Origin of the sequence: Pseudomonas sp. DWP3-1-3b3 (assembly GCF_049896305.1) — a bacterium.
GTDB classification, from domain to species: domain Bacteria; phylum Pseudomonadota; class Gammaproteobacteria; order Pseudomonadales; family Pseudomonadaceae; genus Aquipseudomonas; species Aquipseudomonas azotoformans_A.
The window spans coordinates 1-50,040 of sequence record NZ_JAFCUA010000001.1 but is presented as its reverse complement, the minus strand read 5'-3'; the positions used below and the strand labels follow the sequence as shown (position 1 = coordinate 50,040).

At 60.6% G+C, this 50,040-nt stretch carries 44 protein-coding genes and 5 tRNA genes; 28 read left to right on the top strand and 21 right to left on the bottom strand.

Annotated elements, in window-relative coordinates:
* Window position 1: 1 nt before the first annotated feature.
* A tRNA-Gly gene (locus tag ACP7BX_RS00245) sits at window positions 2-77 on the top strand.
* Between the two features lie 73 nt (window positions 78-150).
* Here the strand turns inward: ACP7BX_RS00245 and ACP7BX_RS00240 are convergent.
* Window positions 151-942 carry a response regulator transcription factor gene (locus ACP7BX_RS00240; protein ID WP_314534836.1) on the bottom strand — a complete coding sequence of 264 codons (792 nt, stop codon included), beginning with the start codon at window positions 940-942 and terminating at the stop codon, window positions 151-153.
* Between the two features lie 138 nt (window positions 943-1,080).
* On the opposite strand from ACP7BX_RS00240, the gene ACP7BX_RS00235 reads away from it, so the two are divergent.
* Window positions 1,081-2,184: a polyamine ABC transporter substrate-binding protein gene (locus tag ACP7BX_RS00235; protein WP_426130358.1), complete on the top strand. Its 1,104-nt coding sequence runs from the start codon at window positions 1,081-1,083 to the stop codon at window positions 2,182-2,184.
* A gap of 59 nt (window positions 2,185-2,243) precedes the next feature.
* Window positions 2,244-2,495 (top strand): hypothetical protein, encoded by a 252-nt coding sequence (locus tag ACP7BX_RS00230; RefSeq protein ID WP_016979527.1) that lies wholly within the window; start codon window positions 2,244-2,246, stop codon window positions 2,493-2,495.
* 11 nt (window positions 2,496-2,506) lie between these two features.
* Here the strand turns inward: ACP7BX_RS00230 and ACP7BX_RS00225 are convergent, their stop codons facing one another.
* Window positions 2,507-4,012 carry a PLP-dependent aminotransferase family protein gene (locus tag ACP7BX_RS00225; protein WP_426130356.1) on the bottom strand — a complete coding sequence of 502 codons (1,506 nt, stop codon included), beginning with the start codon at window positions 4,010-4,012 and terminating at the stop codon, window positions 2,507-2,509.
* 77 nt (window positions 4,013-4,089) lie between these two features.
* On the opposite strand from ACP7BX_RS00225, the gene ACP7BX_RS00220 reads away from it, so the two are divergent.
* The gene (locus ACP7BX_RS00220) at window positions 4,090-5,751 is read left to right on the top strand and encodes a M24 family metallopeptidase (protein ID WP_426130354.1); all 1,662 of its coding nucleotides are present in this window, start codon (window positions 4,090-4,092) and stop codon (window positions 5,749-5,751) included.
* A 31-nt stretch (window positions 5,752-5,782) separates the two neighbouring features.
* On the opposite strand, the gene ACP7BX_RS00215 is transcribed toward ACP7BX_RS00220, so the two are convergent.
* From ACP7BX_RS00215 to ACP7BX_RS00185, 7 genes are all read right to left on the bottom strand, one after another.
* Window positions 5,783-7,522 (bottom strand): dipeptidase, encoded by a 1,740-nt coding sequence (locus ACP7BX_RS00215; protein ID WP_426130352.1) that lies wholly within the window; start codon window positions 7,520-7,522, stop codon window positions 5,783-5,785.
* Between the two features lie 169 nt (window positions 7,523-7,691).
* The gene (locus tag ACP7BX_RS00210) at window positions 7,692-8,159 is read right to left on the bottom strand and encodes a hypothetical protein (protein ID WP_426130350.1); all 468 of its coding nucleotides are present in this window, start codon (window positions 8,157-8,159) and stop codon (window positions 7,692-7,694) included.
* 115 nt (window positions 8,160-8,274) lie between these two features.
* Entirely contained in the window at window positions 8,275-9,492 is a 1,218-nt protein-coding gene (locus ACP7BX_RS00205; protein WP_426130348.1) for a phospholipase D-like domain-containing protein, read from the bottom strand.
* 52 nt (window positions 9,493-9,544) lie between these two features.
* Window positions 9,545-10,192, bottom strand: a complete 648-nt coding sequence (locus ACP7BX_RS00200; protein ID WP_426130346.1) for a MotA/TolQ/ExbB proton channel family protein — start codon at window positions 10,190-10,192, stop codon at window positions 9,545-9,547.
* Between the two features lie 17 nt (window positions 10,193-10,209).
* Window positions 10,210-12,492 (bottom strand): TonB-dependent receptor, encoded by a 2,283-nt coding sequence (locus tag ACP7BX_RS00195; protein WP_426130344.1) that lies wholly within the window; start codon window positions 12,490-12,492, stop codon window positions 10,210-10,212.
* A 24-nt stretch (window positions 12,493-12,516) separates the two neighbouring features.
* Window positions 12,517-13,245: an energy transducer TonB family protein gene (locus ACP7BX_RS00190; RefSeq protein WP_038845191.1), complete on the bottom strand. Its 729-nt coding sequence runs from the start codon at window positions 13,243-13,245 to the stop codon at window positions 12,517-12,519.
* A gap of 2 nt (window positions 13,246-13,247) precedes the next feature.
* The gene (locus tag ACP7BX_RS00185) at window positions 13,248-13,655 is read right to left on the bottom strand and encodes an ExbD/TolR family protein (protein ID WP_061435935.1); all 408 of its coding nucleotides are present in this window, start codon (window positions 13,653-13,655) and stop codon (window positions 13,248-13,250) included.
* A gap of 190 nt (window positions 13,656-13,845) precedes the next feature.
* On the opposite strand from ACP7BX_RS00185, the gene ACP7BX_RS00180 reads away from it, so the two are divergent.
* The 3 genes from ACP7BX_RS00180 to ACP7BX_RS00170 all read left to right on the top strand — a co-directional run bounded on the left by ACP7BX_RS00180 (window position 13,846) and on the right by ACP7BX_RS00170 (window position 17,448).
* Complete coding sequence (locus ACP7BX_RS00180; protein WP_314534807.1) at window positions 13,846-14,400, top strand: GNAT family protein; 555 nt, start codon at window positions 13,846-13,848, stop codon at window positions 14,398-14,400.
* Window positions 14,397-15,971 carry an alkaline phosphatase D family protein gene (locus ACP7BX_RS00175; protein WP_426130341.1) on the top strand — a complete coding sequence of 525 codons (1,575 nt, stop codon included), beginning with the start codon at window positions 14,397-14,399 and terminating at the stop codon, window positions 15,969-15,971. The genes ACP7BX_RS00180 and ACP7BX_RS00175 overlap by 4 nt, the downstream gene beginning before the upstream one ends.
* Window positions 15,972-16,035: 64 nt before the next feature.
* Window positions 16,036-17,448: an MATE family efflux transporter gene (locus ACP7BX_RS00170; RefSeq protein WP_426130339.1), complete on the top strand. Its 1,413-nt coding sequence runs from the start codon at window positions 16,036-16,038 to the stop codon at window positions 17,446-17,448.
* On the opposite strand, the gene ACP7BX_RS00165 is transcribed toward ACP7BX_RS00170, so the two are convergent.
* Window positions 17,433-18,059 (bottom strand): alanyl-tRNA editing protein, encoded by a 627-nt coding sequence (locus ACP7BX_RS00165; protein WP_426130337.1) that lies wholly within the window; start codon window positions 18,057-18,059, stop codon window positions 17,433-17,435. The genes ACP7BX_RS00170 and ACP7BX_RS00165 overlap by 16 nt on opposite strands.
* Before the next feature lie 89 nt (window positions 18,060-18,148).
* On the opposite strand from ACP7BX_RS00165, the gene ACP7BX_RS00160 reads away from it, so the two are divergent.
* Window positions 18,149-19,093 (top strand): LysR substrate-binding domain-containing protein, encoded by a 945-nt coding sequence (locus tag ACP7BX_RS00160; RefSeq protein ID WP_426130335.1) that lies wholly within the window; start codon window positions 18,149-18,151, stop codon window positions 19,091-19,093.
* Here ACP7BX_RS00160 and ACP7BX_RS00155 read toward each other — a convergent pair whose 3' ends face one another.
* Both ACP7BX_RS00155 and ACP7BX_RS00150 read right to left on the bottom strand, forming a co-directional pair.
* Window positions 19,094-19,501, bottom strand: coding sequence for a PA2817 family protein (locus ACP7BX_RS00155; protein ID WP_016979513.1), 408 nt, complete (start codon window positions 19,499-19,501; stop codon window positions 19,094-19,096).
* Between the two features lie 75 nt (window positions 19,502-19,576).
* Complete coding sequence (locus tag ACP7BX_RS00150) at window positions 19,577-22,024, bottom strand: acyl-CoA dehydrogenase (protein WP_426130333.1); 2,448 nt, start codon at window positions 22,022-22,024, stop codon at window positions 19,577-19,579.
* A 158-nt stretch (window positions 22,025-22,182) separates the two neighbouring features.
* Here ACP7BX_RS00150 and ACP7BX_RS00145 point away from each other — a divergent pair, with 158 nt between their 5' ends.
* The 4 genes from ACP7BX_RS00145 to ACP7BX_RS00130 all read left to right on the top strand — a co-directional run bounded on the left by ACP7BX_RS00145 (window position 22,183) and on the right by ACP7BX_RS00130 (window position 25,360).
* On the top strand, window positions 22,183-22,842 hold the full coding sequence (locus ACP7BX_RS00145) for a transglutaminase-like domain-containing protein (protein ID WP_426130331.1): 660 nt from the start codon (window positions 22,183-22,185) through the stop codon (window positions 22,840-22,842).
* Between the two features lie 57 nt (window positions 22,843-22,899).
* Complete coding sequence (locus ACP7BX_RS00140; protein ID WP_426130329.1) at window positions 22,900-23,517, top strand: glutathione S-transferase family protein; 618 nt, start codon at window positions 22,900-22,902, stop codon at window positions 23,515-23,517.
* A 134-nt stretch (window positions 23,518-23,651) separates the two neighbouring features.
* On the top strand, window positions 23,652-24,584 hold the full coding sequence (locus ACP7BX_RS00135) for an ABC transporter ATP-binding protein (protein WP_426130327.1): 933 nt from the start codon (window positions 23,652-23,654) through the stop codon (window positions 24,582-24,584).
* Complete coding sequence (locus tag ACP7BX_RS00130) at window positions 24,581-25,360, top strand: ABC transporter permease (protein WP_012723134.1); 780 nt, start codon at window positions 24,581-24,583, stop codon at window positions 25,358-25,360. The genes ACP7BX_RS00135 and ACP7BX_RS00130 overlap by 4 nt, the downstream gene beginning before the upstream one ends.
* A gap of 45 nt (window positions 25,361-25,405) precedes the next feature.
* Here ACP7BX_RS00130 and ACP7BX_RS00125 read toward each other — a convergent pair whose 3' ends face one another.
* Complete coding sequence (locus ACP7BX_RS00125; RefSeq protein ID WP_426130325.1) at window positions 25,406-25,954, bottom strand: TetR/AcrR family transcriptional regulator; 549 nt, start codon at window positions 25,952-25,954, stop codon at window positions 25,406-25,408.
* Between the two features lie 91 nt (window positions 25,955-26,045).
* Here ACP7BX_RS00125 and ACP7BX_RS00120 point away from each other — a divergent pair, with 91 nt between their 5' ends.
* From ACP7BX_RS00120 to ACP7BX_RS00105, 4 genes are all read left to right on the top strand, one after another.
* Window positions 26,046-27,239 carry an MFS transporter gene (locus tag ACP7BX_RS00120; RefSeq protein ID WP_426130323.1) on the top strand — a complete coding sequence of 398 codons (1,194 nt, stop codon included), beginning with the start codon at window positions 26,046-26,048 and terminating at the stop codon, window positions 27,237-27,239.
* 45 nt (window positions 27,240-27,284) lie between these two features.
* Complete coding sequence (locus tag ACP7BX_RS00115; protein WP_033897679.1) at window positions 27,285-27,596, top strand: cupin domain-containing protein; 312 nt, start codon at window positions 27,285-27,287, stop codon at window positions 27,594-27,596.
* A gap of 107 nt (window positions 27,597-27,703) precedes the next feature.
* The gene (locus tag ACP7BX_RS00110; RefSeq protein WP_426130321.1) at window positions 27,704-28,852 is read left to right on the top strand and encodes a TDT family transporter; all 1,149 of its coding nucleotides are present in this window, start codon (window positions 27,704-27,706) and stop codon (window positions 28,850-28,852) included.
* Between the two features lie 67 nt (window positions 28,853-28,919).
* Window positions 28,920-30,794: an MFS transporter gene (locus tag ACP7BX_RS00105; protein WP_426130319.1), complete on the top strand. Its 1,875-nt coding sequence runs from the start codon at window positions 28,920-28,922 to the stop codon at window positions 30,792-30,794.
* Between the two features lie 48 nt (window positions 30,795-30,842).
* Here ACP7BX_RS00105 and sugE read toward each other — a convergent pair whose 3' ends face one another.
* The 3 genes from sugE to rdgC form a co-directional block, all read right to left on the bottom strand.
* The gene (gene sugE, locus ACP7BX_RS00100; protein WP_010211634.1) at window positions 30,843-31,157 is read right to left on the bottom strand and encodes a quaternary ammonium compound efflux SMR transporter SugE; all 315 of its coding nucleotides are present in this window, start codon (window positions 31,155-31,157) and stop codon (window positions 30,843-30,845) included.
* A 105-nt stretch (window positions 31,158-31,262) separates the two neighbouring features.
* Window positions 31,263-32,228, bottom strand: a complete 966-nt coding sequence (locus ACP7BX_RS00095; RefSeq protein ID WP_426130317.1) for a bile acid:sodium symporter family protein — start codon at window positions 32,226-32,228, stop codon at window positions 31,263-31,265.
* A 159-nt stretch (window positions 32,229-32,387) separates the two neighbouring features.
* A complete protein-coding gene (gene rdgC, locus ACP7BX_RS00090) occupies window positions 32,388-33,308 on the bottom strand; it encodes a recombination-associated protein RdgC (protein ID WP_010211632.1) in 921 nt (306 codons plus the stop codon).
* Window positions 33,309-33,467: 159 nt separating this feature from the next.
* Between rdgC and ACP7BX_RS00085 the strand changes: the two genes are divergently transcribed.
* From ACP7BX_RS00085 to ACP7BX_RS00055, 7 genes are all read left to right on the top strand, one after another.
* Window positions 33,468-33,543 (top strand) — tRNA-Val (locus ACP7BX_RS00085).
* Window positions 33,544-33,562: 19 nt separating this feature from the next.
* Window positions 33,563-33,639: transfer RNA gene (locus ACP7BX_RS00080), tRNA-Asp, on the top strand.
* Between the two features lie 176 nt (window positions 33,640-33,815).
* Window positions 33,816-33,891, top strand: a tRNA-Val gene (locus tag ACP7BX_RS00075).
* 19 nt (window positions 33,892-33,910) lie between these two features.
* Window positions 33,911-33,987, top strand: a tRNA-Asp gene (locus tag ACP7BX_RS00070).
* A gap of 305 nt (window positions 33,988-34,292) precedes the next feature.
* Window positions 34,293-35,876: a BCCT family transporter gene (locus tag ACP7BX_RS00065; protein ID WP_426132125.1), complete on the top strand. Its 1,584-nt coding sequence runs from the start codon at window positions 34,293-34,295 to the stop codon at window positions 35,874-35,876.
* 27 nt (window positions 35,877-35,903) lie between these two features.
* A complete protein-coding gene (locus ACP7BX_RS00060; protein ID WP_426132126.1) occupies window positions 35,904-37,910 on the top strand; it encodes a CocE/NonD family hydrolase in 2,007 nt (668 codons plus the stop codon).
* An 83-nt stretch (window positions 37,911-37,993) separates the two neighbouring features.
* Window positions 37,994-38,929, top strand: a complete 936-nt coding sequence (locus ACP7BX_RS00055) for a LysR substrate-binding domain-containing protein (RefSeq protein ID WP_314534847.1) — start codon at window positions 37,994-37,996, stop codon at window positions 38,927-38,929.
* A 3-nt stretch (window positions 38,930-38,932) separates the two neighbouring features.
* Here the strand turns inward: ACP7BX_RS00055 and ACP7BX_RS00050 are convergent, their stop codons facing one another.
* The 3 genes from ACP7BX_RS00050 to ACP7BX_RS00040 all read right to left on the bottom strand — a co-directional run bounded on the left by ACP7BX_RS00050 (window position 38,933) and on the right by ACP7BX_RS00040 (window position 42,137).
* Window positions 38,933-39,055: a hypothetical protein gene (locus ACP7BX_RS00050; RefSeq protein ID WP_256348291.1), complete on the bottom strand. Its 123-nt coding sequence runs from the start codon at window positions 39,053-39,055 to the stop codon at window positions 38,933-38,935.
* Window positions 39,056-39,165: 110 nt separating this feature from the next.
* Window positions 39,166-40,332 (bottom strand): catalase family protein, encoded by a 1,167-nt coding sequence (locus ACP7BX_RS00045; RefSeq protein ID WP_426132127.1) that lies wholly within the window; start codon window positions 40,330-40,332, stop codon window positions 39,166-39,168.
* Window positions 40,329-42,137, bottom strand: a complete 1,809-nt coding sequence (locus ACP7BX_RS00040; protein ID WP_426132128.1) for a di-heme-cytochrome C peroxidase — start codon at window positions 42,135-42,137, stop codon at window positions 40,329-40,331. Before ACP7BX_RS00040 ends, ACP7BX_RS00045 begins: the two co-directional genes overlap by 4 nt.
* A 258-nt stretch (window positions 42,138-42,395) precedes the next feature.
* On the opposite strand from ACP7BX_RS00040, the gene ACP7BX_RS00035 reads away from it, so the two are divergent.
* The 4 genes from ACP7BX_RS00035 to ACP7BX_RS00020 all read left to right on the top strand — a co-directional run bounded on the left by ACP7BX_RS00035 (window position 42,396) and on the right by ACP7BX_RS00020 (window position 44,702).
* Window positions 42,396-43,127 carry an FKBP-type peptidyl-prolyl cis-trans isomerase gene (locus ACP7BX_RS00035; protein ID WP_033897692.1) on the top strand — a complete coding sequence of 244 codons (732 nt, stop codon included), beginning with the start codon at window positions 42,396-42,398 and terminating at the stop codon, window positions 43,125-43,127.
* Window positions 43,128-43,440: 313 nt separating this feature from the next.
* On the top strand, window positions 43,441-43,899 hold the full coding sequence (locus ACP7BX_RS00030; protein ID WP_038844836.1) for a YkvA family protein: 459 nt from the start codon (window positions 43,441-43,443) through the stop codon (window positions 43,897-43,899).
* Between the two features lie 93 nt (window positions 43,900-43,992).
* The gene (locus ACP7BX_RS00025; protein ID WP_426132129.1) at window positions 43,993-44,334 is read left to right on the top strand and encodes a helix-turn-helix domain-containing protein; all 342 of its coding nucleotides are present in this window, start codon (window positions 43,993-43,995) and stop codon (window positions 44,332-44,334) included.
* Window positions 44,331-44,702: a hypothetical protein gene (locus tag ACP7BX_RS00020; protein ID WP_005786715.1), complete on the top strand. Its 372-nt coding sequence runs from the start codon at window positions 44,331-44,333 to the stop codon at window positions 44,700-44,702. Before ACP7BX_RS00025 ends, ACP7BX_RS00020 begins: the two co-directional genes overlap by 4 nt.
* Here ACP7BX_RS00020 and ACP7BX_RS00015 read toward each other — a convergent pair.
* Both ACP7BX_RS00015 and ACP7BX_RS00010 read right to left on the bottom strand, forming a co-directional pair.
* Entirely contained in the window at window positions 44,699-46,468 is a 1,770-nt protein-coding gene (locus ACP7BX_RS00015; RefSeq protein ID WP_028615784.1) for a bifunctional diguanylate cyclase/phosphodiesterase, read from the bottom strand. The genes ACP7BX_RS00020 and ACP7BX_RS00015 overlap by 4 nt on opposite strands.
* Window positions 46,469-46,586: 118 nt before the next feature.
* A complete protein-coding gene (locus tag ACP7BX_RS00010; protein WP_191982998.1) occupies window positions 46,587-48,668 on the bottom strand; it encodes a carboxy terminal-processing peptidase in 2,082 nt (693 codons plus the stop codon).
* A gap of 138 nt (window positions 48,669-48,806) precedes the next feature.
* On the opposite strand from ACP7BX_RS00010, the gene ACP7BX_RS00005 reads away from it, so the two are divergent.
* Window positions 48,807-49,769, top strand: coding sequence for a zinc-binding dehydrogenase (locus ACP7BX_RS00005; RefSeq protein ID WP_314534875.1), 963 nt, complete (start codon window positions 48,807-48,809; stop codon window positions 49,767-49,769).
* The last annotated feature ends 271 nt before the right edge of the window (window positions 49,770-50,040 follow it).

The window sequence follows — 50,040 nt, the reverse complement described above, 5'->3', positions numbered from 1 at the left end:
TGCGGGAATAGCTCAGTTGGTAGAGCACGACCTTGCCAAGGTCGGGGTCGCGAGTTCGAGTCTCGTTTCCCGCTCCATATTCAACAAAAACGCCGATCAGCAATGATCGGCGTTTTTGTTTGTGCGTGATTTGTGAGAGGACGCTGGCGTTCAATGCGCAGGCGACGTTTCCTGCCCAGGCATGAAAAACCGTGCAAACAACTCGGACTGAGACTTGATGCTCAGCTTGTTGTAAAGGTTGCGACGATGAACTTTGATGGTCTCTGTGGACAGGTTCAGCTTGCCGGCGATCTCTTTGTTGGAAAAACCGCTCAACAGCAACCGCAGCACATCTTTTTCGCGCGCAGTGATTTGTGCGCCAAGTTGCATGATTGCCTCAGACCATGGCGGCGGCTCGGCCTGGCTTTTTTCCGCATCATTCTCAAAGCACATGCGCTGATGCATCAATGCCATCACCCACGGTTTGATCATGTCCAGCGTGGTGATCTGCTGCGGGCTGTAACGCACGTTGCTGCCAAATGAAATGCACAGCGTTCGGTCGGCGTCGAGCTGCACGTTGTACTGCACCTCGTCCACGCTGACGTACTGGGCGAAGTACTGGTGGTAATACTCGGTGGTCAGGAAATGCTCCGGCGCGATGTCGGACAGATGGAAAAAACCACTCTGCGGGTTTTCCCGGTTGGCGATGTAAAAGGGGTCCAGCAGGTACAGCCCTTTTACATAGCGCTGGGTCAGGGCGTCCACTTCGTCCGCATCGGCGACTTCGGTCAGGCTGATGACCCGCACCTGTTGGTCGCTGAAGATCAGTACAACCCAATTGTCGATCTGGACATATTCCTTTAGCACGCGAACCAGCGAGCTCCAGAACGCCGGGCGGTTCAGCTGCATGATCAGCGTTCCGGCGGACCGATGCCAGGCCAGGTTGTGAAGGTCGAGCGACATTTACTACCCCTTTAGGGTTAGGCATTCATGGGGCTGGGCTAAGTACTTCTGGGTATTTACTAATCGGACGTGCCGCGTATATTCACCCACCAGTGGATGCAGGCCATGATGGCCTGTCGTTTTGACAAGGATAGCGAGATGAGTCAACCCTATTTGCGTGCCATTTTTATGGCTGCGCTGGTCTCTATGTGTGCCAGTGCCCCGGTCTCGGCGGCCGAGCCACGGGTCAACCTGTATAACTGGTTCGGGCTGATCGCGCCGGAAACCCCCAAGGAATTTGAGCAGAAAACCGGTACCCGGATGCACCTGGATGCCTTCGACAGTGCCGAGATCATGCAGAGCAAGGTCATGGCCGGGCGCACCGGGTATGACGTTGTCGTCGCCACCTCGAATGTCTTGCCCAGCCTGATCCAGGCCGGTGTGCTGGCACCGCTGGACCGCTCCCAACTGAGTAATTTCTCGCACATCGATCCGGAAATGCTGGCGCTGCTGTCCGCCAACGATCCGGGTAACCGCTATGCCGTGCCGTATTTGTGGGGCACCACCGGCATTGGTTACGACGTGGATAAGGTCAAGGCCGCCCTGGGTGACGATGCCCCAGTGGACAGTTGGGACCTGATCTTCAAGGAAGAGAACATCAGCAAGCTCAAGTCGTGTGGCGTGGCGATGCTCGACTCGCCGAGCGAAATCATCTCGATTGCCTTGCATTACCTCGGCCTGCCAAGCAACAGCCAGAACCCTGAGGATTACCAGAAAGCCCAGGCGTTGCTGCTGAAGATCCGCCCTTACGTCCTCTACTTCGACTCTTCCAGGACCGACGCCGACTTTGCCGACGGCAATATTTGTGTGGTGGTCGGCTGGGCGAGCGGGGCGCTGACGGCGCAGGCCATCAATGAGAAAAACAACACCGGCCGCAAGATTGCCTACAGCCTGCCGCGTGAGGGTGGGTTGGTGTGGTCGGAAAACTTTGTGCTGCTCAAGGATGCGCCGCATGCCAAGCAGGGGCTGGCGTTCATCAACTACATGCTCGACCCGCAAGTGATCGCCAAGAGTTCCAACCACACGCTGTACCCCAACGCCAACAAGGACGCCACCGTGTTGGTCGAGCAAAAGTTGCGCGACAACCCCTGGATTTACCCGTCCAAAGAGACGATCGCCACCTTGGTTCCCCTGGAGCCGTTGCCCTTGAAATTGGAGCGAATCCGCACGCGGGTGTGGACCAAGGTGAAGAGCGGCACCTGATCGGGTGAATGAATAGGCGGGTCGGGCTGCTGCAGACGTGCCAGTGAAGGAGAACAATCATGGGCCAAGCCGAATATCAGCGCGACGTGAAGTCGGACGATGACAAGGCGTACAAGGACATCGAGGAACAGATCGGCCACTGTACGCCCGAACAAGCCTGGGCCATGTATTACGTCTCGACGGGCATGGTGCGTGAGTACATTACGCGGGCGGTGATGGAGCATATCGGCCGGGGCAACCGGGCGCTGCTGCTGGAGTTCCCGGAGCTTGCCCGGACCGAGGAGCGATCACGCTTCCTGCTGCCGCTCTAACCGAATGCCGATCAGCGATGATCGGCATTTTTTTGTGCGCGCGGGCTCACCGCTTTGGCCAGACGTAATGTGGCCTCGCGGATCTCTTCCTGATTCAGCGAGGCGAAGCCCAGGCGCAGCGCATTTTCTGCCTGGTCCATTGGCGAAAACTGCCCGCCACTGCGTACGACCAGCCCGTGATCAAGGGCTGCGTTCACCGTCTGGTCGACGTCGATTGCATCGTCGAAACGCACCCACAGCGCCAGGCCGCCTTCGGGCTCGCGCACCTGGATCCGCTCACCGAACGCCGCATGCAGGCAGCCTTGCAAGGTTTCACGGCGGGCGCGGTATTCCTTCGACACGCGGCGCAGGTGCTTCTTGAGTTCGCCGTCGTTGATCAGGTTGGCAAGCATCTTCTGCGCGACCGCGTCGGCATCGCCCAGCATCAGTGCGGCGTTGCTATGCAGGGCTTCGACCACCTGCGCAGGAGCCACCACATAACTGCAGCGAAACGTCGAGCCGAGAGCCTTGGATAACGAGCCAACATAAATCACATGCCGCTGTGCGCGATCACTGGCCAGGGGCAGGTAGGGGCGTCCGCTGAAGTGAAATTCGTGGTCGTAGTCTTCTTCGATGATGCAGAAGTCATGCAGCGCCGCCAATGCCAGCAACTGCTGCCGCCGCGCCGCGTGCAGGCTCACGGTGGTGGGGAACTGATGGTGCGGCGTGAGGTAGATCATCCGCACCTTGTGTTCGCGGCACAGGCGATCGATCTGGTCCGTGCGACAGCCTTCTTCGTCGATGTCCACCGTGACCAGTTGCGCACCCAACCTGCGGAAAATTTCCCACGCTGGCGGGTAACTCAGGCGCTCCACCAGCACCACGTCGCCGGGTTTGAGCAACAGGCTGGCGGTCAGGTACAGCGACATCTGCGTGCCTTGGGTCAGGCAGATGTTTTCGGCGCCGACCGTCAACCCACGGTTGTTACGCAGCATCTCGGCCAGCGCGCAGCGCAGATGATAGCCGGTGCCCTCGCTGCCGTAGCGCAGGGTGTTGGACGCAAAGCTGCTGCGCAGGGCATTGCGGTAGTAGCGGTGCAGCACGGCTTGGGGCAGCAGGCGGTGGTCGCTGGTGCCGTTGTCGAAAAACAGCGCGTCATGCCGATGGTTCAGCGCCGTCACCTGGGCGTTCTGGGCGAAATAGGGCGCGGCTGTCTGCGCCAGGATGGGCGGCGCGAAGGGCACCTGCGCGCGGCTCGGCAGTTGCTTGGCCGTCAACTGCGCATTGACGAAGGTCCCCCGGCGCGGCTCGCTGACCAGCCAGCCCTTGGTCATGGCCTCTTCGTAGGCCAGGATCACGGTCTTGCGGTTGACGTCGAGCAACTGCGCCATTTCCCGAGTGCCTGGCAACAGTGTGCCTGGCAGCAATCGCCCTTCAACGATCGCGGTCACCAGGCCTTCGGCAATCTTGCGATAGGACGCCTGGCTTGCACTGTCGTTGAGCTTGAGCAGCGGTCGCCATTTTCGCATCTGGACCATCTGAAGTATCCAAAACTGGAGGTTTTAATGGGCCTAGTCTAGCGCAACAATCACGGCTCACTCACCCCGAGGTTGTTATGAATACACGTCATGTCATCGAACTGTACCCCTCGGGGAAAACCTTTGAGGCCGGTGATGAACTGTTGCTGGATGCAATGCTCGCCAACGGCCTGTCGGTGCCGTTTTCTTGCCGGCGCGGTGCCTGTGGCTCCTGCAAGGTGGTGGTCGCGGAAGGGGCGTACCGGGCCAAACAGCTGGCGCCGGACGCACCCGCGCCGTGCTATCCGTTGGCCGCCAATGAAATGCTGTTGTGCCAGAGCCACGCCTGCGGCGACATGCGCCTGGAAATCCCCGGCTGGTCGTTGGACACACCCGCGCTGGTGGTCGAGGCGCAGGTCGTGAGCAAACGCGCACTGAGCCCCGACATCATTGAGCTGGTGCTGATGCCGGACAGGCCGCTGGCAGTGCGGGCGGGCCAGTACCTCAAGGTCCGCCTGGTCGACGGTGACTCGCGGTGCTTCTCGATCGCCAACCTGCCGGCCGACGACGATGGGCGGCTGGTTTTTCAGATTCGCCAAGTGAGTGGCGGGCTGTTTTCCGAAACGTTGCTGGCCGACCTGGAGGCTGGCGATCTGTTGCAACTGGAAGGACCGTTTGGCGCCTGTACCTGGCAGGACAATGACAATGCGCCCGTCGTCCTGCTCGCCACGGGCACCGGCTACGCGGGTATCAAGCCCATCCTGCTGACCGCCCTGACGCGTGATGTTGACGTGACCTTGTACTGGGGCGGCGGGCAACCGGCAGATTTCTATGACCGCACGTTCCTGGACCAGTCGGTCATCGATCACCCACGCTTTCACTGGCACCCTGTGTTGGTTTCCCAAGGGCGGGTGCAGGAAGTTGCCTTGAGCCATGGGCATGACTGGGCAGCCGCCCAGGTGTATGCGTGCGGTAATGGCGCAATGATCAGCCAGGTGCGCACGGAGTGTCTGGACGCCGGCTTGCCCGGCCATCGATTCGTCGCGGAAGCCTTTGTGCCCAGTGGCCGGTCGAGTGCCGGCACGGCGCCCAAGGCGTTGCACCCGGTCTGGGAGAAAGTCGGCCCACGTTATTCTCTGGACGGCATGTTGGCCGCGCGCGATCAGTCCATCCGCGCCCTGGCGGCGATTGCCAGCCGACTACAAGTGGGCATGACCACCGGCGATGCCCTCGACATGGCCGCCGACCAACTGCAAGCCATGGGCGCTTCCCACACCTGGCACCCGACCTATATCCGCTTTGGCGACGACACGGTGCGCCCACCCCGTGAAGGCATTGACCGCCAGCGCAGGCTGCGCGCCTGCGACATTGTCGTGGTCGATCTGGGCCCGGTGTGGGACGGTTACGAGGGCGACTACGGCGATACCTTTGTGTTCGGTGACGCGCCGCTGCATCTGGCGTGCAGGACCGCACTGCATGAGGTGTTCGACGAAACCCGCGACGCCTGGCTACAGGGCCTCACCGGCCGCGAACTGTATGACTATGCCGAGCAGAGCGCCCAGGCAAAAGGCTGGAGGCTGGCACGCAACCTGGCAGGGCACCGCCTTGCGGATTTCCCCCACGCGTTGTTTGAGAATAAGGTGCTGGCGGACCTGGAAATCCCACCGAGTGAAATGGCCTGGGTCCTGGAAATCCAGCTGTGCCATCCCACGGAACCGGTCGGTGGTTTTTTCGAAGATATGTTGATGCTGCAAGCCTGAACAGCCCGCCGTTGCGGCGGGCTGCTGTTTATCAGAGCTTGGGCAGTTGGCCGATGCGGCCCATCATTTCGGTGACGATCTGCAGGTCCAGCAGGAACTGGTCGACGGTCTTGAACTCGTTGTCGGTGTGCCCGGTGTACTTCACTTCCGGACGCGCCAGGCCGAATTGCACGCCGTTGGGCAGTTCATGCACGGAGGTCGCGCCGGCCGACGTGCCGAACTTATGTTCCATGCCCAGGTTTTCGCTGGCCACCGCCAGCAGGGCCTTGACCCACTCACCTTCAGGGTTGCGGTACATCGGCTCGGCCACCGAGTAGGTGAAGCCCACCTTGACCTTGGTTTTCTTGTCCCAGGCGCTCAGCTTGTCGGCGATCTCGGCTTTGAGTTTTTCCGGCGACTTGCCCTTTGGCACGCGCAGGTTCACGGCCAGCTTGAAGGCCTTGTCATCCAGGCCGACAAAGGTCAGAGAAGTGGTCAGCGGGCCCATGAACTCATCAGAGAAGCCCACGCCCAACTTGCCGCCCAGGTAATCCAGGCCCCAGTTGTCAGACGCATAACGTGCAGCATCGGTGATGTGGTTGTGCTTGAGGGCGATCTTGCCATCGACGCTGTGGATCAACTCCAACATGCGCGCCACCGGGTTGACCCCGGATTCCGGCTCGGACGAGTGCGCGGACACGCCGGTGACGGTCAGCTTGACGTCTTTGCCGTCGACCTTGGCGGCCACTTCAAAATCGCCACCGTTGTTCTTGGAGTATTCAGTACCGGCCTTTTGCAGGCTGGCAGCCAACTCGGCAGGTTTGTCGCTGACAAAAGTCGCCACTGACGCCGAGGGAATCTGGTTAGTCGCCATGCCGCCGGTCATCGAGATGATTTCCGCGCCTTTGCCTTCACCCTTGCGACGCGGGAAGGTGGCCATCACTGTGCCGTAGCCTTTCTCGGCAATCACCACCGGGTAACCGCCATCCAGCGCCAGGTTGTACTGCGGTGTCGGGTTCTTTTCGAAGTAGTAGGGAATTGCGTCGCCGGAGGTTTCTTCGGTGGTGTCCACCAGCAGTTTGAAATTGCGTGCCAGCGGCAGCTTCTCTTCCTTGATCACCTTCATGGCATACATCGCCACGACGATGCCGTTTTTGTCATCCTCGGTGCCACGGCCGTACATGCGGTCGCCGATCAGCGTGACTTTGAACGGGTCGAGCTTGGTGCCGTCCTTCAGTACCCAGTTTTCCGGCGTCACGGGCACCACGTCGGCGTGGGCGTGGATGCCGACCACTTCATCACCGCTGCCTTCCAGGGAAATTTCGTACACACGGTTGTCGATATTGCGGAAGGTCAGGTTAAACGCCTTGGCCAGTGCCTCGATCTTGCCGGCAATCTTGATGAATTCCGGGTTCTTGTACTGCGGCAAACCGTCCACATTGAACGTCGGGATTTCCACCAGCTCACGCAGGGTTTCGGTGGCGGCCTTGCCGTACTTCACTCGCGTGTAGATACCGAGCAGGCGATTGATCTCGTTCTGCTGGTCTGCGCTCAAGGTTTTGTTATCAAGAAACGCACTGATCGCCGGGCCCACGTCACGGGTCTTGCCCAGGTCGCCCTTGGCCAGGGCGCCGAGGAAACCACGGAAGTCGGTGACGGACGTTTCGTTGAAATGCTTCAGAATTGCCGTGCTTTGGTCCGGGGTGATGTTGGCGAAAGCGGGGCTGGTGATGGCCGAAAGGCTCGCCGCGAATAGGGTGGCAGCCGCCAATTGCTTGAGTGGAAAGTGCATGGAGAAAGGCATTCCTTTGCAGGTAATAAGTGGGAAGTTTCTGATCGAACTGTCAGAAACATTTCCACACACTACCACTGTGATGGAGCGGGAGGGGAGATGCAGGTGAGTGAAATGTCCTACTTCAATAAGAAAACGCCGCCCCTGGATGAGCGGCGTTTTTGCAGGTTCAGCGAGGCGCCAGGTACAAGGTTTGCTTGAATGTACCGTCCGGCATAGGGTCGGAAGTCATTTGCCCGGTGAAGCCTGTATAGGTACCGGTACCGCCCAGGACAGCGACGGTGGATTGGCCGGCTTCGTACTCCTGTCCGCCGACGACAAGGGTGCCTGTGGTCTGTCCAGCGGCATTCACGAAAACCAACGTCCATTGGCATTGGCTGTGAACGCCTGGCAGCGTGGTGACACAAAAGCCGTTGTTGCTGCCGATATCCTGGCGGCCTTGGTCCATCAAGGGTTGAGCGAAGACAAACAGATCCCCCTGGGACGCCCCCGGTGTGCCCGTATCCACGGGTGTCTTGAGGCCCCGAGTACCATCGGCAAAGGTGACCAGAGTGACGGTTGACGGGTGGTTGATGCAGCCGCTGAGGGGAATAAGCAGAAGCAGTGTGCACAAGGTGCGAAGGGTAGCGGTTTTCATGGCTGTACTCTCCTGTGAGTGGGCTCCGGTCGCAGCACCGCTAAAGCTGCGTCCGGAGACTGAAAAGGCTAGCTGCCAATCCTTGGAATTCAAATGCCCGTAGGCCGACTTTTTATTACAAAGATCCCGGGTGCGGCGCCGCGTACTCCGCCGTCACATCCAGCGTCTTGGCATACGGCCCATCCCACAACTGCTCATGCAACTCCCCGATCCGCTTGGCCATCGCTTCACTGCGCATCACCACTTCCAGGTTGCGCGAGTTATCCAGGTACCCGCCCAGCCAGTTGCTGGTGCCGATCCAAGCAACCTGGCCGTCGATTTCCATGGTCTTGCTGTGGATCACCCGCGCATACGGGATAAAGCCTTGCTTGGCCTCGGGCAGGGTGACGATCTTGATGTGCACGTTGGGTAGCACAGCGAGGCTTTTGAGGTAGGGCAACTCCAGCGTGTCGGTGTTCCAGTTGGACACCATCAGCTTGATCGACACCCCACGCGCCGCCGCCGCACGCACGGCATTGTCGATCACTGCGTAGTACGGACGGGTCTTGTCAGGTCCGTAGGACAGTGGCGCATAGTCCAGCAGTTGCACGCGCACTTCGTGTTTCGCTTCGCTGAGTAAACGCGGCAGTTCCAGCTGTGAATCGCCCACGCCTGGCGGGTTGTAGCGTTGCGGGCTGGCGACCAGGTAGTTGCCAGTGCGGGGCGGCTCTTTGCTGGAGGCAGGCAGCGGAACGGGTTGGTTGTTGGCCACGGCCTGCTGGGCTTTCCAGTCTTGCTCGAAGATCGCCTGCACCTGGCTCACCACGGTCGGGTCGGTGATACGCAGCCCGGTTTCGTGGATATGCTCCAAGGAACGCCAATCAAAATTCTGGCTGCCGACAAACGCCTGCTTGCCATCCACCACCAGGTATTTGGCGTGGATGATTCCGCCGCTTACCCGCGCGTAGGGCAGCACGCGAAAGGTCAGGTTGGGGATTTTCCGCAGGCGTTCCAGGGTGGACGCTTCCGACAACCGGATGCCTTTTTCTTCCAGCAGAAAACGAATCTTCACACCGCGTTTACCGGCGGCTTCCAGGCGTTCGATCACGCGGTCCATCACCGAGCCTGGGTGATCGGCGGCGTAGAACTGGCCAATGTCGATGCTGTTTTTTGCGCCATCAAACAGCTCGCTCCACACCGGGCCGGGCTGGCGCAAGTCGTCGGTGCCGAGGGCGGTGTCCACCGGCACGGTGTGCACCAATTCAAACCCCGGAATCGAAAAGTCCGCCTGGGCCAGCGGACTCATGAGCAAGCCTGCCAGGCCTGCGATGCGCAATTTCAAGGAAATGGACATAGGAATTCCCATCACAAAAGAAAGCGGGCGCATTGCGCGCCCGCTGTTGCGTTTACGCCGTGCGGCTGTGCAGCGGCGTTGGCACCAGGTGCGGTACTTCATTCTGCACGCGGGCGCCGGTGGCCGCGCGGATCAGCAGGATTTTCAGCTGGTCGTTGATGCGCTCCAGGCTGTCCTGGAAGAAGTTGTGGAACACCACGCAGAACAGCGCGATGGCGATCCCCAGGCCGGTGGCGAACAAGGCCGTGCCGATGCCACCGGAAATCTGCCCTGGGTCGGACACACCCGCCGTGGCCAGCGCCTTGAAGGTGTCGATGATGCCGAGGATGGTGCCCAGCAAACCCAACAGCGGCGCGGCGGTGGTGATGGTTTCGATGATCCACAGGCTGCGGGCCAGGGGGGCACGGGTGGTCAGGTACTGGGTTTCGATCACGTCATCCAGGTCCTTGCGCGAACCTTGTGAGGCTTTCTGTGCCAGCACTGGCAACACCATGTTCAGCGGCAGGCTGTCACGGCGGGTCAGGCTTTCCGGCAGGTCGCGTTCGCTGTGTACATTGGCGCCCAGCACCTCGGTCAGTGCGCGGGCTTGACGGCGTACATACGCGAAGTAAATCCCGCGCTCGATGGTGATAAAGATCGCGATGGCCATCGCGGCATACATCACATAAAAGGTGATGTCGTGGAGCAGGTTCATGTCCATGTTCATTTACCTCGCAATTAGAAGTTGGCTTCCAGGGAAACCGTCACGGTACGTTCCAGACCCACGATGTAGGCCGGGTCGCCGTCGCGGAAACCGCTGTAGCTGGCCGCGTTGGTCTTGGTGGTGTACACGCCGTCCAGGTATTTCTTGTCGAACAGGTTGTCGACGTTCAGGCGCAGGGTCGCGTCCTTGACCACCTTCTTGTCCACCGGCAGGTAGATACCCGCGCCGGCGTTGAACACGGTGCGGCCGGAGATGGCTTCGTCATTGGTCAGGTCGCCGTAGAGCTTGCTGGTGTACTTGCCGCCGAAGGTGCCGTAGAAGCGGCCGTCGTCGTAGCCGATGTTGGCGGCCAGCATGTTTTTCGGCACGTTGGCGAACTGCTTGCCGCTGGTCGGCAACAGGATGGCTTTGCCGGCGTTGTACACGGTCAGGTCGTCTTGCTGCTCGGCCTTGGTGTAGGTGTAGGAGGTGTAGTAGTTGAAGTGATTGGGCAGCAGGCCGCTCCACTCCAGCTCCAGGCCGCTGTTGTTGACGGAGCCGGCGTTGATGTCGGCGAAGTCGCCGTTGATATCCCGCGACGACACTTGGCGATCCTTGAACTGCATGTAGAACAAGGTGGCGGCCACGGTCATGTCTTCATCGGTGTAGCGCCAGCCCAACTCGTGGTTCCAGCTGGTTTCCGGCTTGGAGTCGATGGAACCCACGCCCTTGTCGTACAGCACGTAGTTCTGCGGGATGCGCATGTTGCGCGACAAGCTGTAGAACAACTGATCGCGTTCATCCAACTGGTATTTCAGGCCGGCGTTGGGCAGCAGCTTGTTGTAGGTCTGGTTACGTTTTTCCGGCTGCTCGGTGAGGCTGCCGTGGTTGGTGCCGTCACGCTTGACGTTCATGTAGGCCAGGCCGGCGATCAGGGTCCAGTCCGAGTTGATGTACCAGGTGTCCTGGGCCCAGACCTTCTGCGCCGGGGTGATGGTGAAGCGGTCGCGACCCTGGACGGTGTTGCCGTTGGCATCGACCACCGCGTCGTTGGAGTCCGGCCAAGTGTCGACGGGCTTGCCACTGGCCTTGAGCGGAATAAACGGCTGGGTCTGGCTTTGACGGGCGCGCTCGTACCAGTAGCCGACTTGCAGGCTGTGATCGCCCAGGTCCCAGTTCAGTTTGGTGGTGATGCCCGGACGCCAGGTCTGGGTGCGCGAAGGGCGGTAGTACACGCCGTTGTTCGGGGTGCCGTCGGCGTTGTATTGGGCGCCGGTCGGCAGGTTGCCCAGGTCGAACACGCCGCCTTGGTTGGAGCCGCGGTTCAGCGCATAACTGGCCGAACCGACACCGCTGCCGTTACCCCAGTAGTAATACGGGATCACCGACAGCGCGAGGTTGTCTGCCAGTTTGAACTGGGTGTTGAGCACGGCGGTGAATGTCTGGAACGGGTTCTGCGCCAGGGCGTAGTAGCTGTTGTACTTGCCGTTGCTGCCCACGGTCGGCGTGGCCGGGTAGGGGTCGTACTTGCGACCGTTCTGCTGGTACTGGGCCTTGGTCAGCTGGCTGTAGCTGTTGTTGTCCTGCTCGTGGTACTTGAGGATCAGGTTGGCGGTGTTGCCATCGCCGGCGTCGAAGAAGCTGTTCCATTCGACCTTGTCCGCGCGCACGGCGCCCGAACCGCGCCACATCTGGCCTTCGGTGTGGGAGGCCGACAACCAGTTGCTCAGGCCATTGATCTCGCCGGTGTTGAGGCGGGCAAAGGTCTTGCGCGTGGCGTTGCTGCCCATCACCTGTTTGACGAACGCCCCGGTTTCCTTGGTCGGGCGAATGGTCACGATACCGATGTTGCCGCCGCTGGAGCCGATGTGCGGGCCGTCGGCCTCCGAAGAGCCCTGGGTGACGAAGATCTGCTCGATGTTTTCCGGGTCGCCCAGCAGGTTGGAGTACAGCGCGTAGTTGCCGGAGTCGTTGATCGGCATGCCGTCCACCGACATCCCCACCTGGTCGGAGTTGAGCCCGCGCATGGTGAAGCGAAAGCCGGACAGGCCGGTGGCGTCTTCGCTGGAAATGTTCAAGCCCGGCGTGTACTTGAGCTTGTCCACGGCGTTGCCAGTGGCGGTCTGTTTATCCAGCGCTTCCTTGGTCACGGTGGAGCGGCCCTTGATGCTTTCTTCCTGCACCATGTAGCCGCCACCTGCCGTGGCCTTGCCCTGAACCCCAATAGTCCCGACGTCGCTGTTGCTAGTGTCGGCCATGACCATTCCATGGCCCATGCTTGCGGCAACGAGTGCCAGATGAATCCGTGTGAACCTCATCTCTGTCGTCCTGGTGTCGGGTGCTTATTGCACGCTGTAGTTGAAGGTGGCGGTGAAGCGCTGCTCATTGCGGCCCCCGAAGGCTTGCTCGGGGAACGGCTTGACTTGCTTGATACGACGCAAGCTGTTGGTGGCGGCCCGGTTGAGCAACATGCTCGAGGCCTGGGTCTGCAAACCGGAGTCGAGAACCCGACCCTGGCGATCGACCAGCAACCAGACCACCACTTCGCCGGTGGGGCGTTCGAGGGAGGCCTGGCGTCCGGTGGGGTACTGCTTGTAAGTGTCCAACTCGTTGCGCAAACCCTTGAGGTAACCGCCTTCCAGCGCTTGGCCGTCGACCTTTGGCGGTGCTGGCGGCGCGGGTGTCGGCGCGGCCTGGGCCACGGGCGCCGGTGCCGGTTTGGCGGCGACCGGTGGGGGGGTCGGGGTGGGCGTTGGCTTGGCGACCACGGGCTTGGGCACAGGTTTTGGCTTGGGCTCAGGCTTGGGTTTTGGCAGCGGTTTTGGCGGCGGCGGTGGCGGGGCGGGTTCGGCCTCTTCATCCTCGATAACCGGCGGTGGCGGCTCTTGTTCCACCACCGGCTCGGGGATCACTTCTGGCTCCGGCTCGACCAAGGCCAACTCGACCGCCGACTCGTCGTACACTGGCTCGACCTTCAAGGTCTGGGACTGGATACCCAGTGCAATCAGCACCAGGGCGATCAGGGCCGGGACACTGCCCAGCAGCTGACGCGCACGAAACAATACGTACATGATCAGGACTTACGCGTGGCAATGGACACGGAGGTAAAGCCACCCAGACGCAGGGTGTCCATCACCTCCACCAGGCGCGAAACTTCTACGCCTTTGTCGCTGTTGACGATGATGGTCGACTTGGTGTCAGGCTTTTGCGCCGCTTTCAGCGCCGGCACCAGCGCGTCGACCGTGAGGTCCTTGCCATCCAGTTGCAGCTGGCCTTCCAGGCCCAGTGTCAGGATGAATTTGTTCTGTGGTTTGAGCTGCTGCGAACTGCTGGCGCTGGGCAGTTGCGTCTTCATGCCGAGGGCCGGAATCACGTTCAGGCTCACGAGTACGAAAAACACCAGGAGGAACATCATCACGTCGATCATCGGGATCAGTTCGATGTGCGCCTTGCGTTTTTTCGGTTCGTCCCAGGTTCTCATTCCGCTACCCCGTTATTGAATTAGGGGCGACACGCTAACAACCAAAAATGACCGATTGGTTAACTTTAATTGACGTTTTGACGGCTCTAGGACAAGCCTTTCAGGCGATTATCAAGACATTTTTGTGACGTAACAGAATTGACATGCACCAGGGGCATTCTCAAAAACTTTACATCGAGGGCCCCTGGAAATGAGCCGTGAACTGCCACAGATATCCACGCCGCGACTGTTAATGCGCGCACTGGAAAACCACCAGGCCGAGACGTTGTGCACCCTCGCCAACGGCCCGAAAATCGCCGACAACACAGCGAGCATTCCTTCGCCTTACACCCTCGAAATCGCGCAGGATTTCATCGCTGGCATGCCGGAGAAATTTCGCTCGGCCCACCTGTTGAGCCTGGGCATGCACCGGCGTGACAGCGGCGAGTTGATCGGCATCGTCAGCCTGCGCATCAAACCGGATCACCTCTACGGACACCTGGGCGGTTGGGTGGCGGCGGACGCACGCAACCAGGGCTACGCGGCAGAAGCGGCGCGTGCACTGATGGACTACGGCTTTGCCGAACTCGGCCTGCATCGCGTGGGCAGCCAGTGTTTCAGTCGCAACAAAGAGTCGGCACGGGTCATGGAGAAAATCGGCCTGCAGTACGAAGGCTGCCTGCGCGGGGCGTTCCTCAAGAACGGCGTGCATGAAGACATGCTGGTATTCGCCACGCTGCGAGAGGATTGGGAGTTTCGGCTGTGAGTAGCGAGGTTGATCATGGCCGACGCCGGGTGCTTGCCGGGCTGGCGGTTGCCACCACGTTTTCGATCCTCAGTCCGTTTGCGCGCAGTGCCGGCGTGGATTATCCGTTCACCCTCGGCGTGGCTTCCGGGGACCCGTTGCCCGATGGGTTTGTGATCTGGACGCGCCTGGCGCCGTTGTTCAATGCCGTGGATGGCCGGGGCGGCTTGAGCCGTTCCGTGCCCGTGCGCTGGCGGGTCGCCAGCGATGCCGCGATGACCCGCGTGGTGCGCCAGGGCGAAGTCATGGCTAGCGAGCGCTGGGGACATTCGGTGCATGTGGAAGTCGCGGGGTTGGAGGCGGGCCGGCCGTATTGGTATCAGTTCGAAGGGCTGGGCGCGCAAAGCCCGGTGGGGCAGTCGCGCACGGCGCCTGCGGTGCATGCCATGGTGTCGGCGCGCCTGGGGTTTGTCTCGTGTTCCCACTGGGAACGCGGCTATTTCAGTGCCTATCGCCACTTGGCGGAGGAACAGCCCGACCTGGTGTTCTTTCTCGGCGACTACATCTACGACAGTTCCTACGCGGCGGATTCGGGCAAGATCATCCGCCCCCACGGCAGCGGCAATGCGGTGAGCCTGAGCGACTATCGCAACCGCTATGCCCTGTACAAAACCGACCCGGATCTACAGGCCCTGCACGCCGCTGCACCGAGCGTGGCGACCTGGGACGATCACGAAGTGCAGAACGACTACGCCAACCGTTGGTCCCAGGACCCGAAGATTCCGGTCGGGCAATTCCTGCAGCAGCGGGCAGCGGCCTACCAGGCTTACTACGAGCATATGCCGTTGCGTGCGAGCAGCTTGCCGAAGGGGCCGGACATGCGTATTTACCGGCGCCTGGACTACGGCCGACTGGCCCGTTTCCACGTGCTAGACGGTCGGCAATACCGTTCCGAACAACCTTGCATTCCGGCGAATGGCAGCCACCAGGGGCATATCGCCGATAACCTCTGCCACGACTTGCGCGACCCTGGCCGCACCATGCTTGGTTGGCAGCAAGAAGCCTGGCTGGACCAGGGGTTTGCCCAGTCGAAAGCGCAGTGGAACGTCATCGCCCAGGACCTGCTGGTAGCGCCGCTGACCCAGCGTGACCTGACCGATCACAAGCCGGGACGCTGGACCGACGGGTGGGATGGCTACATGGCCAACCGCTCACGGATGCTGGCGTCCATAGAGCGCAATCGCGTCAACAACCCGGTGTTCTGGGGCGGCGATATCCATTCGTTCTGGGTGACGGACTTGCATGCCGATGGCAATAACCCGGATTCGCGGGTGGTAGCCACGGAATTCGTCGGTACGTCGGTGACGTCTGACGGGCCGCCTTTTGCTGCGTTCAGCAAGTTGCTGCCGCTCAACCCTCATGTAAAATTTTTCGACAGTCGCCAACGAGGGTATGTGTCGGTGGAGGTGGAGGAGGGCAGGATGCTCACTAACCTGCGGGTGATTACCGACCCTCGCGACCCGATGGCCACGGTGTCGACCCTCAAGTCGTTTGTGGTGGAACCAGGGCGGGCGGGGGCGATTGAGGTTTAAGGGATGTTTCCTCGCTAAGAGTCGGAAACCTCTGACTTGTCGGGTGCATGAGGCGCATTGATAAATGCTCGCCTCTTCAGACCCTGCAAGGAATTCCGGTTTTATGTCAGCCAAGCGTAGTTCGTTCAATCGTGCGTATTTTCAGGAAGTGAGTACCACGACCCGGTTAGTGCTGCCGTTGTTGGTGGGGCATGTGTCGGTGGGGCTGATTGTCCTGGTCGACAATGTGATCGCGGGCCATCACGGCACGCTCACTCTCGCGGCGGTGACCCTCGGGACTGCGCTGCTGTGGTTGCCGATGCTGGTCCCCATCGGCACGCTGATCGCCCTGACAGCCCAGGTGGCCAAGCTGTCTGGTGCAGGGCGCGAGGCCGAAATAGGCGCCGTCTTCCGCCAGGCGCTGTGGTTGGCGCTGGGGATGGGCGGGCTGATGTTCCTGTTTCTCAGTATGGCGCCGCACTGGCTGGAAACCGCTGGTATCGCGGCGGAGGTGATACCGCAGACGCAAGCGTTTTTGAACGCCGTGCGTTGGGGCAGCCCGGCCTTGAGCGTGTTTTTTTGCATGCGTTATTTGAGTGAAGGCATGCGCTGGATGCGGCCGACCATGGTGTTCGGCTTTGGTGGGTTGTGTGTGCTGGCGCCACTGGGATACGGGTTGACCCATGGCAAGTGGGGGTTCCCTGAAATGGGCGCACAAGGATTGGGCATTGCCTCGGCCAGTATGATGTGGCTGCAGGCGATCCTCTTCGCGCTCTACTTGTGGTACACGCCACGTTTTGCGCATCTGCGCCTGTTTCAGCGTTTTGATTGGCCAAACCTGGCTCAACTGCGCCGATTACTGGGCGTAGGGTTGCCGATAGGCATTGCGATACTCATGCAAGGCGGCCTGTTTATCGCCACTTCATTGCTGATCGGTCAATTGGGCGCTGTATCGCTTGCCGCACATCAGATCGCCGTGAACGTGGCGCAGGTCTGCTTCATGGTTCCGGTGGCGGTGGCCGAGGCGACGACGGTACGGGTAGGGCATGCGCTTGGGCTTGGGGATCGGGCAGGTATCCGTCGGGCAGCCACGGCAGGCTACGGGATCGTCTGTGTCACCCAACTGCTGTCGGCCGGTGTGCTGCTGTTCGCGCCCGTCGCGATCGCACAGTTGTATACCCGTGATGCCGCGGTTATCGCGCTGGCATCGACCCTGCTACTGTATGCCGCGCTGCTGCAACTGCCTGACGGCTTGCAAATGCTTGCGTCCGGAGCACTGCGAGGACTGCAGGACACTCGAGTGCCGATGATGATCGCGGTCATTTCCTATTGGGTAATCGGCATGCCCCTGGGCGCTTGGCTGGGCTTGGGGCTAGGATGGGGGCCGCAAGGCATGTGGATCGGCCTGATCAGCGCCCTCAGCCTTGCAATGGTGCTGATGGGGTGGCGCTTTCATAGCAGTAGCCGCCCCGACTCTTCCTCTCAATCGATGCTATAGCGCACCGACAACGCGCCCTTTTTTTCCGACAGGGCCAGTATGGTCACCTGGCCCAGCTCGCTCAGTGCCTGCACATGGGTACCGCCGCAGGCATACGCGGGCAATTCGCCAAAGCCGACTTCGCGGGTGCCGTCTTCCAGGTTCATGTGGCGCGGGTAGTCTGCGGCGATCCATTGATTGACCTGTTGTTGGATCGCCTCGGCGTCCATGGCTTGCGCCGCTTCGCCACGGATAAAGGTGATCTTGCCTTCGCCGGGCCAGTGATGGGCCTTGATCGGCATCCAACCCAAAGTCTCGCCTGCGTTGCCGATCAAGTGTCCGGCGGAATGCAGTCGGGTGTTTAACATACGGCGCTGTTCATCGACCCTTGCGGTGGTCGGACCGGGTTCCAATGGCCGGTCGACGTAGTGCACCACGCGGTCGACCTCCTGGGTGACGCGCAGCACAGTGCTTTCACCGAGCCAGCCGGTATCGAAAGGTTGCCCACCGCCCTGGGGGTGAAAAATCGTCGACTGCAGGATGACTGCAAACTGCTCCTCGTGGGGGGTGCAACTCAACACCTCCAGCTCGGCAGTCAGGTGGTCGTGGGTGAAAAACAGGCGCTCGGTCATCGTCTACATCCGCATCAGGGTTCTACGCGCAGTATAAATAGTGCGTGGATAGGTGATAATCCGCTCAATTATCAATGGACCTGTGCACCATGAGCATCAATCTTCCTTTGCCGCTGCTGGGCGAAATGGCGATTTTCGTCAAAGTGGTGGAAACCGGCAGTTTCTCCGAAGCCGCCCGGCAGATGGGCGCTTCGCCTTCCTCGGTGAGCCGCAGTATCTCGCGCCTGGAGAAGGCCCTGGCGACGCGCTTGCTGCAACGCACCACGCGCAAATTGCGCTTGAGCGAAGGCGGGGAAGAGGTGTTCAAGCGCTGCCAGGAGATGGTTGGCGCGGCGCGCTCGGTGATGGAGATCAGCGGCCAGTTCACCCATGAAGCCGAAGGGCTGGTGCGGGTCAGCGTGCCCAAGGCGGTGGGGCGATTTGTGGTGCACCCGCATATGCCGGAATTCCTGCGGCGGTATCCCAAGGTGGATGTGCAGTTGATCCTGGAGGATCGGCAGGTGGACATGATTGATGACAATGTCGACCTGAGTATCCGTATCACCGACAGCCCTCCGCCGGGGTTGGTGGGGCGGCAGTTATTGCCCATCGAGCATCTGTTGTGCGCGACGCCGCAGTACGTGGCTGAACACGGGACGCCGGCGCATCCCCATGACCTGCTGGCACACAGTTGCATTTACTTGGGGGAAACGCCGGGCGATTCGCGCTGGAAATTCCGCCAGGCCGGCAAGGCGGTGACGGTGGCCGTGCGTGGGCGTTATGCGGCGAACCACACCGGGGTTCGGCTGGATGCGGTGTTGCAGCACGTGGGCATTGGCAGCTTGCCGTATTTCACGGCGCGCCATGCAGTGGAGGAGGGGCGGTTGGTGCAGGTGTTGCCGGCGTGGGACTTTATTGCGTCCTACCATGGCGAAGCGTGGTTGCTGCATTCGCCCACGCGGTATTTGCCGCCGAAGTTGCGGGTGTTTATTGATTATCTGGTGGCGTGCATGGCGAAGGAGCCGACATTGCGTCGGCCCATTCCTGGTCGCTGATCAGTGCTTGCTCTGGTCAACCGGCATGGCCAGCAGTTGCTTTTCCTGGTTCCAGTCGAACGGTTCGTCGTTTTGTTCGGCTTCGAAGCGACGTTCTTCCAGGGCCTGGTACAGGTCCAGTTCTTCGTCGGGCATGAAGTGCAGGCAGTCACCACCAAAGAACCACAGCAGGTCGCGCGGCACCAGGTGGGCGATTTGCGGATAGCGCAGGATGACCTGGCTCATCAGGTCCTGGCCCAGGTACTGGCTTTCGATCGGGTCGATAGGCAGTAGGGCGCGCAATTCGTCGAAGCGCTCCAGGAACAGGGAATGGCTTTCCTCGGGCACCTGTTCGGCTTCGCCGACGGCAACCAGGATGCTGCGCAGGTGGTCGAGCAAGACGAGATGATCGGCAACGACGTTGGACACGAGATAAGTCCTCTAAAGCAAAAACGGGCGCGAGAGTATATAGCTCTCGCGCCCGTATTTATATGACCGCTCGACTCAGCGGACTTTACCCTCAGCCTGGGTCAGCTCTTCCTTGCTGAAATCATCCACGTCGATCACCTTGCGCCTTGCTGCTTCGGCATCACGCAGGGTTTGCGCCTCGGCCGGTTGCAAGACGCCTGCGTGCAGCGCCGCGTCGATGGCATGCTCCCCGGCGGTCGGTTTGACCTGGCCGCTTTTGAGCGCGGTGTGCAGTTTTTTCTGCAGCGGATGGCTGGCGCCGAGTAGGTCGTAGGCATGTTGCAGGGCGCCTACCGGATCTTCCGCCGATTGCGGGCGATAGCAGCCGGCCAGCAACTCTTCCAGGGTCGGGTCACCCTTGGCACGGCCGATCACTGCCGCTACTTCGGCATCCAGCGCGTCCGACGGCCCGGTATGGCGACGGCCGAACGGGAACACGATCACCCGCAGCAGGCAGCCCAGTACCTTGTTCGGGAAGTTACTCAGCAGTTCATCCAGCGCACGCTCCGATTCGCCAAGGCTTTCTTCCATGGCCCAGGCGAACAGCGGTTTCAGGTGGTCCGGCGAATCCAGGTCGTGATAACGCTTGAGGGCAGCCGACGCCAGGTACATATGGCTCAACACGTCACCCAGGCGTGCGGACAGGCGTTCGCGACGCTTCAACTCGCCACCCAGCAACATCATGCTCAGGTCAGCCAACAGCGCGAACGCGGCCGCCTGGCGGTTGAGTGCGCGGAAATAACCCTGGCTCAAGCGGTTGCCTGGGGCCTTCTCGAAATGACCGACGCCGAGGTTCAGCACCAGGGTACTGGCGGCGTTGCTCACGGCGAAACCGATGTGTTGCATCAGCAGCCCGTCGAATTCCTTCAACGCCTGGTCATGGTCTTCACGACCGGCCAGGGCCATTTCCTTGAGTACGAACGGATGGCAGCGGATCGCGCCCTGGCCGAAGATCATCAGGTTGCGCGACAGGATGTTCGCGCCTTCCACCGTGATAAAGATCGGCGCACCTTGCCAGTTGCGACCCAGGTAGTTGTTCGGGCCCATGATGATGCCTTTGCCACCGTGCACGTCCATGGCGTGGCTGATGCACTCGCGGCCACGTTCGGTAAGGTGGTACTTGAGGATCGCCGACAGCACCGAGGGTTTCTCTCCCAGGTCCACGGCGTTGGCGGTGAGCATGCGTGCGCTGTCCATCAGCCAGGCGTTGCCGCCGATCCGCGCCAAGGCTTCCTGGATGCCCTCGAAGGCCGACAGCGGCACATTGAATTGTTCGCGCACCTGGGCGTATTGGCCGGTCACCAGGCTGGTGAACTTGGCCGCGCCAGTGCCGACCGCAGGCAGGGAGATCGAACGGCCCACGGAGAGGCAGTTCATCAACATCATCCAGCCTTTACCGAGCATTTCCTGGCCGCCGATCAGGAACTCAAGCGGGATGAAGACATCCTTGCCGGAGTTGGGGCCGTTCATGAAAGCGGCGCCCAGAGGCAGGTGGCGACGGCCGATTTCTACGCCGGGGGTATCTGTGGGGATCAGCGCCAGGCTGATACCCAGGTCTTCTTCTTCACCCAGCAGGTGATCCGGGTCATGGGCCTTGAAGGCCAAGCCGAGCAGGGTCGCGACCGGGCCGAGGGTGATGTAGCGTTTTTCCCAGTTCAGGCGCAGGCCGAGGGTTTCCTTGCCTTCCCATTCACCTTTGCAAATCACGCCGGTGTCGGGCATGGCGCCTGCATCGGAGCCGGCCAATGGGCCCGTCAATGCGAAACAGGGGATGTCATCGCCACGGGCCAGGCGCGGCAGGTAGTGGTTGCGTTGTTCTTCGGTGCCGTAGTGCAGCAGCAGTTCGGCGGGGCCGAGGGAATTGGGCACCATCACGGTGGAGGCCAGGTCACCGCTGCGGGTGGCGAGTTTCATCGCAACCTGGGAATGCGCGTAGGCAGAGAAGCCCTTGCCGCCATATTCCTTGGGGATGATCAGGGCGAAGAAGCCATGGGTCTTGATGTGCTCCCAGGCCGCGGGCGGCAGGTCCATGGCCTGGCCGATTTCCCAGTCGCTGACCATGGCGCAGAGTTCTTCAGTCGGACCGTCGATAAACGCCTGTTCTTCTTCGGTCAGTTGCACCTTGGGGTAGGCCAGCAACTTATCCCAGTCCGGGCGACCGCTGAAGAGTTCGCCGTCCCACCATACGGTGCCGGCGTCGATGGCATCGCGCTCGGTCTCGGACATCGGCGGCAGGACTTTCTGGAACCAGCTGAACAGTGGCTTGGTGAAGTATTGGCGGCGCAGGTCGGGCAGCAGCAGGGGCGCGGCCACCACGGCGATCAACACCCAGAAGATCAGCAGCAGCCAACCCGGTGCGTGGCTCCAGACGCCCATCGCCAGCAGGTAGACGGCAACCACGCCCAGGGCGGGCAGGGGCGCGACGCGGCGGTGTGCGAGGTAGGCAATGCCGACCACCAGAACCAGTATCCACAACAACAGCATATTCAATCCTCCGTGAAACCAGGGGCGAAACCACCAGGGAGCTTAGTCGGCATCCGAACAAGCGGGGTGATCAGGGTGTAACGAGATTTGGCCGATTCGTCGTTATCTCCCCGGCAGGCCTGTGGTTAGACTCCAGGCTTCCTTCGGAGATAAAGCTCATGGATACCTACCTGAGTCCCAGCCGCTTCATCGATAGTGACCACCCTGCGGTGGTGGAGTTCGCCGAAAAATACCGTGGAACCCGTAGGGATTTTAGTGACCAGGCAGTCAGCCTCTACTACGCCGTGCGTGAGGCGATTCGCTATAACCCCTACACCTTCAGCCGCGATCCAGACACATTGAGTGCCAGCTTCGCCCTGGCCGCCGGCGAAAGCTATTGCGTGCCCAAGGCCACGTTGCTTGCCGCCTGCGCCCGCCATTGCGGGATCCCGGCGCGTATCGGCTTGGCGGATGTGCGCAATCACCTGTCGACGCCGCGCCTGATCGCCTTGCTCAAGAGTGATGTGTTCGCCATGCACGGTTATACCGAGCTTTACCTGAATGATCGCTGGGTCAAGGCCACGCCCGCGTTCAACCAACAACTGTGCGATGTATTCGATGTGCCGCCGCTGGACTTCGACGGCCTCCATGACAGCGTCTTCCACGCGTTCAACCGTCAAGGCCAGCGTTCGATGGAATACGTGGTCGACCACGGGCAATTTCCTGACGTGCCCGAGGCCTTTTTCTTCGCCCATATCCAGCAGTGTTACCCGCATCTGTTTGGCGAAGACCAGCCGCCGTTACTCGGCGACATGCAGAGCGATTTGAGCCGCGCGTGAACCGGCGTATGCTGCTGCCTTCATCCAGCCATGTTCATCCACAAGAAAGGCGCGGTCATGCTGAAAATCTGGGGTCGTAAAAATTCATCAAACGTCAGGAAGGCACTGTGGTGCGCCGAGGAACTCGGCCTGGACTATGAAGCAATTGATGCGGGCGGGGCTTTTGGTGTGGTCGACACGCCGCAATATCGGGCATTGAACCCCAACGGCCGGGTGCCGATGATCGAAGACGGCGACTTCGTGTTGTGGGAGTCCAATACCATCGTGCGCTACCTCTGCGCCAAGCAGGCCTCCAGCTGGTATCCGACCGAGGTGAAAGCCCGCGCCAACGCGGAAAAGTGGATGGATTGGACCACGTCGACTTTCGCCGAACCGTTCAAGATTGTGTTCTGGGGCGTGCTGCGCACCCCGGCGGACAAACAGAACTGGGACAACATCCACGCCGGTCGCCAGGCCTGTATCGAAGTGCTCAAGACCGTTGATGAAGCGCTGGCTACACAGCCGTACCTGTCGGGCAACGAGATCGGCATGGGCGATATTCCCCTGGGCAGCTTTATCTACGCCTGGTTCGAAATGCCCATCGAACGGCCTGCGATGCCCCATCTAGAGGCCTGGTATGCGCGCCTGCAACAACGTCCGGCCTACCGCAAAGCGGTCATGACTGCGTTGACTTAATACCCACTATTAATACGGGTGACTGTACTTGTGCGGCGCGGGCAAGCACCATGCTTGTCATGCGCCGCCGTTGAACTACCTGGGCTGCGCCCTCATCTACTCTTTCTATTCCCTTCTTTGGTGCGTAATCCGATATGAGTTCCGCTCTGTCCATCCGGCAGCTAACCAAAACCTACGGCAACGGTTTCCAGGCCCTGAGTGGTATCGATCTGGACGTTGCCGAAGGTGACTTCTTCGCCTTGCTCGGCCCCAACGGCGCCGGCAAATCCACCACCATCGGTATCCTCTCCACGCTGGTCAACAAGACCAGCGGCACGGTGAATATCTTTGGCCATGACCTGGACAAATCCCCGGCGGCGCTCAAGCGTTCCATCGGCGTGGTGCCCCAGGAATTCAACTTCAACCAGTTCGAAAAGACCTTCGACATCGTCGTGACCCAGGCCGGCTATTACGGCATCCCGGCGAAAGTCGCCAAGGAACGCGCCGAGCAGTACCTGACCCAACTGGGCCTGTGGGACAAGCGCGATGTGCCTTCGCGTTCGCTGTCCGGTGGCATGAAGCGCCGCCTGATGATCGCGCGCGCACTGGTGCATGAGCCGCGCCTGCTGATCCTCGACGAGCCCACCGCCGGGGTGGACATCGAACTGCGTCGCTCGATGTGGACCTTTCTCACCGAGCTGAACGAGAAGGGCATCACAATCATCCTCACCACCCACTACCTGGAAGAGGCTGAGCAGCTGTGCCGCAACATCGGCATCATCGACCACGGCACCATTGTCGAGAACACCAGCATGCGTAATCTGCTGGGCCAGTTGCATGTGGAAACCTTCTTGCTCGACCTGAAAAACAACCTGTCGACGCCGCCGCAACTGCTCGGTTACCCAAGCCGCCTGGTAGACAGCCATACCCTGGAAGTGCAGGTAGACAAGGCCATGGGCATCACCGCGCTGTTCACGCAGTTGGCGACCCAGAACATCGAAGTGCTGAGCCTGCGTAACAAAACCAATCGCCTTGAGGAGTTGTTCGTGTCCCTGGTGGAGAAAAATCTGGCGAAGGTGGCGGTATGAGTTCCGAACTGCAACCCAACCTCGTCGCGCTGCAAACCATCGTCTATCGTGAAGTGAAGCGCTTTACCCGGATCTGGCCGCAGACCTTGCTGCCGCCGGCGATCACCATGGTCCTGTACTTCGTGATCTTCGGTAACCTGATTGGCCGCCAGATTGGCGACATGGGTGGCTTCACCTACATGGAGTACATCGTGCCGGGCCTGATCATGATGTCGGTGATCACCAACTCCTACGGCAACGTGGTCTCCAGTTTCTTCGGCAGCAAGTTCCAGCGCTCCATCGAAGAACTGATGGTGTCGCCGGTGTCGCCCCACACCATCCTGATCGGCTACACTCTGGGTGGTGTGCTGCGTGGCTTGATGGTGGGCGTGATCGTGACCCTGCTCTCGCTGTTCTTCACCCACCTGCAGGTGCATCACCTGGGGGTCACCATTCTGGTGGTGGTGCTGACGGCGACGATCTTCTCGCTGCTGGGCTTCATCAACGCTGTGTTTGCACGCAACTTCGATGATATTTCGATCATCCCGACCTTTGTGCTGACGCCGTTGACCTACCTGGGCGGGGTGTTCTACTCCATTACCCTGCTGCCGCCGTTCTGGCAGACCGTGTCGCTGGCCAACCCGGTGCTGCACATGGTCAACGCCTTCCGCTACGGCATTCTGGGGGTGTCGGACATCAAGATCAGCGTGGCGATCACCTTCATGCTGGTGGCGACGGTGGTGCTGTATATCGGCTGCGCGAAGCTGCTGGTGAGTGGGCGCGGGATGCGTACGTAAGCGCTGACCCGCAATAAAAAACGGCCTCAATTGAGGCCGTTTTTTTTAGGTGCCGAGCAGGGCCAGATCGATCAGTTCATGCAGCTCTTCAACCGGCAACGGTGCGCTGGAAAACAGGCTGCGATACACCGTGGGGGCCGTGATCAGGTTCAGCAGGCGATCCAGGCTTGGCAACACCTCGACGCTGCCCTGATAGCGGTCGAGGATGACCTGCAACTGGCCCATCAGAATGTGGCTGCAGTAGTCCCTGGGATGACTGCACTGCACGTCGCGCATCATGTTGCGGCCCAGGTCGGAGCTCATTTCATCCAAGTATTGTTCGCCCCAGGCGCGCAGGTCACCGCGCAGGCTACCGGTGTTGGCCGGCTCGCTGTCCGGGCGCAGGCGCTCCAACGCCACATCGGCGAGCAGGGCAGCGAGGTCGCCCCAGCGTCGGTAGATGGTGGAGGGCGTGACGCCCGCGCGTGCAGCAATCATCGGCACGGTCACGCTGGAGCGCTCATGGGCTTCCAGCAGTTCGCGCGCGGCGTTATGCACTGATTCTTGGACCCGGGCACTGCGGCCTCCCGGGCGAAGGCCTTCTTTAATCGCCATGCCTAAAACCTTAACACAAAGAATTTGCTTTAAGCGCTTTCCAGTAGCACACTCGGCAAAAGCAAAATATTAGCTTTAGCGGAGCGTGCCCATGTCCAGTACTCCTTCACACCGTGCCAACCTGGCCTTCCTGGTGATCACGGTGTTGACCTTCCTCGCCGCGTCCAGCGCGCCGACGCCGCTGTATCAGGTGTATCAGGACAATCTGCACTTTTCGGCGGCAATGCTTACGGTGATCTTTGGCGTGTACGCGGTGAGCTTGCTGGCGGCGTTGCTGACCGTGGGTTCGCTGTCGGATCACCTGGGACGCAAGCCGGTGATCTTCACGGCATTGCTGCTGAATATTCTGGCGATGCTGCTGTTTATCAACGCCGACAGCACCGCGTACCTCATCGCCGCCCGCGCGTTGCAAGGCTTTGCGACCGGCATGGCCACGGCGGTGCTGAGCGCGACGCTGCTCGATACCGACCGCTTGCGTGGCCCCATGCTCAACAGCCTGGCGCCTTTGTTGGGCATGGCCAGTGGTGGCCTGGGCAGTGGCTTGCTGGTGGAGTACGCGCCTCGGCCTACCCAGCTGATTTATCTGGCGATGCTTGCCTTGATGGTGGTGCAGGCACTGTATGTATGGCGTTTGCCGGAAACGGTCAGTCGGATTCCGGGGGCGTTGAAATCCCTGGCACCGACCCTGCACGTGCCCGAACAGGCACGCCGGGCCCTGTGGCTGGCGATGCCGTTGAATGTGGCCGTGTGGGCGCTCGGTGGGTTCTTTTCCTCCCTGGCACCTTCGCTGGTGCGGGCGGCGACCGGCTCGACCTCGCACCTGATCGGCGGCGGGTTGGTGGCCGTGGTCACCTTGAGTGGTGCGGTGATGATCTACAGCCTGCGGGATCGCCCGGCGGACAAGGTCATGCGCCTGTCGGCCGTGCTGTTGGCGTTGGGCGTGGCGTTGCTGCTCGTCGCGGTGCAAAGCGCCAGCCTGACGCTGTTTTTTGTCGCCAGTGTGATCGCGGGGTTCGGCTTTGGCGGCGGATTCATGGGCAGTGTCCGCAGCATTGTGGGCCTGGCGTTGCCTCACGAACGGGCTGGATTGATGTCGGCTTTCTACGTGCTGAGCTACCTGGCGTTCTGCCTGCCGGCGCTGCTGGCGGGTAACTTGAGCCACGTGTATGGCTTGATCGTGACCACGGATGGCTACGGCGCGGTGCTGATCCTGTTGGCCCTGGGGGCGCTGGTCGGTCTGCTGATGCAGGATTCGGCACGGGCCAGGGCGACGACGGGCGGCTGATGGGTAATAATCGGTGCCTTGTATTCGCCTGACCGAGAGGCAAGCATGAAGATCATCCGCAGCAAGGACTTCACCGGCAGCCGGGCCTGGGAGGCGCTGGATATCGCCAACATGAACGGCATCACTACGCGCCTGCACTGGACCGACCAGCCGTACCGCTGGCACATCAATGACGGTGAAGAAGTGTTTGTGGTGCTGGATGGCCGGGTGCAGATGCACTATCGCGACAATGGCTTCGAACAGGTGGCGGAACTGGGCGTCGGCGACATCTTCTACGCCAGCGTCGGCACCGAGCACGTGGCTCACCCTCAGGGCCCGGCGCGCATCCTGGTGATCGAAAGCGAAGGCAGTGTTTGACGCTATATTGGTAAAACAGATAACAGTTAGAGATATTACCCGTTATATAGATATTCGATCTGGTTCTACCATGGTCTCAACCTCAAACGAGGAAGAGGATTGCCATCATGACCTGCTCGAATACCATCAGCTACAAACCCTTCAGTCACTTGACCCGTCCACGGGAAGTGATCCGCCAGTTCACCCCGAACTGGTTTGCCGCCACCATGGGCACCGGCGTGCTTGCGTTGGCGTTGGCGCAACTGCCGTTCAATTTGCCTGGCTTGCACGCGATTGCCGAAGCGCTGTGGTTGTTCACCATCGGCCTGTTTGTGCTGTTCAGCGTGTTGTACGCGGCCCGTTGGGTGATGTTTTTCCATGAGGCGCGGCGAATTTTCGGACACTCCACGGTGTCGATGTTCTTCGGCACAATTCCCATGGGGCTGGCGACCATTCTCAATGGCCTGCTGTTGTTCGGCCTGCCGCGTTGGGGCAGCGACGTGATCCCTCTGGCTGAAGCGCTATGGTGGCTGGATGTGGCCATGGCCCTGGCCTGCGGTGTGCTGATCCCGTTCATGATGTTCACCCGCCAGGAACACAGCATCGACCAGATGACCGCCGTCTGGCTATTGCCGGTGGTGGCTGCCGAAGTCGCCGCCGCCAGCGGTGGCCTGCTTGCACCACACCTGGCAGATGCTCATTCGCAACTGGTGATGCTGGTGACCAGCTACGTGCTGTGGGCGTTTTCCCTGCCGGTGGCGTTCAGCATCCTCACTATCCTGATGCTGCGCATGGCCCTGCATAAACTGCCGCATGCCAATATGGCCGCGTCGAGCTGGCTGGCGTTGGGCCCCATTGGCACCGGGGCGCTGGGCATGCTGTTGCTGGGGGGCGATGCGCCGGCGATTTTCGCGGCCAATGGTTTGCCGGGTGTCGGCGAAATGGCCAACGGCCTTGGGCTGGTGGCGGGCATTACCCTGTGGGGCTTCGGCCTGTGGTGGATGCTGATCGCGGTCTTGATCACCTTGCGATACCTGCGCGCCGGTATTCCGTTCAACCTGGGGTGGTGGGGCTTTACCTTCCCATTGGGTGTGTACGCCCTGGCCACATTGAAGCTGGCGAGCCTGTTGCACCTGGGTTTCTTCAGCGTATTCGGCAGTGTGCTGGTGGTGGCATTGGCGCTGATGTGGCGGATCGTGGCCAAGCGCACGGTGCAGGGGGCTTATAAAGGTGAGCTTTTTGTTTCACCTTGCATTGCGGGACTAGGGAATAAGTAAGCCGGATTAGGTAAAGTCGTGGCCTGAATGCTTTTACAAAAAAATAGGCCACGCAGGAACACGGACGATGAGCCACCCCTCGCAATTCACTTTGCTGCGCACACGGCGTTTCCTGCCGTTTTTCATCACCCAGTTGCTGGGCGCGTTCAACGACAACATCTTCAAGCAATCGCTGATCCTCGCCATTCTCTACAAGCTCACCATCGACGGTGACCGCTCGATCTGGGTTAACCTGTGCGCGTTGCTGTTTATCCTGCCGTTCTTCCTGTTTTCGGCCCTGGCCGGGCAGTTTGGCGAGAAATTCAACAAGGACGCGTTGATCCGCGCGATCAAGATCGGCGAGATCGTGATCATGGCCGTGGGGGCGACGGGCTTCCTCACCAATCACCTGGAACTGATGCTGCTGGCGCTGTTTGCCATGGGCACCCACTCGGCGCTGTTCGGGCCGGTGAAGTATTCGATCATGCCCCAGGCCCTGCACGAGGATGAGCTGGTGGGCGGCAACGGCCTGGTGGAGATGGGCACGTTCCTGGCGATCCTGGCCGGGACCATTGGCGCCGGGATCATGATGTCGTCCACCCATTACGCGCCAGTGGTGTCGGTGGCGATCGTCGGTGTGGCGGTGCTGGGTTACCTGGCCAGCCGCAGCATTCCACGGGCGGCGGCGTCGACCCCTGGTTTGCGCCTGAACTGGAACATTTTCAGCGAATCCTGGGCCACCTTGCGTTTGGGCTTGGGGCAGACGCCGGCCGTTTCGCGTTCCATCGTCGGTAATTCGTGGTTCTGGTTTGTCGGTGCGATCTACCTGACGCAGATCCCGGCCTACGCCAAGGAATGGTTGTACGGTGACGAAACCGTGGTGACGCTGATCCTCACCGTGTTCTCGGTGGGTATCGCGCTCGGCTCGATGCTCTGCGAAAAACTCTCCGGGCGTAAGGTGGAAATCGGCCTGGTGCCCTTCGGTTCATTCGGCCTGACCGTGTTTGGCCTGCTGCTGTGGTGGCACTCCGGCGGCTTCCCGCAGAACGTGCAGGCCAACGATTGGCTTACCGTGCTCAGCTACGGCCAGGCCTGGTGGGTGCTGTTCGATATTCTTGGCCTGGGCGTGTTTGGCGGCTTTTATATCGTGCCGCTGTACGCGCTGATTCAGTCGCGTACCGCCGAGAATGAGCGGGCGCGGGTGATCGCGGCCAACAACATCCTCAATGCACTGTTCATGGTGGTCTCGGCCATCGTGTCGATCCTGTTGCTCAGTGTCGCCAAGCTGTCGATCCCCGAGTTGTTCCTGGTGGTATCGCTGCTCAACATCGCGGTCAACACCTACATCTTCAAGATCGTCCCAGAGTTCACCATGCGTTTCATGATCTGGCTGCTCAGCCATTCCATGTACCGCGTGGAGCACCGCAACCTGGAGGCGATCCCGGATGAAGGCGCGGCGTTGCTGGTGTGCAACCATGTGTCGTTTGTCGATGCACTGTTGATCGGCGGCGCGGTGCGTCGGCCGATTCGCTTTGTCACGTACTACAAGATCTACCGTTTGCCGGTGCTGAACTTTATCTTCCGCACCGCCGGGGCGATTCCGATTGCCGGGCGTCATGAAGATATCCAGATCTACGAAAAGGCCTTCACGCGGATTGCGCAGTACCTGAAGGACGGTGAGTTGGTGTGCATCTTCCCCGAGGGCAAGCTGACCGCCGATGGCGAGATGAATGAGTTTCGCGGGGGCGTGACGCGGATTCTGGAAGAGACGGCGGTGCCGGTGATTCCCATGGCGTTGCAGGGGTTGTGGGGGAGTTTCTTCAGTCGCGATCCGAAGAAGGGCTTCTTCCATCGCATCTGGTCGCGGGTGGTGTTGGTGGCGGGGGAGCCAGTAGGGGTAGAAGCTGCCACTCCCGCGCAGCTACAGGAAAAAGTCACCCAGCTACGCGGCACTGTTCTGTAGGCGCCCGGCCTGGCGATGGCGATCTTCAGGCCGCCATCGCCGGCAGGGTTATGTGGAGATTTTCAGGCCAATAAGCCCACAAATGATCAGCGCCACACTCGCCAAGCGGAACAACGCCATGGACTCCCCAAACAGGATGATCCCGGCAATCACGGTGCCCACGGCGCCCACGCCGGTCCAGATGGCATAGGCCGTGCCCAGCGGCAGCTCCTTCATGGCCAGCCCCAGCAGGCCGAGGCTGACGGCCATGGCGGCAATCGTCAAAGCCGTGGGCAACGGCTTGCTGAAACCATCGGTGTATTTGAGGCCGACGGCCCAGCCAACTTCAAACAGACCCGCAAAAAACAGAATGATCCAGGACATGATGACCTCCTAACGTTAGGTGGGGTCGTCCCCGGATTAGCCGCTTGAAGCGTCGCGGGGTCGTCCCCGCGCAGCTCGGTAGAGTGCCGAAAAGTGCTCGGCTGATCAAGTTTGCGGGGTGTTCTCCAGCACGCGACGGTCTTCCTTTTCGCTCATGCGGCGGAAGTAGGTCGACAGCAACGCCCCGGAAATATTGTGCCAGACGCTGAACAACGCACTCGGCACCGCCGCCAATGGCGAAAAATGCGCGCTGGCCAAGGCGGCGCCCAGCCCGGAGTTCTGCATGCCCACTTCCAGCGCCAGCGACTTGCGCTGTGCCAATGGCAGCTTGAATACGCGGCCGGTGAAGTAGCCCAGCAGGTAACCAAAGCTGTTATGCAGCATCACCACCGCCATGATCAACAGGCCCGACTCGGCAATCTTCGCCTGGCTCGCCGCTACCACCGCCGCGACGATGATCACGATGCTCACCACCGACACCAGTGGCAACACATCCACCGCATGACGCACCCGCTCGCCGAGCACACGTTGCGCCAGTACGCCGAGCACGATCGGCAGCAGCACCACTTGCAGGATCGACCAGAACAATTCCATGAACGACACCGGCAGCCAGGCCGACGCCAGCAGCCAGATCAGCGCCGGGGTGAGCAGTGGGGCGAGGAGGGTGGTGACGGCGGCGATGGCCACCGACAGCGCCAGGTCGCCACGGGCCAGCCAGGTCATCACGTTGGACGAGGTGCCGCTCGGGCAGCAACCGACCAGGATCACACCGACGGCGATTTCCGGCGGCAGGTGGAACGCCTGGCAGAGCAACCACGCCACGCCCGGCATGATCACAAAGTGCGCGACCACGCCCAGGGCCACGCGCCATGGATGGCGGGCGACCTCGGCGAAGTCATCGAGTTTGAGGGTCAGCCCCATGCCGAACATCACCAGGCCCAGCAACGGGACGATGGCGCTTTTCAGACCGATGAACCAGTGGGGTTCGAGGAAGGCGACGACGGCGAAGATCAATACCCAGTAGGCGAAGGTATTGCCGACGAAGCGGCTCAAGGCGGCGAGTGCGCGCATGGGGATGTCCTTTTATTAGAGAGGTAGTCGGAGTGGAAACCGGATCCAAATGTGGGAGCGGGCTTGCTCGCGAATGCGGTGGATCAGTCAACATATTCAGTGACTGGCACACCGCATTCGCGAGCAAGCCCGCTCCCACAGTTTGATCTTCACAAGGCGTTAAATGCCCTGTGGTGTCTCTTCACCGCCCAGTGCTTCAACCAGCGCCGGGATAAAGTCGCCGAACGTCAGCATCATCAATGTGAAGCTCGCATCCAGTTGGCCCAGGGCCTCGTCGCCACCGTCCTGTTCCGCCTGGTCTTGCAACAGGTCTTCGAACTTCAGGCGCTTTACGGTCATTTTGTCGTCAAGCATGAAGGACAGCTTGTCCTGCCAGGCCAGGGACAATTGGGTCACGACTTTGCCGGTGGTCAGGTGCAGTTGGATCTCTTCGCCGGTCAGGTCCTGGCGCTTGCAACGCACGATGCCGCCGTCTTCGTGGGTGTCGCGCAACTCGCATTCGTCGAGGACGAAGAAGTCATCGGCCGGCTTCTGGGTGGTGACCCAATCGGTCATGATTGCGGTGGGCGCGGTTTTCACGGTGAGTGGGCGAACGGGCAGGGTGCCGATCACTTCCCGCAGGGTCGACAGCAGGTCTTCGGCGCGTTTCGGGCTGGCCGAGTTCACCAGGATCAGGCCCTGTTTCGGCGCGATGGCGGCGAAGGTCGACGAGCGACGGATAAAGGCGCGTGGCAGGAAGGCCTGGATGATTTCATCCTTGATCTGGTCGCGTTCCTTCTTATAGACCTTGCGCATTTGCTCGGCCTCGATTTCTTCGACTTTCTCTTTCAGTGCGTCACGCACTACGCTGCCCGGCAGGATGCGTTCTTCCTTGCGCGCGGCGATCAGCAGGAAATCACCGCTGACGTGAACCAGGGGAGCGTCTTCACCTTTACCAAAAGGCGCGACGAAACCGTAAGTGGTCAATTCCTGGCTTGCGCAAGGGCGCGCCAGTTTGGTGGCCATGGCCGCTTCCAACGCCTCGGCATCAACAGGCAGATCTTGGGTCAGGCGATAGATAAGCAGGTTCTTGAACCACATGGGGTGAGTCTCTCCTTTATACAAAGGGGGGCATTATTCTCTTGATAACGTCCCAGGCCAACCCTGCCTAAGCCATTGGAAGCTATCAAAAAAAAGATTTAAGAAAGTGCTTGCCAGACTCAAGGTCGCTCCGTAGAATGCGCGCCACACCGAAACGAAGGGTGATTAGCTCAGCTGGGAGAGCGTCTGCCTTACAAGCAGAATGTCGGCGGTTCGATCCCGTCATCACCCACCATTCGTTTTATGTGTTACGCGCAGCGGTAGTTCAGTCGGTTAGAATACCGGCCTGTCACGCCGGGGGTCGCGGGTTCGAGTCCCGTCCGCTGCGCCATATTCGGTTACCTGGAACGCTGAACGCCAGGTCACCACAGAAAGCCCGCTTAATAGCGGGCTTTTCTTTGTCCGGAATATGGCAAAAAATCGCGATTTAAACTTTTTTTAAATAAATTGCATTTAAATCAAGACATTACGATTTTTTGGTGTATGATGCGCCCACACCGAAACGAAGGGTGATTAGCTCAGCTGGGAGAGCGTCTGCCTTACAAGCAGAATGTCGGCGGTTCGATCCCGTCATCACCCACCATTCGTTTTACGTGTTACGCGCAGCGGTAGTTCAGTCGGTTAGAATACCGGCCTGTCACGCCGGGGGTCGCGGGTTCGAGTCCCGTCCGCTGCGCCATATTCGGTAACCTGGAACACTGAACGCCAGGTCACCCCAAGAAGCCCGCTCATTGAGCGGGCTTTTTTTCGTCTGCGATTTATCCTCTTTGCGCACTCCCGTTGTGCACTGCCTATTCGTCCTGAACTGTACGGGTGCGTCATGACGTGGGGGAATACCCCCATGCACATTGGTTGATTGCGCCCTCGGTCGCTTAAACGTTTATCTATAGCCACGCGAAGACTTCCAGGCGGGTTACCGGCAGCAGGATGCTGCGGGGACTCGCTCTCCAACATAAAAATAGTCTGCAAGGGGAATGGCTCTCTATGAAATATCCACTGCGTCCGTTGGTGTTCTGGCCAACGTTCCTGATCCTGCTGGCGGCAGTGATCGCCAGCTACGTTGACCTGAATGCATTCCTTGCGGTCAGCAAACAGCTCAACAACCTGATCCTGAAGAACTTCTCATGGCTGTTCAGTGCCGGCTCGTTTGCCATGGTGGTGCTGACTGCGATCGTCTACTTTTCCGCGCTGGGCAAGGTGCGTATCGGCGGTGAAGACGCCCAGCTGTTGCTGAGCAAATGGCGCTGGTTCATGGTGGCGCTGTGCACCACCCTGGCGGTGGGCGTGCTGTTCTGGACCACCGCCGAACCGCTTTATCACCTGTACGGCCCGCCCACCAGCCTGCCGATCGAGGCGGGCAGTTCGGCGGCGAAGAGCTTTGCCATGTCGACGATGTTCCTGCACTGGACCATCACGCCCTACGCCATCTACCTGGTGCCCTCGCTGGTGTTTGCGCTGGTGTTCTACAACCGTCGCAGCAACTTCTCCATCGGTGCCATGCTTGAACCGTTGCTGGGCGAAGCGCGGGTCCGGCGCTATGCCGGGCTGATCGACACCCTGGCGATGTTCGCCCTGGTGGCCGGCATGGCCTCGTCCTTGGGCACTGGTGCGTTGACCCTGGCCGGTGGCCTGGCCCAGTACATTGGCGGTGAAACCACGCCGTTCCGCCTGGCCATCATCATTGCAATCATCGTCATCACCTTTGTTGCCTCGGCCGCCAGCGGCCTGCAGAAAGGCATTGTGATGCTGTCCTCGTTCAACACCTGGATCATGCTGGCCCTGGGGCTGTTCGTGCTGTTGTGCGGGCCGACCCTGTACATGTTCAGCCTCGGCGTTGAGTCCCTCGGCGTGTACCTCGACACCTTCTTCAGCCGCAGCCTGTTCACCGGCGCCGCCAGTGGCGACACCTGGCCGCACAGCTGGACGGTGTTCTACTGGTCGGTGTGGTTTGCCTGGGCGCCGGTCAGCGCGTTGTTCCTCGGCAAGATCGGCCGCGGCTACACGGTGCGTGAATTCATCCATATCAACATGCTGTACCCGGCGTTGTTCACGGCAGTGTGGATCTGCATCTTCTCCGGCACCAGCCTGTACTTCGATGCGCTGGGCGACGGCAGCCTCAACCGGGTGCTGAACGAGCAGGGCGTGGAGCACGTGCTGTACCAGATGTTCCAGCAACTGCCGGCGAGCGGCCTGATGATCGCGTTCCTGCTGTTCGTGGCGTTCATCTCCTTTGTCACCGCCGCCGACTCCAGCACCGATGTGATCGCCAACCTGTGCAGCAAAGGCGTGACCGCCGATTCCGACCTGGATGGCAATCCGATGTTGAAGATCGTCTGGGGCGTGATCATCGGCTCGGTGTCTTGGGTGATGGTCTCATTCGTCGGCATCGACGGCGTGAAGATGCTCTCCAACCTCGGCGGCCTGCCGGGCATGATCCTGGTGTTGCTGGCCAGTACCTCGCTGATCTTCTGGTTGAAAAACCCCGCATTGCTGGATGTGAAACGCCTTCAGCGGACCCCCGAGACGGAACTGCGCGGCGCCAGCCCGGTGCCGGATTTCGCCCGCTGATCGATTGAACCGCTGTAGGAGTTACTGATGGAAATCGTCACTGAATTTGCTTACACCGTGCGCGAAATCGAGCACTGCCTGATCCCCTTGAAGGACGGCACCCAACTGGCCGCCCGTATCTGGTTGCCGGAAGTCGCCGGTTTGCAGACCTTCCCGGCAATCCTCGAATACCTGCCGTACCGCAAACGCGACGGCACCGCCGTACGCGACGCGCTGACCCATCCGTGGATGGCGGGGCAGGGCTATGTGTGTGTGCGGGTGGACATGCGGGGCAACGGTGAATCCCAGGGCCTGATGGCCGATGAATACCTGTTGCAGGAACAGGAAGACGCCCTCGAAGTGATCGACTGGTTGTGCCAGCAACCCTGGTGCGACGGCAATGTCGGCATGATGGGTATTTCCTGGGGCGGCTTCAACGGCCTGCAAGTCGCCGCGCGCCAGCCCCAGGCGTTGAAAGCGATCATCACCCTGTGCTCTACCGATGACCGCTTTGCCGACGACATCCATTACAAGGGCGGCAACCTGTTGATGGAGAACTTCGGCTGGGCTGCCACCATGCTCAACTTCAGCGCGGCGGTGCCCGACCCGCTGTTGGTCGACGACTGGAAAAACCTCTGGCACCAACGCCTGGACGCCATGCCGTTGCTGGCGGAAACCTGGCTGCAACACCAGACCCGCGATGATTACTGGCGCCATGGTTCAGTGTGCGAGGACTATTCAAAGATCAAGGCCGCCGTGTATGCCGTCGGCGGCTGGGGCGATGCCTACCGCAACACCGTTTCGCGCCTGATGCAAAACCTGCCGGGCCCGAAGAAAGCCGTGATCGGGCCGTGGATCCACAAGTACCCGCATTTTGCCGTGCCAAACCCAGCCATCGGCTTCCTGCAAGAGGCTAAACGCTGGTGGGATCACTGGCTCAAGGGCATCGATAACGGGGTAATGGATGACGCAGCCTGCACTTTTTACCTACAGGATATTCTGCCGCCGAAGGGCAGTTATGCCGAGCGGCCGGGTATCTGGGTGCAAACGGCAGGTTGGCCGGATCCGCAGGTGCAATGGACCGATTTCAGTCTCGGTGAACAGGGGCTGAGTGCAGGATCAGAGCCTTTGGCGACGCCGCGCAGTCTCTGCTCGCCGCTGACCACCGGCCTGCATCAGGGCGAATACTGCGCCATCTGGTTTGGCCCTGACGGGCCGACGGATCAACGCCGTGATGACGCCCACTCGCTGTGCTTCGACTCCCCGCCGCTGACCGAGCCGCTGGCGCTGCTTGGCGATGCACGTCTTAAGTTGCGCCTGGCCAGTGACACCGCCTGTGGCCAATTGGTCGCCCGGCTGAATGCGATAGCGCCGGACGGGCAAGTCACCCAGATCAGCTACGGTGTGCTTAATCTCATCCTGCGTGAGGACTTTTCCCAGGTAACGCCTGTAGTCCCAGGGGAACCGATGGATGTGCAGTTAAACCTTGACCACATCGGCATGCGCCTGCCCGCTGGCTACCGTCTGCGCCTGGCCCTTAGCACCGCGAGTTTCCCGTTGCTGTGGCCGAGCCGCGAGCTGACCACGCTGACATTGCTACCGAGCCTGCAAAGCCTGCAGCTGCCGATATTCAACGGCGAGGCGGTGGACTGCCCGTTCGAAGCGCCGCAGTCGGCTACGCCGGTGGCGATGGAAGTCCTACGTGCTGCTGCGCCGAAACGTACGTTGATCGAAGACGTGGGCAGTGGTGAAGTCTGCGTGAAAATCGAAGATGACTTGGGTTCGGTGCGTTTTACCGACCACGGCTTGTCGGTGGACCAGCGCTGCACCGAGCAATACCGCACATTGCCTTGGGATCCGCTGTCGACGCGCGCCGATATCGAATGGCACTACCGTGTCGGCCGTGATCAGTGGACCGTGGAGGTGGAAAGCCACTTGAGCGTGCACGCCGATGCCGAGTGGTTCTATATCGAAGCGGAGCAGACCGCCTGGGAAAACGGCCAGCTGGAACACCGTCGGCAATGGAGTAAACGCGTGGCCAGGGTCGCGCTCTGAGCAGGCAACTGGCAGGATGCACGCCAACGTGATCTCTGCGGGCCTGGGGTAACCTGGGCCCGTCATTGCCAATGGACTTGCTCATGTCGCGCCGAAACGTCGATCTTCCTCCCCTCAACTGCTTGCAGACCTTCGAAGCGGCGGCCCGCCATTTGAGCTTTACCCAGGCGGCCCATGAACTGAACCTGACCCAGAGCGCAGTCAGCCGCCAGGTCAAACGCCTCGAAGAAGACCTGGCCCGCCCGCTGTTTTATCGACTGGCCCAGGGCTTGAGCCTGACACCCGCCGGGGTACGTTATTTCCGTACCGTCCAACGCCTGTTGCGCGAGCTTGATCGCGAGTCCGCCGAGTTGCGCAGGCGCGGTGCCGATCGCCAGTTGACCCTGGCCAGCACGCCCACCATCAGTTCTATCTGGCTGGCCGGTCTGTTGCCGCAGTTCCAGCGCGACCATCCGGACCTGGATATCCGCATCCTGTGCAGCGAAAGCCCCAGCCACCTGGATGTCAGCGAATACGACCTGGGTTTGTTCTATCACTTGGATGAACTGGCGGCGCCCCACGGCCTTGAGCTGTCGCCGGTGTTTGACAGCGAACAGGTCATCACCGTGTGCAGCCCCGATTACCTTGAGCGTCACGGCCCGATTCGCGACCTGCATCACTTGTTGCACGCTCACACTTTGCTGATCGTCGAGGACCACCATCACGACTGGCTCACCTGGGCCGACTGGTTCGCTGATGCGGGCGCCGATTACTACTCGCCGCGTCACGCCTTGCGCACCAACAGCTATCAACTGTTGATGCAGTCGGCGGTGATGGGGCACGGTGTCGCCCTCGGCTGGAAGCGCTTGCTGGACAGCGACCTCGATGCCGGGCGCCTGCAAATGGCCTTGCCCCACAGCATGCACAGTCGCGGCCGCCTGCACTTGATGCAGCCGCATCACCGCAACCCGCCGGCGGCGGTGCGCAGTTTTCGTCAGTGGTTGCAGGCTCGAACGGCGGAGCCAGAACAGGCTGGCTGAGGGTCAGTGCTGACCGGTTTTTTTCTTTTTGGTCTGGCGTGTTGCCAGGTGTTCGAAGCAAAAAGACGCGGTGCCGAACACGGCGATCAGGGTCAGTACGATCATGCCGAGGGTTGAGCTTTCCACGGTGATTTCCTACGGGTGATGGGGTAGGTACTCACGGTAGAGGCGGGGTGAAAACGGCTCAATAGACCCGACGCAATCCTTACGCCGTCGGGTCCATTGTTACGCATTCTTTACGGAGCGTTGCGGCTGTGGCGGTAATCGCTGACCGCTTCGTACACCGCCTTGCGCAAGCGGTTGATGCCACCGATTGGGCGGTGTTCCGCTACACCAAACCAGGGGTTGAACGACTGGTTGTCGCACGCCAGGTTCTGCTCGGGTGTGTCGAAATCCTGCGCCGGGATGCGCACCTTGGCCACGGCTTCATAGGGCGCATCGCTCTCCTTCCATTCGATGCTGGTGTCTTCGATCGGCATGAATTTCTGCGGGTTCTGCCGCTGGATCTGCAGCACGAAACACGCAGGCACGCGGTCAGTGGACAGCTGCTGGCTCAAGGCGCTGCGCAGGAAGTTCGGCAGGTCCTGGTTCTGCTTGGGCAACACGTACTCCGGGCAACTTTGCGGGTCGGGTGCGACGCGGAACTTGGCGTTGGCCGCCCCGAACTTGTAGGGCGATACCGAAAAGTACGTGGTCTGCGTCGGGCTCGCCGGTGCGGGCGCCAGGGTCGCCAGGGCGATAAACAGGTGGCGTACCTGCCAGGTCCGTGGGTCGGCTTTGGGGAAGAACGCCAGGACTTTCTTGCCATCCGCTTGCGCGCCGATGTTCTGCGCGTACTCCGCCACATCGCTGACAAAGAAGTTCGGGTGGCTGAACATCACGAAGTCCTGTTCCGTGCGCGCCTGTTGGTCGGCCAGCAGTTGCTTGCCCGGCACGTCCAGCAGCTTGAGCGCCATGCCCCGCGCATCACGGATGCTGTCGAACTGTGGGTAGGCGTTGCCGTTGGACAGTCGCATCATCGCCTGCCAGGTCTTGCCCGGTTCGGCGAACACGCCTTGGCGCAATGCTGGATCAAGATCAGGTACCACGCTGACCTGGGCCTTCACGCACCCATGGGCCTTGGCGTGGGCATCGCGCAGGTAGCGGGTGCCTTCGCGGTGCTGGTCGACGATGCGCACCGCCGTCTGGATGATGCCTTGTGTCATCGCCGCTTCGCCGGGCGGAATCTGCTCATTCGGCGACACAGGGCCGCTGTGTTGCCAGGCGTACCAGGCACTGGCGCCCAGCCAGCCGAGCAGGCCGAGGCCCACCAGCCACAGCAGGGTCTTGCCCAGAAACGCGCCGATGCGCAGCCACAGGCGGGCGAGCAGGGAAGGTCGGTCGTAGGGGGATCGAATCATCATGGCAGTTGTTGCTCCAGCGGGCCGCCCAGCACTTTGAGGTATTCCAGCAGCGCCCAGCGTTCCTGCGGCAGCAGGCCACGGCCGATTACGCCGTTGCCACGACTGCCGGCACGGAATTCGTGACCGCTGTTGTGGTTGCCGGTGATTTTGGTATCGAACAAAAAGGCATTCTTGAACGCGTCGGTCTCGAAGCCGAGGTGGCGCGGGTCGTAGTTGAACGTGCCTTTATAGAAGGTGGTGCTGCGCTCGTCCTGGGGCGAGAGCAATTGGTAGATCGTCGGCACCGAACCGTTATGCAGGAACGGTGGCGTCGCCCACACGCCCGCCAATGGCCGTGCCTTGTAGGCGCGCAACTCACGTACGCCGATGGGGAGGCCGTAGCCGTCCAGGCGCGGGCGTTCGGCCGGGGTTACGCCAGCGGCGCGGTAGGCATGTTCTTCGACGAACGCGGTGACGTAGGCGAGGCCCTTGGCCACGGACAGCTTTTTCAGGTCCAGCGGCTCGGTCGGCGTGGGGTGCAGTTCGACGTTGAGTTTGGCCAATTCCGCCAGGTCCCATTGCAACGCGCTGAGGTCGTAGCGCTGTTCGGCGATGTTGCTGGCTGTGCCGGGGTCGGTGCCGATGTAGTCCACTGGCAGCATTTTCAGCTGTTGCACCGGGCGTCCGCCTTCCTGGCTGACGCTGGGCACATGGCAGCCGGCGCAGTTTTCGGCAAAGAGTGCGCGGCCTTGAGCGGCGAGCGGCTTGTCGACGGTGCCGAACAGGTCCTCGGGCCAGGTCGGTGGCTTGAGGCGTTGCAGGGTTTCTTCGATCAGGTTGAGGTCGCGTACCCGCACGCTGGATGGGTAACGCGCATCGCCTTGGAGTGGCTGGCCGGCGTCGTCGAAAAACGCCAGGGTCGCGCCGACCCCTAGGGCCTCGCCGATATTGCGCGCCATGGGCTGCTGGGCCGAACCGTTCCACTGCACCCAGTCGAAGGTCCAGATGTCCCACAGTTGCGGGTAGTCCACCGGTGCATTGGCGACGCGATAGTTATCTGGGGAAATGGCATCGCCAAAGCTGGCGTTGGCGATACGGCCAAACGCGTCCGTACGGCCAGGACCTTCTTCAGTGGGGTAGAGGCCACGGTGAGTATCGTTCCAGGCCACTTTGAGGAACTGGTTCAGCGACTGCTTGAAGTCCTTACGCAGTTGCGTGTGCTCGGCGTCGTAGCGATCCCCCAACACCTGGCGGGCAAAACGTTCGAACTTCCACGGGTTGTAATAGGTGGCCGCCAGGCTGGCGACCAGGGCCTGACCGAAACTGCCGCCGCGCAAGGTTGGCACGCTGGAGGGCAGCACGTGCTGGGCGGAACCGCCGTCGATACGCAGGGCCTGGTTTTTGTAATGCAATTCGCCGGTGTGGCAGGCGGCGCAGGTGATATCCAGGTATTGGGCGTTGCTGCCGGCGTTTTTATGCCGGGCGAAACCCACCGGCAGGTTGCCGGGGTTTTGCGCGGTGGGCACTTGCTTGGGGTCCACCAGAAAGCCAAAGCGTGCCAGATACTCGGGCGTTGCGAAACGCTGTTCGGAAAACGGCAACTCCAGAGCGGTGAACCAATCGTAGTGCAGGCCTTTTACCTGGGTGCCCTGGGGCGTGAAGTAATAGGTCTGGCGGTCGGCGGCACTCCATTGGTCCTGGTAGTGCACCTGCTCCACGGGCACGTAGTCCGGCAGCTTGGGGTTGACGGTGTAATAGAGCACCACGGCCAGGGCGATGCCCAGCAGGGTGAATATCAGGAGTAAAACACGGGAAAAAATGCGCAAGATGGCTATCCTTGTCTCGGTCTTGTCGAGTTGTCGCGATGTTATGCCACTACGCCACAGGTGCGGCAAGTGGCCATGAGCCCGGTAATGGGCGGTCCCGCGATCCTTCGTGGGCCTCCATCATGAATGAAAATGCTTTTAAACACGTGAACTTATCAGAAGTTTCCTGCTCACATGCCGGTAGCCATTGGTCGTGGCCGCCTGATAAGCTCGCGACTTTATTCGAATGCCCTATTGGCGCATGAACAAGGAAATAGCATGAAACAGCATCGGTTGGCGGCGGCGGTGGCCCTGGTTAGCCTGGTACTTGCGGGTTGTGATTCGCAGACCAGCGTAGAGCTGAAAACCCCGGCGCAGAAAGCTTCCTATGGCATCGGCCTGAACATGGGCAAGAGCCTTGCCCAAGAAGGCATGGATGACCTGGATTCCAAAGCAGTAGCCCAAGGCATCGAAGATGCCGTCGGCAAAAAAGAGCAGAAGCTCAAAGACGACGAGCTGGTTGAAGCGTTTGCCGCACTGCAGAAGCGTGCTGAAGAACGCATGACCAAGATGAGTGAAGAGTCGGCAGCCGCCGGCAAGAAATTCCTCGAAGACAACGCCAAGAAAGACGGCGTCGTCACCACCGCTTCCGGTCTGCAGTACAAGATCACCAAGAAAGCCGATGGCGCCCAGCCTAAGCCGACTGACGTGGTGACTGTGCACTACACCGGCAAACTCACCAACGGCACCACCTTTGACAGCTCCGTGGATCGCGGTAGCCCGATTGACCTGCCGGTCAGCGGCGTGATCCCAGGTTGGGTCGAAGGCCTGCAACTGATGCACGTCGGCGAGAAGGTCGAGCTGTACATTCCTTCGGACCTGGCCTACGGCGCACAAAGCCCAAGCCCAGCGATCCCAGCCAACTCCGTGCTGGTATTCGACCTGGAGCTGCTGGCCATCAAGGACCCAGCCAAGGCTGACGCTCCTGCTGCACCGGCTGCCAAGAAGTAACAGGCGCCTGAAAACACAACGCCCCGTCTCGACGGGGCGTTGTTGTTTCTGGGGGTTGCAGAGCCCGCACCCGCACACATCCGATCGAACGCCTGCAACCTGCAACAGTCTGATATAAGACTCGAGTACGGGTAGCCGCACATCAACGCCAAGTCAATGAAATCTTGGGTTTTTTTTCAGTGCGCAAAAAACGCCCGATCTGACTGCAAGCCTTGAACTACGTGGCTTTCAGCGCAGAAAATAGGCTCTGTTCACAAGGTTATCCACAATTTGTGTGGATAACCTTTTATGTCGCCTGGAACTGGAGTGACCGATGAAACCACCCTTCAATTTCACCCGTTTCCTGCCCATGGCCGCACGCCTCCTGGGCCGTGGGCGCTTGCCGACGTTACTGTTCGCCGTCGCCGCCAAGGGCTCCAGCCAGGGCAATCGCCTGGGCAAGCTCAAGGATGACCTCAAGTTGCTTCAGGCCCTGTGCCTGGCTTACTGGCGCGGCGAGTACCGGGCCATCAGCCCCAAGGCGCTGATCTCGGTGGTAGCGGGCTTGATGTACTTCCTGAGCCCGATCGATGCGATCCCGGACTTCATCCCTATGTTCGGCATGCTCGACGACATTGCCGTGCTGGCATGGGTCATGAAGACCCTGGACGGCGAACTGAGCGCTTTTCGCGCCTGGCGCGACGCCCAGCGTCCGGAAAAGCTTGCCGTGGTTGAGCGCCTGCCTGCGACGCCCGCTCTGCTGGCCAAGGAAAACCCGCAAAAAAACGCATGACGTGACTATCCCCCTGCGACCTTTAGGGCTGTTAGGATTACACTCCTAAGGAAAGGGCTTACTAAGTAAGTGCAGTTATCCTACGGGGCGGTCATGGATATTCAGATAATTTCACGCAATGGCGAACCCGAGTACGCGGTGTTGCCATGGGATCATTACCAGGCGCTGCTAAAAGCTGCCGGTCAGCAACAACCGACGCTTCCTCCTCTTTCATCGCCTGCCCAAGCCGCCCCTGTACAGGACCTGCGCCCGCTCGCAGACCTGCGCGGCTTGCGTGAGGGCAAAGGCCTGGCAATCGAAACCCTGGCCCGCACCGTGGGGATCAGCCCCTCATATCTTGGATTGATTGAAAGTGGTGAACGCCAGCCGGATGCCGCAATCCGCCGCAGCCTGGCCTGGGAATTGGGCGTTGCAGGTTGGAGGGATGAATCTTGAGCCTACGTATCAGCCGTCAACACTGGGATGGGTTACTCAACGAACTGGACCAGGCGCGCCGCCAGCGCCATTTGCTGACCTACCGCGCGCTGCTGGAGCGCCTGCAATTCCCCACGCCGGCCATGCAGACCCTGGCTGCCGCCCTGGAGCACCTGGCGGCGTTGGACGCCAAGGCCGAGCAGCCGCTGCGTAGCTCGCTGGTGATCAGCCAGGGCGCCAGTCGCCTGCCGCGTACCGGTTTCTTTGAATGTGTCGAGCGCCTGGGCCGTTTCAGTGGGCCGTCCGATGGCGTGGCCGCTGCCTCCTGGCACGCATCGGAAGTGGTGCGGGTGTTCGAATACGAGTACCCGGAGTCTGCCGAGGCCTAAAGCGCCTGGGGCAGCGCGTCCATGCTGTCGATCACATGGATGCTATAGCCGGCCATGTCCTTGGCATGGTGCTTGGCCTGCGAGGCCAGCTCCGCCAACTGGCTGGCATCGAGTTGTCCACAGGCCTGTGGATACAAATGCACCACGCCGATGGACAGTGACAGCAGCGCAAACTCCTGGCGCACGCCCTGGCGGTTGAGCGCCACGAAGCAGCCCGCTTCAAGGTGCTCGGCGCGGTAGAAACGTCGGCATTGGGTGTGGAAGTCATCCAGCAGCTGATTGAGGCGTTTGCGCCAATCCTGCGGGCCCAGTACCAGCAAAAAGTCATCACCGCCGATATGCCCGACAAAGTCGCGGCTAGGGTCGACACGGTCGTTCAGGCACTGCGCCAGGCACAACAACACCTCATCCCCACGCCCATAGCCGTAGATATCGTTGAATGGCTTGAAGCTGTCGATATCCACGTAGCAAATCACCGATTCGCGCTGTTGCTGCAACAGGCGCGTCAGGCACTGCTGGATCGGCACGTTGCCGGGCAGCAGGGTCAGCGGGTTGGCGTAGCGCGCTTGTTGGATCTTCAGCTCGGTGATCAGCTTGAGCACATCGATCACCCGGCCCAGGCCCAGGTAATCGCCATTGAGCGTGATGATGAAGTCTTCTTCGATGCGTTGCCGCGCGCGACTGGTAAGCAAACGGCTGACTTGCTGCAGGGACTGACTCAGCTCCACTGCCAGAAAGTCGGTGCTCATCAAGCGGCTGATGGGCTTGCGCGCAAACAGGTCGGTGGCGAAGGGTTTCAGCAGCGCATCCGACAGCGAATGCCGGTGGACGATACCGATCGGATGCCCGCGCCCATCCAGCACCGCCAGGGAATTGAGGTTGGCCTGGCGCCGGAACGCTTCCAGCACCTGGGCGGTGGCGGTGTCCTGATCCACCGCCGGCTGTTCGCTGAGCAAGGCGCTGAGGTCGCTGCCTTCGTCGTTCAGTGCCACGTTGGCGCTGTCGGGCTTGGGCAGCATCAGGCGCGCTTCCTGCGGCGGTTGCTCCTGTGGACGGCAGAGCAGGTAGCCTTGGACCAGGTCCACGCCCATCTCCGTCAGTACCGCCAACTCTTCAGGCAACTCGATCCCTTCGGCAATCACTTGGGCACGCGACGCCTTGGCAATTTGCAGGATGGAGCCGACAAATTCCCGCTTGAGCGCGTCCTGATGGATGCCGTCGATGAAGTGGCGGTCGATCTTCACATAATCCGGGCGCAGCTCCGACCATAGGCGCAGGCTGGAATAACCGGCGCCCAGGTCGTCCAGGGCAATCGAGAACCCCATGTTGCGGTAGTGGTGCAGGGCGGTTTGCAGCAGGTCGATATCGTTGGTGGGGGTTTGCTCGGTGAGCTCAATTACCACTTGGCTCGGTGGAATGCCGAAGTCACGCAGCAATTGCAGGGTGCGCCCCGGTTGATGCGCGGTTTCCATCAACGATTGTGGCGAGACATTGAGGAACAGCTTGCCCGGTAGCTTCTGTTCACTGAAGCGTCGGCACGCGCTTTCGCGGCAGGCGATCTCCAGCTCACTCAGCCGCCCGGCCTGGCTGGCAACCGAGAACAGGGCGATGGGGGAGTGCAGCGGGCTGTTGGAAGGCCCACGACTGAGGGCTTCATAGCCGAGAATACGCCGTTCAGACAGGCTGATGATCGGTTGGAACAGGCTGTGCAAACTGCCTTGAGCCAGGATAACGCCCAATGCATTCAGCTGTTCGGTCATGGTCATGGCGATCTCGATCGAAAAAAAAGGACCGCAGGCTGGAAACCTGCGGTCCTTCATTTCACGACAGAATGATGTCTATATGATGACACTCCGCGGAGCGATCACATTAAATCGCCATCATTTACTGCTTGGCCACCTGTTTGCTGACCTTCAGGTAGTCCAGCAGGATCCGGCCCGTCTCGGCCAGATAGGCGTCGTCTTCCGGCTTGGTCTTGTCGGCTTCGGCCGGCAGCGCATCTTCGTCTTCTTTCTTCAGCTCCTTGAGTGGATCTTCACCCTTGGCCTTGCGGCGGATGTTTTCCAGGACAAGTTGCTTGTTTTCGATATCGGAGTGCTGCGCGCGGCGATCCACTTCATTGAGGCTGACGGTTTTTTCTTCCATCAGCTTCTTCGCCAGGGCCAGCTTGTCGCGGATAAACACGAACTCGGCATCCTTGGCGGAGCGGGTATCGTGGTCAGCCTTCAACTGCGCCAGGAATGGCTTGAACGGATCCGAAGCGGGCTTGATCGCAGGGCGGATGGTGTCCCACGGCATGGCTTCCGGCAGGGCGCTTTCGCCGATTTCCTTGGTGTCGATGATCGACGGGAAATCGATGTCCGGCAGTACGCCCTGGTGCTGGGTGCTCTGGCCGGAAACCCGGTAGAACTTGGCCAACGTCAGTTTCAGCTCGCCATGGTTCAGCGGCTGGATGGTCTGCACGGTGCCTTTGCCGAAGGTCTGGCCGCCGATGATCAGGGCGCGGTGATAGTCCTGCATGGCGCCGGCGAAAATCTCCGAAGCCGAAGCCGAGAGGCGGTTGACCAGCAACGCCATCGGGCCTTTGTAGAAGGCACCTGGGTTCTCGTCTTCCAACACATCCACACGGCCGTCAGCGTTGCGCACCAACACGGTCGGACCCTTGTCGATAAACAGGCTGGTCAGCTCAGTGGCTTCCTGCAGGGAACCGCCGCCGTTGTTGCGCAGGTCGATGACCACGCCGTCGACTTTTTCCTTCTGCAGTTCGGTCAGGATTTTCTTGACGTCACGGGTGGTGGACTTGTAGTCCGGATCGCCCGCGCGGAAGGCCTTGAAGTCCAGGTAGAAGGCCGGGATTTCGATCACGCCCAGCTTGTAGTCTTTGCCATCCTGCTTGAGGTTGAGGACTTTCTTCTGCACGGCCTGGTCTTCGAGCTTCACCGCTTCACGGGTGATGGACACGATCTTGCTGGTCTGGTCGTTCGGCGCATTGGTGTGCGGAATCACTTCCAGGCGCACCACGCTGCCTTTCGGCCCACGGATCAGCTTGACCACTTCGTCCAGGCGCCAGCCGACCACGTCGACCATCTCTTTGTCGCCCTGGGCAACACCGATGATCTTGTCGGCCGGAGCTACCTGCTTAGTCTTGTCTGCCGGGCCTGCTGGCACCAGACGCACGATCTTGACCTGGTCGTTGTCGCTTTGCAGGACGGCACCGATGCCTTCCAGCGACAGACTCATGTTGATATCGAAGTTTTCCGCGTTATCTGGCGACAGATAATTAGTGTGCGGATCGTAGGACATCGCGAAGGTATTGATGTAGGCCTGGAAGATATCTTCGGCGCGGGTCTGGTCCAGACGCGCGAGCTGATTCTTGTAGCGCTTGGTCAGCAGCTCCTGGATAGCCTTAGGCTCTTTGCCGGCGATCTTCAGGCGCAGCACCTCGTCCTTGACGCGTTTGCGCCACAGGTCGTCGAGGGCGGCGGTGCTGGTCAGCCAAGGCGCGTCCTTGCGGTCCACCAGAAGGGTTTCCTTCTGGGTGAAGTCGAGCTTGTCGACGCCTTTGTCCAGCTCACCCAAGGCGAAGTCCAGACGCGCTTTGACGCGGTCCAGGTAGCGCTTGTAGATGGTGAAGCCGGGTTGCAGGTCGCCGCTCTTGAGGAAGTCGTCGAACTGGGTTTTCCACTTGTCGAACTCGGCGATGTCGCTGGCCAGGAAGTAGCTGCGCGACGGATCCAGCAGCTTGAGGTAGCTGTCATAGATGATCACCGAGCGCGCGTCGTCCAGCGGCGGCTTGCTGTAGTGGTGGCGCTTGAGCAACTCGACGACGTTAAGGCTGGCAATCACCTCATCGCGATCCGGCTGAAGGTTGTCCCAGCTGTTGGCTGCGAACGTATTGGTCGACATCGACGCAAAGCCGAGACCAATGAAAAGAGCGAGGGCGGTGCTGGGGAACAAATGCTTCATGCTGATTCGACGCGGGGGCAATTGATAACGCATATTAGGCCGTCTTTGAGGGAGCCGGTTCCATATGGTCCGGTCGCATAATGCAAAAAGCCCGGCGATACAGCTACGGGCTCAGTCCAGACTCACTATGGAGGCAGTGTGAAAGCATTGCAAGGCGTTGACGGTCATGTGGCGTGGTTGGAAGAACCCGTTCCTACGTGCGATGTAGGGCAAGTTCGCATTCGTGTGGCGGCAGCGGGCCTCAATCGCGCCGATTTATTACAGCGCGCGGGGCTTTATCCACCGCCGCCAGGCGCCAGCCAGGTGCTGGGCCTGGAGTGTTCCGGGGTGATCAGCGAAGTGGGGGCGGGCTCATCCTGGCAAGTCGGTGACCGTGTCTGCGCGCTGTTGGCCGGGGGCGGCATGGCCGAAGAGGTGGTGGTGGATGCGCGTCACGTTCTGCCGGTGCCGGAAGGATTGTCGCTGATCGAAGCGGCGGCATTGCCTGAGGTGTACAGCACTGCATGGCTCAATCTGTTCCAACTGGCCGGCCTCAAACCCGGTGAGAAAGTGCTGCTGCATGCTGGCGCCAGTGGCGTGGGCTCGGCAGCGATCCAGTTGTGCAAGGCGTTCGGCAGCCCGTGCTGGGTCAGCGTCGGCTCGGCGGAGCGCCTGGCCTATTGCGAGGCGCTCGGCGCCCAGGGCGGCGTGGTACGCACCGATGGCCTCGACGGGCTGCGGGATTTCGGGCCGTTTGATGTGATCCTCGATCCGGTGGGTGGCGACTATGCAGCGCTGGACCTCAAGCTGCTCGCCCTGGATGGCCGTTGGGTGTTGATCGGTTTGATGGGCGGTCGCGAGGCCAAGTTGGACCTGGCGCAGGTGCTGGGCAAGCGTATTCAGCTATTGGGCTCGACTTTGCGAAGCCGCAGTGATCAGTTCAAGGCCGACCTGTTCAGCGACTTGAGCCAGCATGTTTGGCCGTTGTTTGTTGAAGAGCGCCTTAGCCCGCAACTGGCCAAGACCTTCCCGATCAAGGATGCCGAGGCGGCGTTTGCCGAGTTGGCGACCAACCGGATTTCTGGAAAGTTGGTGTTAGTGATTGATGAGAAGCTGAGCTGATCTCGGCTTGAAATGCCATCAATGTGGGAGCTGGCTTGCCTGCGATGGCGGTCTATCAGTGAACAATTCTTCATCTGACACACCGCCATCGCAGGCAAGCCAGCTTGTATGTTTAGACTTGAAGGGGTGGGCGGCGACTAAAAGCCAGATTCCGACTCTAGCCAGTACGGACCGTGGGAGACTTCTCGTCCCGTCCTTTCTACCAAAAGCGCCGATAAGGAATTCATCGGGAAAACCGACGATAGAGGCAAGCCAGCGCTGGGTAGACCCC

Bases quoted from the DNA above. Each gene is read 5' to 3' on its own strand.
- ACP7BX_RS00195 (WP_426130344.1), bottom strand. From the start codon at position 12,492: ATGAGGTTCACACGGATTCATCTGGCACTCGTTGCCGCAAGCATGGGC.
- ACP7BX_RS00190 (WP_038845191.1), bottom strand. From the start codon at position 13,245: ATGTACGTATTGTTTCGTGCGCGTCAGCTGCTGGGCAGTGTCCCGGCC.
- ACP7BX_RS00135 (WP_426130327.1), top strand. From the start codon at position 23,652: ATGAGTTCCGCTCTGTCCATCCGGCAGCTAACCAAAACCTACGGCAAC.
- ACP7BX_RS00200 (WP_426130346.1), bottom strand. From the start codon at position 10,192: ATGGACATGAACCTGCTCCACGACATCACCTTTTATGTGATGTATGCC.
- ACP7BX_RS00180 (WP_314534807.1), top strand. From the start codon at position 13,846: ATGAGCCGTGAACTGCCACAGATATCCACGCCGCGACTGTTAATGCGC.
- ACP7BX_RS00185 (WP_061435935.1), bottom strand. From the start codon at position 13,655: ATGAGAACCTGGGACGAACCGAAAAAACGCAAGGCGCACATCGAACTG.
- ACP7BX_RS00235 (WP_426130358.1), top strand. From the start codon at position 1,081: ATGAGTCAACCCTATTTGCGTGCCATTTTTATGGCTGCGCTGGTCTCT.
- ACP7BX_RS00025 (WP_426132129.1), top strand. From the start codon at position 43,993: ATGGATATTCAGATAATTTCACGCAATGGCGAACCCGAGTACGCGGTG.
- ACP7BX_RS00055 (WP_314534847.1), top strand. From the start codon at position 37,994: ATGTCGCGCCGAAACGTCGATCTTCCTCCCCTCAACTGCTTGCAGACC.
- ACP7BX_RS00150 (WP_426130333.1), bottom strand. From the start codon at position 22,024: ATGCTGTTGTTGTGGATACTGGTTCTGGTGGTCGGCATTGCCTACCTC.
- sugE (WP_010211634.1), bottom strand. From the start codon at position 31,157: ATGTCCTGGATCATTCTGTTTTTTGCGGGTCTGTTTGAAGTTGGCTGG.
- ACP7BX_RS00060 (WP_426132126.1), top strand. From the start codon at position 35,904: ATGGAAATCGTCACTGAATTTGCTTACACCGTGCGCGAAATCGAGCAC.
- ACP7BX_RS00165 (WP_426130337.1), bottom strand. From the start codon at position 18,059: ATGACCGAGCGCCTGTTTTTCACCCACGACCACCTGACTGCCGAGCTG.
- ACP7BX_RS00130 (WP_012723134.1), top strand. From the start codon at position 24,581: ATGAGTTCCGAACTGCAACCCAACCTCGTCGCGCTGCAAACCATCGTC.
- ACP7BX_RS00115 (WP_033897679.1), top strand. From the start codon at position 27,285: ATGAAGATCATCCGCAGCAAGGACTTCACCGGCAGCCGGGCCTGGGAG.
- ACP7BX_RS00140 (WP_426130329.1), top strand. From the start codon at position 22,900: ATGCTGAAAATCTGGGGTCGTAAAAATTCATCAAACGTCAGGAAGGCA.
- ACP7BX_RS00095 (WP_426130317.1), bottom strand. From the start codon at position 32,228: ATGCGCGCACTCGCCGCCTTGAGCCGCTTCGTCGGCAATACCTTCGCC.
- ACP7BX_RS00015 (WP_028615784.1), bottom strand. From the start codon at position 46,468: ATGACCATGACCGAACAGCTGAATGCATTGGGCGTTATCCTGGCTCAA.
- rdgC (WP_010211632.1), bottom strand. From the start codon at position 33,308: ATGTGGTTCAAGAACCTGCTTATCTATCGCCTGACCCAAGATCTGCCT.
- ACP7BX_RS00205 (WP_426130348.1), bottom strand. From the start codon at position 9,492: ATGTCCATTTCCTTGAAATTGCGCATCGCAGGCCTGGCAGGCTTGCTC.
- ACP7BX_RS00065 (WP_426132125.1), top strand. From the start codon at position 34,293: ATGAAATATCCACTGCGTCCGTTGGTGTTCTGGCCAACGTTCCTGATC.
- ACP7BX_RS00010 (WP_191982998.1), bottom strand. From the start codon at position 48,668: ATGAAGCATTTGTTCCCCAGCACCGCCCTCGCTCTTTTCATTGGTCTC.
- ACP7BX_RS00240 (WP_314534836.1), bottom strand. From the start codon at position 942: ATGTCGCTCGACCTTCACAACCTGGCCTGGCATCGGTCCGCCGGAACG.
- ACP7BX_RS00170 (WP_426130339.1), top strand. From the start codon at position 16,036: ATGCTCGCCTCTTCAGACCCTGCAAGGAATTCCGGTTTTATGTCAGCC.
- ACP7BX_RS00105 (WP_426130319.1), top strand. From the start codon at position 28,920: ATGAGCCACCCCTCGCAATTCACTTTGCTGCGCACACGGCGTTTCCTG.
- ACP7BX_RS00225 (WP_426130356.1), bottom strand. From the start codon at position 4,012: ATGGTCCAGATGCGAAAATGGCGACCGCTGCTCAAGCTCAACGACAGT.
- ACP7BX_RS00220 (WP_426130354.1), top strand. From the start codon at position 4,090: ATGAATACACGTCATGTCATCGAACTGTACCCCTCGGGGAAAACCTTT.
- ACP7BX_RS00215 (WP_426130352.1), bottom strand. From the start codon at position 7,522: ATGCACTTTCCACTCAAGCAATTGGCGGCTGCCACCCTATTCGCGGCG.
- ACP7BX_RS00230 (WP_016979527.1), top strand. From the start codon at position 2,244: ATGGGCCAAGCCGAATATCAGCGCGACGTGAAGTCGGACGATGACAAG.
- ACP7BX_RS00045 (WP_426132127.1), bottom strand. From the start codon at position 40,332: ATGATGATTCGATCCCCCTACGACCGACCTTCCCTGCTCGCCCGCCTG.
- ACP7BX_RS00160 (WP_426130335.1), top strand. From the start codon at position 18,149: ATGAGCATCAATCTTCCTTTGCCGCTGCTGGGCGAAATGGCGATTTTC.
- ACP7BX_RS00210 (WP_426130350.1), bottom strand. From the start codon at position 8,159: ATGAAAACCGCTACCCTTCGCACCTTGTGCACACTGCTTCTGCTTATT.
- ACP7BX_RS00110 (WP_426130321.1), top strand. From the start codon at position 27,704: ATGACCTGCTCGAATACCATCAGCTACAAACCCTTCAGTCACTTGACC.
- ACP7BX_RS00035 (WP_033897692.1), top strand. From the start codon at position 42,396: ATGAAACAGCATCGGTTGGCGGCGGCGGTGGCCCTGGTTAGCCTGGTA.
- ACP7BX_RS00120 (WP_426130323.1), top strand. From the start codon at position 26,046: ATGTCCAGTACTCCTTCACACCGTGCCAACCTGGCCTTCCTGGTGATC.
- ACP7BX_RS00125 (WP_426130325.1), bottom strand. From the start codon at position 25,954: ATGGCGATTAAAGAAGGCCTTCGCCCGGGAGGCCGCAGTGCCCGGGTC.
- ACP7BX_RS00030 (WP_038844836.1), top strand. From the start codon at position 43,441: ATGAAACCACCCTTCAATTTCACCCGTTTCCTGCCCATGGCCGCACGC.
- ACP7BX_RS00145 (WP_426130331.1), top strand. From the start codon at position 22,183: ATGGATACCTACCTGAGTCCCAGCCGCTTCATCGATAGTGACCACCCT.